This window comes from Thiohalocapsa marina, from assembly GCF_008632335.1.
GTDB lineage: Bacteria > Pseudomonadota > Gammaproteobacteria > Chromatiales > Chromatiaceae > Thiohalocapsa > Thiohalocapsa marina.
The window spans coordinates 114317-171575 of sequence record NZ_VWXX01000007.1; the positions used below are offsets into that span (position 1 = coordinate 114317).

A 57259-nucleotide genomic window follows, 5' to 3' on the forward strand; every position below is an offset into this window, starting at 1 on the left:
CAGCACCGCGACCACGCCGGTCAGGATCGGGATCAGCGCATTGCGCAGCACATGCCGGAACAGCACCACCCGCTCACGCAGCCCCTTGGCGTGGGCCGTGCGCACATAGTCGCGGTTGATCTCCTCCAGGAAAAAGGTCCGGTACAGCCGCGTGCCACTGCCGATGCCGCCGATGACGCCGACGATGACGGGCAGGATCAGGAACTTGGTCGCCTGCGGTCCGGTGTCGTAACCAGAGATGGGCACCAGATGGAACAGCTTGCCGATGAGGAACTGCCCGCCGATGATGTAGAACAGCCCGGAAATGGACATCATGGCCACCAGCAGCACCACGCTGCCCCAGTCGATGTAGGTGGCGCGGAAGAAGATGATCATCAGGGCATAGCTGATGTTGATCGCCAGCCCCACCAGCAGCACGGGTAGCGCAATGGCCAGGCTCGGCCACATGCGCTGGGAGATGTCGTAGCCGATGTCGCGGCCGCTGTCGGACGAGCCGAAGTCGAAGGCGAACAGCTTCACCGACTTCTGGAAGAAGATGGTCTCGGTGAACGCCCCCAGCCCGGGCGCATCGGCATTGAACAGCAGCGGTTGGTCGTAGCCGTGCTCTGCCTTCCAGCTGTCCACGGCCGCCTGGGTCACGCGCTTGTCGCCGAGCTGCATGCGCGCCATGTCGTCCGGCGAGTTGAGCACGAAGAACAATACAAAGGTGATCAGGTTCACGCCGATCAGGATGGGCAGCGCATAGAACAGCCGACGGATCAGGTAGGCACTCATCGCGCGCTGCTCCGCTCGCGCCGGCGGGCGATGAGCATCGCCGGCACCGCGCCCAGCACCAGCAGCAGCACGGCCGCGCCAATGGGCCAGAGCACCGGCGGATTCCAGGCCTCGCGCAGCCGCGCCCGGACCTCGGGCTGCAGCGCGCGGTACTTCAGGGTGTTGTTGGCCATCAGGTTCGGCTTGACGTTGTCCAGCCAGCGATGATGCAGGCTGAAGGACTTGGGATAGTAGCCGAAGGCCCAGGGCGCATCCTGGCGCAGGATGGTGGTCATGCGGTCGATGATCTGCTGCCGCGCGGGACCGTCCGGCAGGTTCTTCATCTGCTCGAACAGGCTGTCGAATTCCGTATTGCGGTAGTTGGCCGCATTCTCGCCGCCGTCGACCTTGGCGTTCGGGCCGTAGAGCAGAAAGAAGAAGTTCTCCGGGTCCGGGTAGTCCGCGTTCCAGCCCCACATGAACACCTGCCCCGTGCCCTTGCGCATCTTCTCCTGGAAGCGGTTGTAGTCGGTGGCCCGCACCACCAGCTCGATGCCGAGCTTGGCAAACTGCTTGCGCATCCAGTTCAGCCGAGCCTTGCCGTCAGGACCAGCATCCATGGCCTCGTAGTAGATGGTCAGCGGTCGACCGGTCTCGGGGTCACGACCATCGTGATAACCCGCCTCGGCCAGCAGGGCCCGGGCCTCGTCGACGCTTCGGCGCACCGGCCGACCGTGCTGCCAGCGGAAGACAGCCGGGTTGATGCCGGCCTCGCCCTCGCGATGACCAAAGATCCCCGGTGGCACCGGTCCCTGGGCCTCGACGCCCCGGCCGTTGGCGAAGATGGAGATGTACTCGCCGAAGTCCACGGCAATGCTGATGGCCTGGCGCAGCAGGCGCGCCCGCTCGGAGTCGCCCCCCAGCAGCGGGTCGCGCATGTTGAAGCCCATGTACATGATGGACGTATCCACCGCCGTCACCAGTTCGATGCCCTTCTCGCGCATGGCCTCGGTGAGCCCGGCCTGGCCGGCGGCATCGAACTGCACCGCCTGATCGAAGGCGTCGGAGCTGATGCCGGAGCTGTCGTAGTACCCTTGCAGGAACTTGTTCCAGTAGGGAATGCCCTCCTTCTCCAGGCTGTAGACCGCGCGATCGATCATCGGCAGTTCCTTGCCCGCATCGTCGAGCAGGCCCGCCTCGGCATCGCCGGGCATGCCCTCGCTGGGGTAGCGCTCGCCATGGAAGTCGGGATTGCGGCTCAGCACCATGCGCCGGTTGGGGTTGTTCTCGGTGAGCATGAAGGGCCCTGTGCCCACCGGATACCAGTCCAGCGTCAGGTTGCTCTGCTTCATGCCGGGCTGCTGATACAGCGCCTCCGCCTCCCAGGGCATGGGCGCGAAGAAGGGCATCGCCAGCCAGTAGATGAACTGCGGATAGCGACCCTGTATGCGCACCCGGAAGCTGTAGCGGTCCACCACCTCGGCGCCGTCGAAGGGCACCTTGCGCAGATCGAAGAAGGGCCGCTCGCCGTCCTGTGCCGGCGGCGCCAGCTCGCCGAGGCGACGCGACAGGTCGGCAAAGCCCAGGATGTGCTCCGCCATCAGGCCGGCGATGGGCGAATGCAGCCAGGGCGCCGCCAGGCGCTTGATCTGATAGACATAGTCTTCGGCGGTCAGCTCGCGACTGCCGGTCTCGGGCAGGTCCGCCAGGGTATTCAGCCGCCCTGCCTGCTCCGGGGTCAACGCGTGATAGCGGTAGCCGCCCGCGTCATCGCGGGCAAAGGCGGGGTGGGGCTGATAACGGATACCCGGACGGATGCGCACCAGGTACTCGCTGATCGCCACGTCGGCGGCGGCGTCCGCCGGCAGCGGGTTGCCCGCCGCATCCAGCAAGCGCGGCTCGGGCACCGATTCCGCCGTGAGCGGCACCAGCGCATAGGGCCGCTTGAGGTAGTGATACTGCAGCGGCGGCTCGTAGATCTGGGCGATGAAGGCGTATTCGTTCGAACTGTAGGAACGCACCGGGTCCAGGTGCTTTGGCCGTTCGCCGAAGGAACCATACAGCACCGTCTCCCCTGCCCGTTCCGGCGGATAGGGGTTGTTCCAGGGCGGCTCGCCACAGCCGGTCAGCAACAGCGCGACACACCAAACCGCCACCCAAGCGACAAAATCCCGTTGAACCGCAGAGGCGCTGAGGGCACTGAGAAAACACCGGGCATGCTGTGCCTTCCCGGCGTTTCTCGCATGTCCGCCGCGCCTCTGCGGTAAACAGGCCGCGGAGACCGACGCAAAGGGAGAACAAGCGGCCCCCTGACGGCAGACTTTCGCCGATGGCGCGGTTTCGGTAAGGTTATGCGCTGCAAGCATGGCGGCATCATCGCATCCCGCATTGCCCTTGTCAGCCTTACCCCACCACAGAGTGAGAAACCATCGCATGGGATTCCTGACCAACAAACGCTTCCTGATCACCGGTGTCGCCAGCAACCGCTCCATCGCCTGGGGCGTCGCGCAGGCCATGCAGCGCGAGGGCGCCGAACTGGCGTTCACCTACCAGGGCGAAAAGCTGCAGGAGCGCGTCAAGGATCTGGCCGCCAAATGCGGCTCCGGCATCGTGCTGCCGCTGGATGTCACCAGTGACCAGGAGATCGACGCCTGCTTTGGCGCCCTGGGCGAGCAGTGGGACGGACTGGACGGCATCATCCACTCCATCGCCTTCGCGCCCAAGGAGGAACTGGAAGGGAACTATGTGGACGTGCTGACACGACAGGGCTTCAACACCGCCCACGAGATCAGCTCCTACAGCTTTGGCGCCCTGGCCAAGGCCGGGCGCTCGCTGATGGCCGGGCGCAATGGTTCCCTGGTGGCCATGAGCTACCTCGGTGCCGTGCGCGCGGTGCCCAATTACAACGTCATGGGCGTGGCCAAGGCCAGCCTGGAGGCCAACGTGCGTTACCTGGCCGCGTCCCTCGGCCCGGAAGGCACCCGCGTCAACGCCATCTCCGCCGGCCCCATCCGCACCCTGGCCGCCGCCGGCATCTCGGACTTCCGCTCCATGCTCAAGCAGGTGGAAGAGAAGACACCGCTGCGCCGCAACGTCACCATCGACGAGGTGGGCAACGCCACCGCCTTCCTCTGCTCCGACCTGGCATCGGGCATCACCGGCGACGTGCTCTACGTCGACACCGGCTACCATATCCTCGGCCTGGGCTGAGCCGTCATGTCCGGCATGAAAGGGTCCGCGCTCGAGCGCACGCCCCGCCGGAGCGCTCGGGTCACGCGCACCATCGGCGCCCTGGGTGCCGGCGCTCTGCTGAGCGGCGCGTTACTCAGCGGCTGCGGCGGGGGGCTGGTGGCGCCGGAAGGCCCGGCCAGCAATGCCTTCCTGGACCAAGTGCAGGCCCGATGCGGCAACCACAGCATCGGCAGCCAGACGATCGGCTTTCTGCTGGGCACGGCGAGCGACGACACCTATTTTGTCGACGTGACCAGCAAGCTCGGGGCCGGCCGGATCGACGCCACCACCTTCTCCAGCGACATCGACAGCTTCTATCCGGCGGGCAACAACCAGGCGGCCATCGACTGCATCGTCGGGCTGCTGTAGCAACCGGCGACGAAACCTCGGTTAGCGTGGGCTGAGGAAACGCTGATTCATTCAGCGTTTCCCGCGCGGGGCAGGAGGCCAAAAAATCAGCGTCTCGCTAGACCTCGAGCCAGCCGGTGGCGCGATCCTGCTCCGCCACCAAAAACGCGGCGTCGATGCCTGAATCGACGCCGCGCACCGCCTCCAGCGCCAGTTCCGCCCGGTTGTTGCGGGCGCTGATATGCGACAGCAGCACACGCCGCAGTCCGCGGTGGTTGACTGCGTCCAGCACTTCCGCCGCCTGCTGATTGCTGAGATGCCCGAACGGGCCGGCGATGCGCCGCTGCACGCTGGGCGGATAGGGTCCGTCACGCAGCAGGTGCGGATCGTGATTGGTCTCCAGGATCAGGCTGTCGCACTCGCGCAGGTGCTCGCGGATGCGCGCCGTCAGGCAGCCGGTGTCGGTGAGGATGCCGAGCCGGCGGCCATCGCCCTCCACCGTGAACTGACAGGGCTCGCGGGCATCGTGCGGGACCGGTATCGGCCGGAAGCGCAGATCTCCGATGCCGAAGCCGCGACCATGGCCGTTGAACAGGCGCAGCCCGGGCACCTCCGGGGCGCCGGCCCCCTTCCAGGTCCCCGGTGAGGTCCAGACCTCGATGCCATGCCTGGTAGCCAGCCGCGCGACCCCGGTGACGTGGTCGCTGTGCTCGTGGGTGACGACGATGGCGCCGATGCTGGCTGCTGCCACCTCGATGTCCGCCAGCCGACGCTCGATCTCGCGCAGCGCGAAGCCGCAATCCACCAGGACGCGGCTGCCGCGCGACTCGATCAGCGTGGCATTGCCGCGGCTGCCGCTGCCGAGGACAGCGAAGCGCATTCAGCGCAGTTGTTCATGCAGCAGGCTCAAGATCTGCTCCGCCGTGGGCGAGGTATCGCGCTGGCCAGCGGCATCGAGCACCGTCACCCGCGTCTCGTCGGCACCGCCCACCAGCTTCACCCGGTATTGCTCGGGTCCCTTCTTCGACGAGCCGTCGGACCAGAAGGCCATGCGGGAGAGCATGCCCGTTTTTTTCTTGCCGTCGCGGGTCGGATCATCATAGCGGACATAGAACACACCCTCGCTGCGATTGCGGTCTTCCACCGCAAAGCCGGTGCGATCCAGTGCCAGCCCGGTCCGGCGCCAGGCCTGGCGGAATTCCGTCGGGATCACCAGCTCACTACCGCCGCCGGACTGCACCAGCCGTGCGCCGACGGTGCGGCTGGTGGTCGCGGCGCTGCCGCCGCTGGCGGCCAGCATCCGTGAGGCCTCGCCGTCGGAGACCCCCAGATAGAGCATCAGGCGCCGCAGCATGGCGGCCTCCACCTCCGGATCCGACGGGGCCGGCTCCCATACCGTGGTCGACCCCTCGCCGACGGTGTTGCGCACCAGGCGCTCTTCCATGGCGCGATGCGACAGGTAGATCTCGGTGGTGTTGCGCGCCGAGCCAGCGTCGATGCGCACGCGGAACTGGTCCCGCGTGCTGGTGGCGTAGAGCCCGTCGACAATCTTGCGCAGCTGCCGGGTAACGAAGTCCTTGCGGATCTCGGCGCGATTCTCCAGCCAGTCGGTCTTCATGACGCCGACCGCCGGATCCTGCTCCAGCAGCAGGATGCCCTGCTCGCGCCAGAAGCCCACGACCTTGGGCCAGACCGTCTGCGGCGAGGCCTCCACCTTCAGCCAGCGGCGGTCGCCGGAACGCTCCAGCGAGACGCCGGACACCTCCGGCAACACCTCGCCGCTGCTGGCCACCTGCCGCCGCGCGGCGCGTCCGCCGGCGTAGTCGGAGTAGGTGGTGGTGCCACTGGCGGACGGGATGTCCAGCACGTCGTCGAAGGTGGCGCCCGCCAGATCCGGCGGCAGTTCCAGGTTCTCGGAGGCCTCACGCTGTTTCTTGTACTCCAGCGTCTGGTCCGGCAGGATCTTTTCCACGGTCTTGGAGGCGCCGCAGCCCACCAGCAGCGGCAACACGAGCAGCGGTATGAATCGGTGCATGGCTTGCATCATCCAGGGATGGCCCCTTGGGCGAGTTCTGCCGCTGCCTTGGCAGCGGGGATATAAGGCATCGCGCGTGGGCTCCAGCCCTGCCGGCGGGTGTCGACGCGCTCAGGTTTGTGTTGCTGTCAGATGGCCCCGGCACGCACCATGGCCGCACGGACCTCGTCCTGAAGGGATTCCGACAGCCAGGTCAGCGGCAGGCGGATGCCCCGTTGCGCCAGGCCCATCTCCGTCATGGCCCATTTCACCGGGATTGGGTTGGACTCGACGAACAGCTTGTGGTGCAGGCCGTCCAGGCGCTCGTTCAGCGCCAGGGCCGCATCACGCTGGCCCGCCAGGGCGGCGCGACACATCTCCGCCATCAACCGGGGGGCGACGTTGGCCGTGACAGAGATGACGCCATCGCCACCCCGCAACATGAACTCGCAGCCGGTGGCGTCGTCGCCGCTGTAAAGCCCGAAGTCGGGTCCGCAGAGGGCGCGCAGTGTGTCCAGGCGCGCCAGGTCGCCGGTCGCATCCTTGACGCCGACGATGTTGTCGACCTGCGCCAGCTCCGCCGTGGTCTCGGGCAACAGGTCGCAGGCGGTGCGCCCAGGCACGTTATACAGGATCTGCGGGATATCCACCCCAGCGGCGACGGCCCGGTAGTGGGCAATCAGCCCCTGCTGAGTGGGCTTGTTGTAATACGGCGTCACCAGCAACGCCGCATCGGCGCCGGCATCCCGCGCACAGCGGGTCAGACGGATGGCCTCCGCGGTGGAGTTGGCGCCGGTGCCGGCGATGATCGCCACGCGTCCGGCGGCGAGTTCCACCGAGCGGGCAATGACGGCGCAGTGCTCGGCCTCGCCCAGGGTGGCGGACTCGCCGGTGGTGCCAACCGCGACGATGGCGTCGGTGCCCGCCTCCACGTGGAAATCGATCAGTCGCGCCAGCGCCTGGTCATCGACCTCGCCCTGCGCATCCATCGGCGTGATCAGCGCCACCATGCTGCCCTTGAACATGTCCATGCCCGCTCCCGCTGCGCCCAAATCTGACGATGGTAGCCCGCAGACTCCGGCCCTGACAAGGGCGGCATCCACCCCGCCGCTTCGCGGTCGAACCGACAGTTCCGATAGCAACTTCAGCGGCAGCCCCGCCGGCGACTCGGGGACAAGGCCGCATTGGCCCGACACAGCACATGCTATACACTCATGCCACGGCGGTTGACGAGCCCAAGCCGAACCGGGTGGCTGGCGCAGGGGCTCGACAGACGCAGAACCGAAAACCAGCGCGCAACGGGTATCACCAAGCATGATGAGCACGCAAAAGACCTTCCTTGTTATCTCCGCCCTGGGCGAGGATCATCCGGGCCTGGTCAACAAGTTGTCCAGGGCAATCCTCGAACAGGGCTGCAACATCGAAGACAGCCGCATGACCGTCCTCGGCGGCGAGTTCGCGGCGATCCTGCTGGTGGAGGGCAAATGGAACACCCTCGCCAAGGTGGAAAATGTGCTGCCGGAACTGGAACGCACCCTGGGCATGACCATCAACTGCAAGCGCACCGGCGAGCGCTCGCGCAGCAGCGACAAGGTGCCCTACGGCGTGGACGTGGTGGCCATGGATCACCCGGGCATCGTCAATAAGCTAGCGGAGTTCTTTGCCGACCGCGGCATCAACATCGAGGACATGTCCACCAGCACCTATTCCGCCGCCCATACCGGTACGCCCATGTTCGCGGTGCACATGACCGTCGGCATCCCCGGCTCGACGCATATCGCCAGCCTGCGTGAGGAGTTCATGGACTACTGCGACGGCCTGAATCTCGACGCAGTGCTCGAGCCGCTGAAAATGTGATCCACACCAACCGGAGACAGGCATGCCAGCCATGATCGGCGAAACCGTTCCAGATATCGAACTCCCGGCCACCGGCGATAAGACCGTCAAGCTGTCGGACTTCCGCGGGCAACGGCTGGTGCTGTACTTCTATCCTAAGGCGAGCACCCCCGGCTGCACCCAGGAGGGCCTGGACTTCACCGCCGCCGCGGCGGACTTTGCCGCCCTCAACACCGCCATCCTCGGCGCCTCCCGCGACGGCATCAAGGCGCAGGAGAACTTCAAGGCGAAACAGGGTTTCGGCTTCGACCTGCTGTCCGACAAGGAAGAGACCCTGTGCAGGGCCTTCGACGTCATCAAGCTGAAGAAGATGTACGGCAAGGAGTCCCTCGGCGTGGAACGCAGCACCTTCCTGATCGACGAGGCGGGCGTGTTGCGCCGTGAGTGGCGCGGGGTCAAGGTCAAGGGCCATGTAGACGAGGTGCTGCAGGCCGTGCGCGACCTGGGCTAGGCCCCGATTCGCCTCCCCGATTCGATCCGTCCGGATCCCCAACGGCAGGCGCACAGCCTGCCCGGCCCCTTTTGCGCGGCGCCCCATCATGATCAAACGCGAAGAAGACAAGCTCTGCCTGTTCGTGCTCGACACCAATGTGCTGATGCACGACCCGACCGCCATCTTCCGCTTCAAGGAGCACGACATCTTCCTGCCCATGGTGGTGCTGGAAGAACTGGACGCCGGCAAGAAAGGCCTGTCCGAGGTGGCGCGCAACGTGCGCCAGGCCACGCGCTTTCTCGACCAACTGATGACCGACGCGGACAAGGCCGACATCGACGCCGGTCTGCCCATCCATGCGCTGAATGACTACGGGCGCGGCTTCACCGAGCCGCCCACCGGTCGGCTGTTCTTCCAGACCGAGCCGCTGTCGCGGCGCCAGGAGCCGAGCCTGCCCGGCACCTCAGCCGACAACGACATCCTGGCCACCGCCCGGAGCCTGCAGGACCGCAGCAACACCCACACCGTCGTCATCGTCTCCAAGGACATCAACCTGCGCATCAAGGCGGCGGTGCTCGGCATTCCGGCGGAGGACTATTCCAACGACCAGGTGCTGGAGGATGTCGACCTGCTCTACACCGGGGTGCAGGCCCTCGAGGCCGGCTTCTGGGAGCATCACGCCAAGGAACTCGATGCCTGGAAGGAGGAAGGCCGCAGCTTCTACAGCATCAAGGGGCCGGATGTGGCCGACTGGTACCCCAGCCAGTGTCTGTACATGGAGGGGGATGACGCCTTCGAGGCCATCGTGCGCGAGAAGCGCAGCGAGACCGAGGCGGTGATCGAGCTGGTGGACGACTATCGCCCGAGTAAGCACGCGGTCTGGGGCATCAACGCCCTGAACCGCGAGCAGAACTTCGCGCTCAACATGCTGATGGACCCAGAACTGGACTTCGTCACGCTGCTGGGCACCGCCGGCACCGGCAAGACCCTGCTGGCGCTGGCCGCGGGGCTGACCCAGGTGCTGGACAGCAACATCTACCGCGAGATCATCATGACCCGGGTCACGGTGCCGGTGGGCGAGGACATCGGCTTCCTGCCCGGTACCGAAGAGGAGAAGATGACCCCCTGGATGGGCGCCCTGATGGACAATCTTGAGGTGCTGACCCAGCCCGAGGGCGGCGAATGGGGCCGTGCCGCCACCAACGACCTGCTGCGCAACCGCATCCGCATCTCGTCGCTGAATTTCATGCGCGGGCGCACCTTCCTGCACAAGTACATCATCCTGGACGAGGCGCAGAACCTGACCGCCAAGCAGATGAAGACCCTGATCACCCGCGCCGGCCCGGGCACCAAGATCGTCTGCCTGGGCAACATCGCGCAAATCGACACGCCCTACCTGACCGAGACCACCTCAGGCCTGACCTATGTGGTGGATCGCTTCAAGCACTGGCAGCACAGCGGCCACATCACGCTCATCCGCGGCGAGCGCTCGCGGCTGGCGGACTTCGCGTCGGAACAGCTATGAACACTTCCGCCCACAAGCTCGGGCCGATCCATCTGGCGCCCGACGTCCTACCGCGGCACACGATCAGCTTCCTGATCGCTGCCTTCCTATCCATCGGCCTGATGACCTTCGTCACCATCGGCCAGACCTACGTGCTCAATGAGCATCTGAACATCCCTGAATCCGAGCAGGGCTCCATCAGTGGCGATCTGGTCTTTCTGACGGAGATCTTCACGCTGCTGTTCTTCCTGCCCGCCGGTATCCTGATCGACCGCATCAGCCGGCGCTCGATCTACGCCATCGGCTTCCTGATGCTGGGCGCCACCTATGTGCTCTATCCGCTGGCCGATTCGGTGGGCGACCTGTACTGGTACCGCTTCGTCTATGCCCTGGGCGTGGTGGCAGTGGCCGGTGCGCTGTCCACGGTGCTGGTGGACTATCCGGCGGAGCAGTCACGGGGCAAGCTGGTGGCCGCCATCGGCGTCTGCAGCGGCCTGGGCGTGGTGTTCATCAACCAGGGATTCGGCGCCCTGCCCGACGCCCTGGTCGGCGGCGGCATGGACGGCGACCAGGCTGGCCTGATCACCCACCTGGTGGTCGCCGCGCTCTGCCTGGTGGCGGCCGTGCTGGTCATGACCGGCCTGAAGGCCGGCATCCCCATCAAGCGCGAAGAGCGCCCAACGGTCCGCCAGCTGTTCTTCAGCGGCTTCGCCCAGGCGCGCAACCCGCGCATCGCGCTGGCCTATTCGGCGGCCTTCATCGCCCGCGGCGATCAATCCGTCAACGCCACCTTCCTGATCCTCTGGGGCACCCTGGCCGGCAAGGCCGCCGGCATGGACACTGCCGAGGCGGTGCTCAACGGCACCCTGATCTTCGTCATCGCCCAGGTGGCGGCCCTGGTCTGGTCGCCGGTCATGGGCCCGATCCTGGATCGCCTGGACCGCGCCACCGGGCTTGCGCTCTGCATGGTGTTGGCCGCCATCGGCAACCTGTCATTGCTGTTGCTGGACGACCCGCTGGCCGACAACGGGCTGATCTTCTACATCCTGCTCGGCATCGGTCAGATCAGTGTCTTTCTTGCTGCCCAGTCGCTGATCGGCCAGGAGGCCCCGGCCAACAAGCGCGGCTCGGTGATCGCCGCGTTCAACATCTCGGGTGCCCTCGGCATCCTGCTGATCACCTCCAGCGGCGGCCGGCTATTCGACGCCATCGACCCGCGCGCCCCCTTCGTGGTGGTAGGCAGCATCAACATCCTGCTGTTCCTGGCCAGCGTCTATGTACGCCTGAAATGGACATCGCCGCCGACACCGAAGGAGGCCTGAGCGCTACCGCAGCCCTGAGCGCCACCAAAGCCCGGCGCCTGTCTGCCCCGCCCGGCACCACATGCCCGTCCCGACCTATGAGCCCGAGCACTACAACGAGCACCTGGTACTCAAGGTGCCCCTGGTCCTGTGGCTGGTCCTGCTGTTCCAGGTCCGCCACCTGCTGCTTCTGGGCATCACCTTCCTGCCCACCACCGGGCAGGAGATCACCGTGCTGCGCCAGCTCGTGCAGCCGGCCTACCTGATCGCAGATCTGATCGCGCTGCCGCTGCTCGTCACCGCCGCCCGTCGCCGTCCACAAGCGCCGGACTGGATGCGCCGACTCTGGCCCCGGGGCCGCTGGCTGCTGACCCTGTCCGGGCTCGCCTATCTGGGCGTGCTGGGCTGGTCCCTGACATACGGCGGGGTGCATGCCGGATTGCAGCGGGGGCTACTCGCCGGCGGACGCACCGCAGGCGCCGTCGACGAAGCGGTTCTGACTTCCACCTTGCTGACCCTGGCTGCCATAGCCTACCTGTGGCGCTCGCCCCGGGTGCGCGACCTGTTCCGGGAGTTCCCGCCCCGGCACTGAAAACCCGACGCCAAAAAAATCGGCGTTGCCGCGGAACCTAAGACCCGATATCCTGTCCTATCTTATACTTTGGGGGCGACATGGCTTCGACGTGGGTCGCAAAACCCGAGGTGCATGCCGAGGTGCGGAGTGCCTCGTAAAACCTGCCGCAAATCTATAGTTGCCAACGACGACAACTACGCTCTCGCTGCTTAATCCCAGCGGGCCTCACACCGTTTCTTGCCTGTGGGCGACGGATTCGTGGGGTAACATCACACAGGATCGCGGTGACGGGGGTCCGGACCTGATCCGCTAAAACCCAAATTCGGAATCGCCGACTGATCGCCCTGCCCTTCGGGCGGCAGAAGGTTAAAAACAATAGAACGGGCTAAGCATGTAGTACCAACGGCAGAGGGCTTGCGGACGCGGGTTCAATTCCCGCCGCCTCCACCACTTAAAAAAGACAGACCCGTCCACTAACCGCGTCCGGTTATTGGACGGGTTTTGTTTTTCTGCGTATTGTCAGCGACTTACGTCGCTTTTAAGGTGTCTGCGATACTGGCCCGATCACTCCATTTTCGGGAAATCCGTCATACCTGGCTTCTCTTTCGCCTCAAAATTCTCCGCATTCTTACCCCCATTCTCCGGACCTCGTCCGGATTCCTGCATTTTTTCCTGCAACCGCTGCTCGGCGATATCGTCGGCAAACTGGTTGATACTCTTCATGATTCCGTCAAACAGGTCGTTGATGTCCATGGTCGGTTACTCCTCGTTGCGGGTTCAGCCCTTACTTACCGGAGAGACGGAGAAAGTGTCGGGCGTCTGATGAAATTTTTTCGTGATGGCCTTCTGGTGGCTTACTTACCGAGTGGCGGCGGGATGTGTCGGTGAAAATCAGAAAAAAAACCCACAACTGACCCAGGTTTCCCGTTTTCTTCTTGTTTTCATGAATGGCTAGGGTTATCTTTTTTTATCAATTTTTCACTACGAATCTCTTCCGAACGGTGAGGTTATGGATAAAATCGACAAATGGCTGACCATTGATGAACTGGCGGGCTACATCAAGATGAGCCGGACCAAGCTCTACGGCATGGCCCAGCGTGGTGCGATTCCTGCCTCCAAGATCGGCACCCAATGGCGTTTTGACCGGGAGGAGATCGATCAGTGGATGAAGGCGCACGCGACCGGAAATGTCGGATCTGACGATAAGGACAAGAAGCAATGAACGGTGAAACCCACAGCCAACTGGCCAACTTTATCTGGTCCATCTGCAACCTGCTGCGCGGCCCCTACAAGCGCAACGAGTACCGCAAGGTCATCCTGCCGCTGACCGTTCTGCGCCGCTTCGAGTGCCTGCTGGAGCCGACCCGCCAGGCCGCTCTTGAAGAATTCCAGTCGCTGAAGACCAAACCCGAGCGTGTCCAGCAGGCGCGGTTGCAACAAATCACCGGCCACCGCTTCTACAACCTGTCGCGGATGCAGCTCACATTGCCGGGCGAAAAAATCCACTCGCTGCTGGACGACCCCAACAACCTCGCGCCGAACTTGAACAGCTACATCAACGGCTTCTCCCCCAACGTCCGCGCCATTATGGAGAAGTTCAAGTTCAGCGAGCAGATCGCCCACATGGCGGAAAAGAACATCCTGTTCGAGGTGATCAAGGCCTTTGCCAAAATCGACCTCTCGCCCCAGCGGGTGGATCAGATGCAGATGGGCTACGTGTTCGAGGAGCTGATCCGGATCGGCGCGGAACAATCGAACGAAGAGGCAGGAGAGCACTTCACCCCCGCGAGGTGATCAAGCTGATGGTCAACCTGCTGCTGGCTCCGGAGCAGGATCTCGCCAAGAGCGATGTGGTCAAGACCATCTACGACCCCGCCTGCGGCACCGGCGGCATGCTGTCGGTGGCCGAGGAGTACATCCGCCATCTCAACCGCGACGCACGCCCGCATCTCTACGGCCAGGACTGGAACGACGAGGCCTGGGCGGTGTGCAAGTCCGACATGCTGATCAAAGGCGAGGACGCCGACAACGTCATCCTCGGTGACACCTTCACCCGCGACGGCTTCGACCGCGACTCCGATGGCAACAAGTGGACCTTCGACTACATGCTGGCCAATCCCCCCTTTGGCGTGGAGTGGAAGCAGCAACAGAAATACATCAACCAGGAGGCCGACACACTCGGCTATGCCGGGCGCTTCGGGGCGGGCACCCCGCGCATCAACGACGGGGCGCTACTCTTTCTGCAGCACATGATCTCCAAGATGCGTCCCGTCGACAAAGACGGCAGCCGCATCGGTATCGTCTTCAACGGCTCGCCGCTCTTCACCGGCGACGCAGGCAGCGGCGAGAGCGAGATACGCCGCTGGATCATCGAAAACAACTGGCTGGAGGCCATCGTCGCCCTGCCGGAACAGCTCTTCTACAACACCGGCATCTCCACCTACATCTGGGTGATCACCAACCGCAAGGCCAAAGCGCGCAAGGGCAAGGTGCAGCTCATTGATGCCCGCAACTTCTGGGTGCCGATGGAAAAATCGCTGGGCAACAAGCGCCGCCGCATCGGCGACCCGCAGGACAAGGCCAAGGACCCGGACCACATTGCCGAGATCACCCGCATCTACGAAAACTTCCAAGACGGCGAGACCCGCACCTTCCTCCTCGATGGCAAGGAGAAGGAGCTGGTGGTCAGCAAACTGTTCGACAACGACGACTTCGGTTATCACAAGATCACCGTCGAGCGCCCCCTGCGCCTCAACTTCCAGGCCACGGCGGAGCGCATCGCCCGGCTGGAAGAACAGACCGCATACAAGAACCTTGCATCCAGCAGCAAGAAGAACGAAACCGTTCGCCAGCAGGAGATCGAGGCAGGCAAGGCACGACAGCAGGCCATCCGCGACCTGCTCGCCGCCTTTGCCGAGCAGCACGGTGACCCCCTGTTCATGGACCGTAAAAAGTTCCTGCTGACCCTGCGCGAGGTGGACCGGGCAAGAAATGTCAAACTCTCCGCCCCAGAGCTGAAAGCGGTACTCGCCGCCCTGGGTGAACGGGAAGAAACCGCCGAGATCTGCAAAGACAAGAAGGGCGAACCCGAGCCGGACACCGACCTGCGCGACACCGAGACTGTGCCGCTCAAAGAGAGTATCGAAGAGTACTTCCGCCGCGAGGTGCTGCCCCATGTGCCCGACGCCTGGATTGACCACGCTAAAACCAAGGTTGGCTACGAAATCCCTCTGAACCGGCACTTCTACCGCTACGAACCACCGCGCGAGCTGACCGAGATCGAGGCCGAGATCAAGGGGCTGGAAGGCGAGATTCTCGACCTGCTCAAGGAGGTGACCGCATGAGCCAAGTCATCGAATTTCTAACCCCGCGCATGGTCGGGCCGCGTTTTGCCGAACACGCCATCCCGTTGGAGTTGCTTAAAGATCTGGCTGTGCTGGAGGAGATGGTCATCGAGGTCGCCAAATGGTGTTACCTGCGGGATCACCCTGAGCGCAAGCGTTCGCCCAAGGGCTTTACTGATGGTGTCGCACTCAAGCTGTCCGGTGTCGGCGAAGGCAGCGCCGTGCCCCACCTGAGTCTGGTCGTCGAACAGACGCAACTCTTTCCGCCGCAGGCGCAGACCTATTTCGAACAGGCCCGCACCCATCTGATCGGCGCGATTAATGCCGCCGAACATGACGAGCCCATCACCCAGCATCTGCCCGATGCGCTGTTGGCCTATTTCGACCGCTTCGGTCGCGGCCTGCGCGATGGCGAAGCCATTGAATTCGCACCCGAGGCAGCCGACCGCAAGGCCCGGCTCACCAAGGCCACGCGCCGCAAACTGGTGCTGGCTTCCAGTCAGGTGCAGGAACTCACCGAAGAGGTCACCCTGCGCGGCAGCATCCCCGAAGCAGACCAGGGCAAGATGACCTTTGAGCTTCAGGTCATCAACGGACCACGGGTGGTCGCCCCCATTGCAGGCCCGCATCTGCCGACCGTGATGGATGCCTTTAACGGCTACAAACAGGGGGCGCGTGTGCTTCTGCAAGGCATCGGCCGCTACAACCGTTACGACCGGCTGCAAAGCCTGGAAACCGTTGAGCACCTCAGCCTGCTGGACGTGAATGACATCGCCGCCCGACTGGAAGAGCTCAAGACCTTGCGCCACGGCTGGTTGGACGGCAAAAAGGGCTTTGCGCCCGACAGGGCAGGTCTTGACTGGCTGGCAGAGGCGTTCCAGCACAACTACCCGGATGAACTGACCCCGCCCTATCTCTACCCGACCGCAGAAGGCGGCGTGCAGGCCGAATGGTCGGTAAATGGCTGGGAGATCAGCCTGGAAATCGACCTCGATCAGTATCAGGGCCAATGGCATGCCCTGGACATGGCCAATGAGCAGGAACAGGAAAAAACACTCAACCTGAATGAGCCCGCCGACTGGCAATGGCTGGCAACGGAGATCACCGAGCGGACAGGGGGTGAGGCGTGAACAACGACACCCTGCTGCTGCGCCAGATCCACCCCGGTTTCGTGCAGGATGGGCGGCCCTCATCCCAGGCTTTCCGCCCCACACCCAAGGATGAACAGAAGCTCTCCGTCTACGACGGCGACCAAATCACCCCCGCCGATGCCTTTGAGCATTACACCAAGGACCTCACGCTGGGGAGTAGCGGTGTGCTGGCGGTATCCATGGCGGAGTGCGGGACGCTCGAACTGCCCGTGACGCCCGACCCTGAACCCTTCCCGGAACATGCGCTAATCGACTTTTCCGCCTACGGCAAGAGCGCCACCGAAAAGAAAGCCAAACTGCTCAAGGCGAAGGCGGAAGCGCGCGGCTGGCTCTACCGGGAGGTTATGGCATGAGGCATCCGGTTTACCCCGAATACAAGGAGAGCGGCGTCCAGTGGCTGGGGCCTGTGCCGGGGCATTGGGAGGTGAAGCGCGGTCGGTTCGCTATGCGCGTAAATCCACCCGCACCATTACTCCGCAATCTGGAAGAAGACCAAGAAATTTCGTTTGTCCCAATGGATGCCGTAAACGAAAACGGCGGTATCCGACTTGACCAGACAAGGGTAAAGGCTGAGGTCGGTGGGGGATACACCGAGTTTCAGAATGGTGATGTTGTCATCGCCAAGATCACGCCTTGCTTCGAAAACGGCAAAGGTTCGATCGCGACTGGTCTGGTCAATTCGGCAGCCTATGGAACAACCGAATTGCATGTGCTGCGAGCATCTCAGGCGCTTGATTATCGTTTTTTGTTCTACCTCACCATCACAGACAGCTACCGTAAGCTCGGAGAATCGGAAATGTATGGAGCGGGTGGGCAAAAGCGTGTGCCACCGGAATTCTGCAAGGATTTTCTGACACCGTTACCCCCTCTCCCCGAACAAACCGCCATCGCCGATTTTCTCGACCGGGAGACGGGGCGGATCGATACGCTGGTGGCGAAGAAGCGGCGGCTGATCGCGTTGCTCAGGGAGAAGCGCACCGCCCTCATCTCCCGCACAGTCACCCGTGGCCTGCCTGAAGCCACCGCCCGCGAATTCGGCCTCGAACCCCACACCCGCTTCAAGGACTCCGGCATCGAATGGCTGGGCCAGGTGCCGGAGGGGTGGGAGGTGCTGCCGTTCACAAAAATACGTTGATGACAAGTCTGATTATCGAGGCAAGACGCCAGAAAAAAACAGATGACGGAATCTTTCTTGTAACGGCAAAGAATGTTCGGATGGGCTTCATCGATTACGAGGCGTCCAAAGAGTACGTTGCCGAAGAGGATTACGATGAAATCATGCGACGAGGACTGCCGAAGCTGGGAGATATTCTCTTCACAACAGAAGCACCTTTGGGGAATGTTGCGCTTGTAGACGATGAAAACGTAGCAATGGCCCAACGAATTATTCGCTTCCGGATGAAGAAGGTCAGATTCGAATCGAGTTTCACACTCTATGAAATGATGTCAGATCATTTCCAAAATCAACTCAAAAGCCTATCCACTGGGTCGACTGCTGAGGGGTTGAAGGCCAGCAAGCTCACAATACTGAAAATAATTTCTCCCCCTCTCCACGAACAAACCGCCATTGCCACCTATCTTGACCGCGAGACCGCCAAAATCGACCGGCTGGTGGCAAAGGTCGATGCGGCCATCGCCTGCTTGCAGTAGTATCGCACCTCCCTGATCACCGCCGCCGTGACCGGCAAGATCGATGTTCGGGAGGCGGTAGCATGAACGAGTTCACCATCAACAGCTTTGAAGAGTATCTCCGAATCGTTAGTGACGATATCGGCGTCACCGATCAAAAAGGCCAGCGCAAGCGCCGCTATTTTCGCGGCCAGACCAAGCGGGCCTTCGAAGGTTATGACCTAAAACCCTCCATCGGTCGCTATGCCCACCTGAACAGCCTGCCGCCCGCCGAGCGCGACCGGCTGGAAAACGAGGTGCTGGAGACCTTCAGCAACCACCTGCTCACCTATGTGAATCACCTGCCGCGCAATGACTGGGAGGCACTGGCCATCGCCCAGCACCACGGCCTGCCGACCCGTTTCATGGACTGGACCACCAACCCGCTGGTGGCGCTCTACTTTGCCTGCCGTGATTCCAAGAAAGACAAGGCCGGCAACCCGCACGACAGCGCCGTTTATGTGCTGATCAGCGAGCCGCCGCGCTTCAGCGAATTGCGCCGCCAGCAGAAGAACGGCGCGGCCAGCGCGGAGGAGCCGGAATCCGCTGCGCCCGTTTCAGGCGACGACGACGGCTACGACGACTTCGGGCTGGATGAAAGCGGCGAACCGCTGGTGCTCGCGGACGACGAGCTGGAAACGGCCACCGCCACCCGGCCCCGTACACAGCCGGAACCCACCAAAGAAGGCGAGCTGTCGCCCTTCGACATCAGCGGTAACGTCATCTACGACCCGCCGCACGTCTCGCCGCGCATCCGCGCTCAGGACGGGGTACTGCTGGCCTGCCATCAGCCGATGCAGCCTCTGGAGGAAAAGGACGTGCTCGAGCTGGTGATCAGTCAAGCCGCCCATGACGACATTCGCCGCCGACTGGACCAGTACGGCGTCTTTGACAAACAGCTGTTCCCCGATCTCGACGGCATCGCCAAGTGGCTCAAGTATCGGGTGTTCAAGATCAACGGAATGACCTGAGGGGAAGCGCTATGAGCCAGACCACCGAAAAAGCCTTCGAATCCTACGTGGAGCAAATGCTGCTAGCCAAGGGCTGGCAACCGGGCAACGTGAGCGGCTGGGACCGGGAGCGGGCGTTCTTCCCGCATGCGATCACCGATTTTATTGCCGCCACCCAGCCGCAGCTGTGGGAGGCGATGCGCACCCAGCACGGGACGCAACTGGAGGCGATGCTGCTCTCCACCCTGGTCAAGGAGCTGGCCATTAAGGGCTCCCTGCATGTGCTGCGCCACGGCTTCAAGTTCTACGGCAAGACCTTCCGGCTGGCCTACTTCAAACCCGCCCATGGCCTCAATGAGGAGGTGCTGGCGCAGTACCGGGCCAACCAGCTCACCGTCACCCGGCAGGTGCCCTGCCATCCGGGCGACCACTCCACCGTTGACCTAGTCTTTGCCGTAAACGGCCTGCCGGTGGGGACCTGCGAGCTGAAAAACCCCTGGACCGGCCAGAGCTGGCGCCATGCGGTGCGCCAGTACAAGGAGGACCGCAACCCGCGCGCGCCGTTGTTCGAGTTCAAGCAGCGGGCGCTGGTGCACTTTGCCGCCGACCCGGACGAGGTGCACATGGCCACCCGGCTGGCCGGGGGCAAGACCTTCTTCCTCCCCTTCAATCGCGGCAGCCACCCCGGCGAGGTGCAGTGCGGCGCGGGCAACCCGCAGCACCCTTCCGGCTACCGCAGCGGCTATTTTTGGGAAGAGGTGCTGGAGCGCGAGAGCTTCCTTGACATTCTCGGCCACTTTATCTTCATCGAGAAGAAGGAAGAGAAGGTGGACGACGGCAAAGGCGGCAGCCGCATGGTGAGCCGGGAAGCGATGATCTTCCCGCGTTACCACCAGCTCGACGCCACCCGCAAACTGATCGTTGCCGCCCGCGCCGAGGGGCCGGGGCAGAACTACCTGATCCAGCATTCGGCAGGCAGCGGCAAGACCAACTCCATCTCCTGGCTGTCGCACCGGCTGGCGAGCCTGCACGATGGCGACGATCACAAGGTGTTCGACTGTGTGATCGTCATCACCGACCGGCAGGTGCTCGACCGCCAGTTGCAGGATGCCATCTACCAGATTGAACACGCCCAGGGGGTGGTCAAGGCCATCGATCAGGATTCGAAGCAGCTGGCCGAGGCGTTGATCGACGGCACCCGGATCGTCGTCACCACCTTGCAGAAGTTCCCCTTTGTGCTGCGCGGCCTGCTCCATGCCGCTGGGGCCGAGAGCGCGGACGCGCCGGATGAAGCGGCCAAGGCACAGGCCAAGGCCTGGGAGGCGGAGATTGGCAAGCGCCGTTATGCGGTGATTGTGGATGAGGCGCACTCCTCCCAGACCGGCGAGACGGCGCGGGAGCTGAAGGCGATTCTGGGTGCGAACACGGGTGGCAACGGCGACGAGGAGGAGTCGGACTGGGAAGACCGCCTGAATGAGGTGATGGCCTCGCGCGGTCGGCAACAAAATTTGAGCTTTTTCGCCTACACCGCTACCCCCAAAGGCAAGACGCTGGAGCTGTTTGGCCGCACCGGGGTCAGCGGCAAGCCGGAACCCTTCCACCTCTACAGCATGCGCCAGGCCATTGAGGAACGGTTCATCCTCGACGTGTTGCAGAACTACACCACCTACAAGACCTACTTCAAACTGGTCAAGGCGGTGGAAGACGATCCCGATCTGCCGAAGAAGAAGGCGGCGCGGGCGCTGGCCAAGTTCCTGGTGATGCACCCGACCAATATTGCCCAGAAGATCGAGGTGATCGTCGAGCACTTCCGCAACCATGTCCGCACCCACCTGGGCGGGCGGGCCAAAGCGATGGTGGTCACCAGTTCGCGTCTTCAGGCGGTGAAGTACATGGAGGCCTTTCAGCGTTACATCGGCGAACACGGTTACGACGACATCCGGCCGCTGGTGGCCTTCAGCGGCAAGGTGCGCGACCCGGAAACCGGCCTGGAATACACCGAACCGGGGATGAATACCGATGTGGTGAGCGGCAAGCCGATCAGCGAAAAGCAGCTGCCGGAACGCTTCGCCTCGCCCGATTACCAGGTGCTGCTGGTGGCCAACAAGTACCAGACCGGCTTCGACCAGCCTCTGCTGATGGCGATGTACGTGGACAAGCGGCTCGACGGTGTGCAGGCGGTACAGACCCTGTCGCGCCTCAACCGCATGATACCAGGCAAGGAGACGCCCTTCGTACTCGATTTCGTCAACGAGGCCGAGGACATCTACCGCGCCTTCAAGCCCTACTACGATGCCACCAGCCTGCAGGAGAGCTCCGACCCCACCCAGCTCGAACAGCTCAAGCACGAGCTGGATGCCTTTCAGGTCTACCACTGGAACGAGGTGGAGGCCTTTGCCCGCATCTTCTACCGGGTGCCGGGCAAACAAAACCCCGCCGACCACGCCCACCTGCAGCGCCATCTGCAACCGGCAATGGATCGCTTCAAGGCGATGGAGGACGAGGAACAGCGCAACGAATTCCGTGACAAGCTGAGCGGCTACGTGAAGGTGTATAGCTTCCTGAGCCAGATCATCCCCTACGGCGACCCCGACCTGGAGATGCTCTACAGCTTCGGCCGGTTCCTGCTGCCCCACCTGCCTCTGGAGCGTGACACCAGCGCAGTCAAGCTGGGTGACGAAGTGGGCCTGCAGTACTACCGCCTGCAACGGGTCTTTTCCGGGGCCATCGAACTGCGCGAGGGCGAAGGCGAGTACGGCGTGAAGAGCCCCACGGACGTCGGCACCGGCAAGGCCAAGGAGGAGAAAGCACCACTTTCGGAGATCATCGAGGTGCTGAACGACCGCTTTGGCACCAATTTTACCGAGGAGGACCGGTTGTTCTTCGAGCAGATCAAAGAGAAGGCCACCAATACCCCGGAAGTGGTCCGCCTGCGCCAGGCCAACCCCTTCGATAAATTTCAGTTGGGCCTGCGTCAGATGCTGGAAGACCTGATGATTCAGCGCATGAATGAGAACGACAAGATCGTCTCGCGCTACATGGATGACAAAGCCTTTGAGGACGCGGCCTTTGCGGTGCTTTCGAAGGTGATTTACGACACCATCCCGGCAACGGATGCGGTGGATTCTGGTGGTGAGCGATGAAAACCTTTCTGCCTCAATTCCCCATCACAAACCGCATGACCCAGGCGATCACCCGCATCGAACGGGCATCTGTTGCGTGGAATCGTGTTGAGCTGGGGCACTGCGCGACATGGTTTGCGCCGCTTCAATTAGCGAGGGAGGCGACATGAAATATCAGCCCCCCTACACCATCACTCCGGCGATTGTGAATCTGGTCGCCGAGATCGGCGAGATCATCGGCCGCTACACCGTGCTGGCCGAACAGAACCTGACTCCGCGCCTGCGCCGTGAGAACCGCATCCGCACCATCCAGGCCTCGCTGGCCATTGAGAACAACACGCTCACCCTTGAACAGGTGACCGCCGTGATTGAGGGCAAACGGGTTTTGGGACACCCCCGCGAAATTCAGGAGGTGCGTAACGCCTTTGCGACCTACGAAGCCATGGAGGAATGGGACGTCAGTGTCGAGAAGGATCTGTTGGCGGCGCACGAGTTGTTAATGCGCGGGCTGGTGGATGAAACAGGTCGATATCGATCCGGCGGGGTCGGCATCTTCCGGGGAGAACAGCTGGTTCACATGGCTCCACCTGCTGATCGTGTGCCCAAGCTGATGGCGGATCTGCTGGATTGGCTGGCAACTACCCGCGAGCATCCCTTGGTGGCCAGTTGCATTTTTCACTACGAGTTCGAATTCATCCACCCCTTTGCTGACGGCAACGGCCGCATGGGTCGGTTGTGGCAAACCTTGATTCTCCGGAACTGGAAGCCGCTGCTGGCCTACCTGCCGGTGGAGACCGTAATCCGTGATCGCCAGGAAGATTATTACCGGGTAATCGCGGTGGCCGACAGCCAAGCGGATGCCACTCCTTTTGTCGAGTTCATGCTGGGTGCGCTGCGCGATGCCGTGCGCGAGGCTGTGTCGACCGACCATGTAGGCGACCAAGTAACCGACCAAGTAGCGGCATTGATCCGTGCGATTGGGATCGGCGAGTTGGGCAGCAACGATTTGATGCAGGCTTTGGGTTTGTCACACCGGCCCACGTTCCGGAACAACTACCTCAACCCGGCCATGGAAGACGAGTGGATCGAACGTACCCAACCCGATTCCCCGCGCAGCCCGACTCAGCGCTATCGGTTGACCGGTAAAGGCCATCGGTGGCTGCAACACCATGCCGACGAGTAGAGGGATACTTGCGACAAACTCGCGACATGGCTTGTGACAACCGGGCCATGGCATATCAGGTCGATGGAGATATTGACAAGAGATGGTATCGGGTGGCGAACAAGACGAACTACGGCGACTGCGCGAGGAGAACACCCGCCTCAAGGAACTGCTGACCCAGCACGGTATCGCCTGGCAAGAACCGACCATCCCTAAACCAGTCCCCGCCCCGACTGAATCCGCACCAGCCCAAACCCATTTCAGCACCGACGACAAGATCGCCCTGTTTCGCCGTCTGTTCCGGGGGCGGGAGGATGTCTACCCCCAACGCTGGGAGTCGGCCAAAGGCACGTCAGGCTATTCACCGGCCTGCGGTAACGAGTGGAAGCCCGGTATCTGTCACAAGCCCCGGGTGAAATGCGGCGACTGTAACCAGCGCCAATTGCTGCCCGTGACCGATCAGGTGATCTACGACCATTTGGCCGGAAAACAGACCATCGGCCTCTATCCGCTCCTGATCGATGACAGTTGCTACTTTCTGGCGGCAGATTTCGATGAGGCCGACTGGCGGGAAGATGCCAAGGCTTTCCAGCAATCCTGTCGGGAGCTCGGCATTCCGGCAGCGCTGGAGATTTCACGCTCCGGCAATGGCGCTCACGCCTGGATCTTTTTTGCCGAGCCGATTCCGGCCCGCGAGGCCCGGCAGCTCGGGGCCGCACTGATCAGCCACACCTGCGACCGCACCCGGCAATTGTCCCTGACCAGCTACGACCGCCTGTTTCCCAACCAGGACACCATGCCCAAGGGCGGCTTCGGCAATCTGATCTCGCTGCCCCTGCAGAAACAGCCGAGGGAATTAGGGCGCAGCGTGTTCGTTGATGAACAACTGCAACCACATTCAGACCAATGGGCTTTTCTGGCATCCATCCGTCCCATGTCTCGGCGGGACTTGGAAGACGCCATCTTGCGGGCCAGCGGTGGCCGCAATCCCCTTGATGTGGCCTTTGCCACCGAGGAAGATGACAGCAAGCCATGGCAACGGCCATCTCCTGTACCCGCACGGATTACCGATCCACTGCCGGAATCATTGACCCTGGTGCTGGCCAACCAGATTTTCATCGCCAAAGCCGATCTGCCGCAGCCACTGGCCAATCGCCTGATCCGGCTCGCCGCCTTCCAGAATCCGGAATTCTACAAGGCCCAGGCCATGCGTCTGCCGGTGTGGAACAAGCCGCGAATAGTCGGCTGCGCCGAAAATTTTCCCCAGCATATCGGCCTGCCGCGAGGCTGCCTCGATGCGGTGCTCGATCTGTTACAGGAGAACGATATTCGTCCGGAGCTACAGGACGAGCGCTTGGCGGGACGGAAGGTGACGGCCAAATTCACCGGCACCTTGCGAAAGGATCAGAAAGCGGCGGTGCGGGAGACGCACAAACACGAGGTTGGCGTGCTCTGCGCCCCGACGGCTTTCGGCAAGACCGTCACCGCCGCCGCCCTGATCGCTCGGCGCAAGGTCAGCACGCTGGTGATGGTCCATCGCACCGAATTGCTGCGCCAGTGGCAGGAGCGGTTGACTGGATTTCTGGAAATCCCCAAAGGGGGATTGGGCGTCATCGGCGGCGGCAAGAAGAAGCCATCCGGCAAGATCGATATAGCCGTCATGCAGTCTCTTTCCCGCCGGGAAGATCTGGGCGAGCTGCTCGACCAGTACGGGCAGATCATTATCGACGAATGCCATCACCTGTCGGCGTTCTCCTTCGAGACTATCCTCAAGCAGGCCAAGGCGAAATTTGTTGTGGGCCTGACCGCCACACCGATACGGCGCGATGGGCATCAACCGATCATCTTCATGCAGTGCGGGCCGATCCGCCATAGTGCCGCCAGGCCGGAAACCGCCCCGGCGAAATTGGAGGTCTGGCCGAAGGTGCTGCCCGCACCGGAAATCCCGCCGGATTCACCAATTCAGGATGTGTTCCGCATCCTCGCGGGCGATGTGACCCGCAACCGGCGTATCGCCGGGGATGTGCTGGCCGCCTACCGCTCAGGGCGAAAGGTGTTGGTGCTTACCGAACGAACGGATCATCTGCCGCTGTTGCAAGAGGCGCTGGGAGATGAGGTCGAACACTGCTTTGTCCTGCATGGCCGTTTGTCAAAGAAGCAGCGAACGGCTGTGTTCGCGGAACTGGATGCGTTGGATGAGTCGGCACCGAGGGTGCTGCTCGCCACCGGCCGCCTGATCGGCGAAGGATTCGACCATCCACCGCTCGACACCCTGGTGTTGGCTATGCCGATCTCCTGGAAGGGAACCTTGCAGCAGTACGCCGGACGCCTGCACCGGGAACACGCCGACAAGCAGGATGTGCGTATCTACGACTATGCCGAGACCGATCAGCCCCAGCTCAGCCGCATGTGGAACAAACGTCAGCGCGGCTACCGAGCCATGGGGTACGAGATCAAACCGATGGAGACCGTAGGTTTAGGAAACGGCACGATTTTAAAATAAGGCGAGCCGCTATTTTAGGTTAGCGGCTCCATCTCCAGCAGAAACCGCCAGACCGGCAGTGCCTGAATGGTGCCGAAGCCCACGGGGATGGCTTCATCGGTGCGCCAGGTGACGATGGTTCCCTCCGCCACCGCCAGATCGACCATGGCTTCGGAGAGGGAGCGGACTTCGCTCTGCTTGACGCGGGGATCGGCCAGCGCGGCGCAGACCTGGATCAGCATTACGGCTCGATCCTGTCCCGGCCCTGACGGTAGCAGCGCGACAAGGTCCACCTCCCGGCCTGTCTTGGTCTTGTGGTAGAAAATCTTCGGGGTCACACGGCGCAGAGCGACGAATACCAGATTTTCCAGCAGGCTGTCGCGGTTGGTGAGAATGCCGGAGTTGACCGAGGTCACCAGTGCGTGGTCGATACAGTAGACCTTGCGGGGATTGACGCTGATCCGGGTCGGCGAGTTTGAAAAGATGTTCACGTTGAACAGCAGTCCGGCATCCTCGAACGCGGTGAGCCAGTCCACCACCGAGTTTTTGCGCACCCGGTGGCCAAGAGATTTTAGGAAATCGGTCAGGTGGCTGACGGAATAATAGGAGCCGGTGTTGTCCACCAGCCAATGGGCCAGATCGATCACCGCCCGAGGGTGTGAAAGGTTGTGGTGGCCGATGATGCTGGCGAGGATGGCGTTCCAGTTGGCCTGATGGACTTCAACGCACTGCCGCTGGTCGAGGCCGTTCACGCCGGGGAAGCCGCCGATCTCCCAGTAGTCCTCGAACGCTTTCTGGATAGTCAGCGGCTGCTTCGTGGATAAAGGGCTGTCACACTCGATGTCCTTGCCGTCGAGGAACTCATGGAACGAAAATGGGAAAATCTCCCAGGAGACGATCCGGCCGCTCAAAGGGCTGGTGGCTTCGCCCTCCGGTGAAGGCAGCAAGGAACCGACGACGTTGATTTCGCATTTCTCGGTACGCAAAAGGCGGTCGATGAAGAGCTGCCAGTGCGTGAGCGCCTGAATCTCATCAAAGAAGCAGTGAACCGTCTCGTTGCCGCGCTTCTGTGGATGGAGCTCGAAATAGGCCTCCAGGATGATGTCCGGGTTTTCGTGCCGCATCCAGTAAAACCGGTCATCGGCAAAGTCGAGATAGAGGATGTTTTCGCTGGGAACCCCGCAGTCAATCAACTGCCGGATACGCTGGCGCAGTAGGGTGGCCTTGCCGCTCCCCCTGACGCCGGTGACCACCGAAACCTTGCCAGGCAGGCTGCCAATGGCAACACGTCTGGGAAGTAGCCCTTCCGGTGGCTCAAGGTTCTGGTATTCGCGGATGATTCGTTTCAGGCATTCGATCATGACATGGCCCGGCGCTCCCTGTTTGTTTGGCAACCGGTGTCATTCATGCTTGGCGTGCCGGAAAAAGCAAATGGTTTGTCGAAACGGCAGGCCTTTCCATTCGATTCCGCTTTTGGGAACCGAACCGCCGTCCGTAATCTTTTCCGGAAGCAATCACGCTTTGCGGAAAACGGGCGCGGATGTTACATAGAGGAAGTGCGGTTTACGCCGCTTCCCGCTCATACCAAGCGACAATGCCGCCGAGTCGCTCCTGCCGTTTGACCGGGCCTGAGGATGTGTGCCGGAAATCGGCGGAGATGACGTTGTTGCCGGCGCCCTGGTGGGGCCGCTGGGTGTGGTAGTAATCGAGCCAGACGCGGTTGATGTGGGCTAGCTGGCCAAGACCCAAACAGACAAAGTGGTTCAGGCACTGGTGCTTGAAGGTGCCGATGAAGGATTCACAGAAGGCGTTGGCCTGCGGCGCTTTCGGCGGGATGCGGATGCAGCGCACCCCGGCCCGCTTCCAGAAGGCATCGAACTGCTTGGTGAACTTGGTGTCGCGGTCATGAACCAGGTATCGAGCCTCAATGCCGTGGTCGTCGAGCCACATGGTCACATTCCGTGCCTGCTGCATCACCCAGGCCTCGTCGGGATGAAAGGTTGGTTGGCTCAAGTGACCCAGCGGCTGCCGAGATGCAGGAAGACCAGCACATAACCATCGAGCTTGCCGCGCAGGGTGTAGACCGGTTTGGTGAAGAAATCACAGGCCACCAGCGATTCCATGTGGGCACTGACGAACTTCGACCAGGGAAGGGCGGGCCTGCTCTTGGTCTTCTCAGGCGGCGGCGGGCAATCTGAGCGCTTGAGGATGTCGCGGATGGTGGTGAGTCCGACCGAAATGCCGAGTTTCTTCAGTTCGCCGAAGATGCGCTTGTATCCGGCCATTCCAGGCCGTCATTGCGTTTCTGAATCCGATTGTTTTAGTGCCAAGTCCGAACGCAACGGCGCCTTGGCAAAGCGTTCTTTCCACAGCCTTGGCGTGAGCGCGATGACATCGCGATTCGGATGCAGACTGACCCGCTGCAGGACATCGACCAGGTAGACGTAGGGATCCACCCCCTGCATGCGACAGGTAGTCAGCAGGCTTTGGATGACGCCAACCTGCTTGGCGCCGACCTCTGACCAACAGAACAACCAGTTGCGCCGACCCATGGGAATCACCCGCAGCGCACGCTCCAGGTGATTGGTATCCGGCGGCACCTCGGGATCACTCAGGAACACCCGCAACGGTGCCTCTCGCTTGGTGGCGTAGGCGAGCGCCTTGGTCAGCGGGTTGCTGGGCGTCAGATCCAGCCGCTGTCGCTGTTCGTGACACCAGGCGAAGAAGCGATCGACCACCGGCAGGCTGTGCAACGCACGATAGTCGCGCTTTTGCGCTCCGGTCAGGTCCTTGTCGCGCATCTGCTGCTCGATCACATAGAGCGCGGCGATGAGCTCGAGGGCTTCGGCCGTGGCTTCAGGTTCCAGCTGTTCGGCCTTGAGGAACTCACGGCGCGTGTGCACCCAGCACTGCGCCTGGGTGACCTGATCGCGCTGCTTGGCATAGCAGTCATAGGCGCTATAGCCATCCGACAGCAAGGTGCCGGCAGAGTCGCCCAGCACGGACTCAAGGTGCTGCGTTGCCCGTGTCGGCGAATAGGTGAAGACGATCTCCTCATCCTCGCCGAAGACCGGCCAGAACCAGCCCTGATGCAGTTTGCCCTTGCCTTGCATGCCGGCCTTGATCGGCGTCTCGTCGACCGCCAGCACCCGGCTTTGCAGGATATGCTGCAGCTGCGCATCGACGATGGGTTCGAGCAGGGCGATGCTGCGCTTGACCCAGTTGGTCAGGGTGCTGCGACTGAGCGTGATGCCGGCATCGGCCAGGCGCTGATGCTGGCGATACAGGGGCAAGTGATAGGCAAACTTGTCGACCAGGATACCGGCCAGGACGCTGACGTCGGCGATGCAGCCGGGGAAGACGGCGCTCGGCATCGGCGGGCTGATCAGCGCCTCGCTGGCCTTGTGCTTGATGATCGGGCGGATGTACTCCAGCACCACATAGCTGCCCGGGCGCTGGGCCAGCCGATAGCTGCGTTTCTCACCGATGGTGTCGTACTGATCGGCCTCGGGGCCGCGCAATTGCGCCGGGGTGAGCGCGATGGACTCGAGCGGGACATCTGCGCTGAAGCGCAGGCCCTCAGCAGTGACATCCGCCTCACTGCGCGGCTTCTTGCCCTGGCGTCGCTGATAGGTGATGGTGTCCGTCGGCTCGGCCTTGGCCGGCTGACCGACCAGGCCTTCGAACAGCGAACCCTGGTCGGGATTGGCCTCGATCAGGCGTTTCTCGCTTTTTTGGCCGAACAGTTGGCGCTTGAACCAGTCCAGTTGCTGCTCGAGCGACTGGATGGTGTCGCGCAGCTGGCGATTTTCCGCGATCAGCGCGGCGCTGTTGCCGGGTCTTCCCCGGGCGCTCTGATCGATGTCGATGGCGTTCGGCATGTGCCTGATTTTACATCAAAACCCGTCGATTTTCGATAGCGCTTATAGCGTCGAATCGAGCGCCAGTCGATGCCTTCGAGCAGGCAGGTCAAGGCCGTCGGATCCAGGGCCTGTTTGTCACCGCGCGCCGCATCCCAATGGAACTGGCCACGCTCGAGGCGCTTGCTCCAGAGGCAGTAGCCGGTGCGATCGAAGTACAGCACCTTCATCTGCGTGCGTTTGCGATTGATGAAGGCGAACAGCTGTCCGCTGAGCGGGTCTTCGGCCAGTTGCTGCTTGACCAGGGCTGCTAAGCCATCGAAGGATTTGCGCATGTCGGTCGGCGGCGTATAGAGCCAGATGCGCACGCCGCTGTCAGGAAACCACATCACCGCACCACTCAGCGCTGTTGCAGGCGCAGGATCAGGCCTGGGCCGAGTTCGAGTTCCAGGTCCCAGCGGCCGGTGGGGGTCGCTGATGAACGCTTCGATGTCAGCGGCGGTTGCGGCGGCTGCGCCGGCAGCGTCAGTTCGATCAGCTCGGGCGCGGCGGTGGCTGGCCTCCGCTGTGCTGCGGCGCCTTGCGCTTGCAGCGCACGTCGACGCTGGGTGAAGGTGGCGTACTTGATGCCCTTTGCCTTGCAGAAGGCGCGCTGGCTCAGGCCGCTCGCTGCCCAGTCGTCAAAGAGTGCCTGCCATTGCTGCGTGGTGCCCGGGGCGCGTACTGGGTGGTCGCTGTGCCCATGGGTGACTCCCGTTGTTGGATGACGGGGTCACAGTAGGCCAGTTAACCAGGGCCGGGAAGAACGGTCGGGTTTGACCGCTTACGATTCGGGGAGCTTGGATTTCAGGCTGCCCGATGCGTGAGATTCTTGAATTGACCGATGAGGCAGATGACGCGTGCAAGGAGGCCTATGGTTTTCAGTTCCCTTGGCTGATCCACGCCGCTGCACAGCAGCTCAAACAGATCGGAAACGAAGAGTTATCGGAGATTCTTGCGGCCATCGCACTCTTGGTTGAGCTTGGCGTTCCTTCAGAAAAGGCCGCATGGGCCTTTCTTGCCGGAGTGCGTTCGCGTGCGTCTGCTACGGAACTGGCTTCGTGTGATATAGATATTGGGAATTCACCATCCATGGTCCGTAAAAAGCTTCGTGAGCTAGACACATTCGCGGCATTGCGCTGCCAGGTCAGCGAGCAGACTCAGGCTTGGCTTGATCTCCATTGGTCCAATTTCGATAGTGAACCAGCCAATATCCCATCGTTCCCCAGGTTTACTCTGGAGAAGATACCCGACGCTGGTACGATCTTAGTTCGTCGTTACAATCAGAGCACGTATCTATGCAGTCCGGACGGACTCCAGAGGATGGCGGTTAAAGTTTCAGAAGAATGGCCATTTGATCGCATTGCCAATGATTACCGATTTGCTTTTACAAGGGCGACTGACGGGAGTTTTGATTTGATCAGTCGTGACCCTCGGATAGAACTGATTCAGCCTGAATAGCCAAGGTGTTCTCAGGAACAAGGAGGGGCAAGCTGACGTGATCCGTTCGATTCCCGTTTTGGGAACCGAACCGGCGTCCGAAAACTGGATTCGAAGTTGTTGCTGCTCGACGCCAGGTATCCGGTTTTACTGCAAACCCGTCACCCTCGTCCGGTGCAGGGAAATCAGGGGAGAAATTCGTTTCTCTGGTCTGGTTGGTGGGAAATGGTTGTGCGAGATGACTTCGGCGTTTATTATCAAGGAGTTACGAGGAGCGCGGGCTTTGAGGCTGTTTTGCGGTAGGTCGTCGCTCCCTCCGATTTTGCCGGTCTGAGAGCTAACGCAAATCGGACTCACCTCGAAAACGCAAAAATTATTCACCCCGATTTCCCGCGTTTCCGACCTTCCGCCGACACTGCCTCACACCGAAATCCCGATTTTACAATGGGTTGAGCGTCAAGCGCAGTTCAAGACGAGTTCGAGAGATTTTTCGGTGGAACGGAGAAAACGCACGTCCGAAAGCGACCCCGAAAAGGAAATGGGATTGAAACGGTACTTCCCTCCCCCGGAGAATGCCCATTCCGGCCAACGGCCCGAAACCCTTTGACAGCAGGGGCTTTCCGGCAACCGAAAAATCGGAGCCGTGGTTGTAATTTTTTTCCGCTTTAGCAAGTGCGTTGCGACGTCGAACGCTCGTCTGAGGAAATCGAAACGGCCAATCGGGAAATCCGCTTGATTTTTCCTTCTCGATTCTTTATTTTAGGATGTGCAGTGAAAATAAAATAAAGACGAACCTTATTTTAGGTTCGAGGCAGACAGGATGCAGCGAGAACTCCAAGGCAGATACGTGACCATATCGACGGTGGGTGAGAAGGCCCAGGCCTTCGTTCCCGCGCCGCTGCCGCCACGTCCACCCATCGACTGGTCGCCGGAGCTGCGCAGCAAGTTCGACCAGGCGCTGCTGGCGCTCGGGCATCTGGACAGTGTCTCGACCCTGCTGCCGGACACCTCGCTGTTCCTCTACATGTATGTTCGCAAGGAAGCGGTGCTCTCCTCCATGATCGAGGGGACGCAATCGTCGCTGTCCGACCTGCTGCTGTTCGAGCTGGATCAGGAACCCGGCGTCCCGCTGGATGACGTGCGGGAGGTCAGCAACTATGTTGCCGCCCTCGACCATGGCCTGCGCCTGCTGGAGGAAGGGCTGCCGCTGTCGCTGCGATTGTTCCGCGAGATCCACGGCGTGCTGCTGACCAAGGGACGGGGCAGCAATCAGACCCCGGGCGAGTTCCGGCGCAGCCAGAACTGGATCGGTGGCACCCGGCCGAGCAATGCGGCCTTTGTTCCGCCGCCTGCCGAAGAGGTACTGGAGTGCATGAGCAAGCTGGAACTCTTCCTCCATGACCAGCCGGAGCCGACCCCGGTGCTGCTCAAGGCGGCGCTGGCCCATGTGCAGTTCGAGACGATCCACCCGTTCCTCGACGGTAATGGCCGTCTGGGGCGTCTGCTGATCGCGCTGCTGCTATGCGAGCAGAAAGTGCTGCGGGAGCCGATGCTCTACCTCAGCCTCTATTTCAAGACGCACCGTCAGTATTACTACGAGTTGCTCAACAACGTACGGATGACCGGCGACTGGGAAGCTTGGCTCGATTTCTTCGCCGAGGCGGTCCTTGTCACTGCCACCCAGGCGGTGGAAACGGCGCAGCAGCTCCTGGACCTGTCGAACCAGGACCGCGTCAAGATCAGCGGCCTGGGACGGGCGGCTGCATCCACCCTGCAGGTCCACCGGGAGCTGATGGAGCATCCCATCGCCACCTCGGGTTCGCTGGTGGAGAAGACCGGCATCACCCCGGCCACGGTCAACAAGGCACTCGGCCACCTAGAGCAACTCGGCATCGTCAAGGAGCTGACCGCCCAGAAGCGCAACCGCCTGTTCAGCTACGCGGGCTATATCGAGATCATGAGTCGCGGCACGGAGCTGCCAGTCGGGTAGGCCAATTCGATTCGGTTTTCGGAATCGAATAAGATTCGTTGGGATGCTTTTCTTGGTATCCGTTCCCGTTGCAAACCCAGCATCCTCGTCCGGAGCTTGGAAATCGGGAGAGAAAAGTTGCTTCCCGGCTGGGAACTTGGGGCGTGACTCGACTTCCTATGTGAAACCCTTTTCTTTCAATGTGTTACGGGGTGGTTGGAGGCTGGAGACTAGGTTGCGGTCGAGAGCTGTTTGCTCCACCATTTACAAAAGACAAACCCGTCTCTCTGGGGTCAAACTCCGGGGTGACGGGTTTTCTTTTTCCCCTTGTTTCTAAAGGGTTTGCGCCCGTTTGACATCTTTCCAAATCCCCCCTCCGCACCATCGATTCTCCCCATCCTCCCGCCTTTCTTTCTCTGTTTGGCCCCTGATTCTCTGGCATCGAAGGACGAAGTCCGAAGCGCGTCCGGAAAGCTACATCCTTGATTGATATGGGTTTGCGGCTGATAGCCGTTTTTGGCGGTTGTCTTAGGTCATCGTTCGATGCCGCAACCGGACGTTTTTTTCGAAATCGCCCGCCACGTCCATGAAAAGAAGCGTGGTCAACTCCGCTTTCCTGCCCCCTAAAGAAGAAAAGCCGACGCTGATGGTCGGCTCTCTGGGGTGGTCTCCGGTCCGGTCGTCAGTCGGTTGCGAAGCCGAACTGGCGGCGCTGCTCGGCCCAGTCCTCGGGAAAGGTCTGGGTCAGTTTGGCCAGCGAGAGCCCGTTGGGTTCCTCGCCGTTGATCAGGGCTTCGATGATGTCGGGGGCCAGGGTCGTCAGCTTGAGAATGCGGGCCACATACGAGCCATCGACGTCAAGGGTACGGGCAAGCTCGCTGATGGACTTGATCTGGCCGGATTCGAGGATGTCGGCCCAGGAAAAGGCCCTTCCCAGCGCCTGGAGGATGGCGGACTGCACCGGTTCCTGCGCTCCGGTGATTTCTCCATCCAGGGCCTGGGGAGCGATGACCGTCTTGCGGCCACGCATGCGCCGGATCAGCATCGGAATGTGGATCTGCAGGTTGCCGTTGTCGGCAACGGTAATGGTCGGCTTCATTTTGTTCGCCCCGTCCCTGGGGCTCACCCCTTCGGGGCCGCCCTGACGGGCGTCTAAAATCGTTCCAGACGATTTTTTCATCGGCTTGCCCTCCGTTCAGTGACTTCGCATGCCAGACCGGCAAGCTCGGCGATGAGCGTTGTCAGCCCGTTGGTTCGCAGCTCCATGTCGATTCCGGTCTCGCGGATCTCGACCTTATCCACCAGGAGTCGGATGAGCCGGTTTCGCTCCACCGGGAAAAGGTCTTCCCAGAAGCCCTCGACATTCTGGAAGGCCTCCGACACATCCTGTTCCGTGATGCTGTTCCCTTGGTAGGCTCTGCATCGCTCGCTCACATGGTCAGTTGTTTCGAGAGCTCGACCGCCTGGCGATTGACCGTCGTCAGCATCTCGGTCTTGCCCGACTGATCGTTGCCGGACTTCATCAGTTCAAGTGCCTGCTCCCGCGCCTGCGACAGCTCCATCTCGAGTTGGGCTTTCTGCTTGAACAACCCCTCCCGCTCCGCCTGCTCGATGTCCCGGGCCGCGAAGTAAGTCTTGGCCACCAGCGTCGGTGTGCGGAACACCGCGCTCAACTGCTCGATTACCGCCTGCTCGATGTCCCCGGCGGGAATCCGTTTGAGCGGGCACCGGCTCACGGTCCGCTTGCTGTCTTTCTGGCAGATGTAATAGGTGTAGTGGCGTCCGTTCTTGCGAGCGTAAGTCGGTCCCATCGAGCAGCCGCAGTGGCCGCAGCGGATGACGCGTTTCAGCGGAGCTGACCATTTTCGTTCTGGCCATGGAAATTTTGACCGGTTTGTTGTCCTCCAGGATGGCCTGAACCTTGTCCCAGGTCGCCCGGTCGATGATCCCTTCGTGCTCACCGGGGTAGCTGCGGTCCTTGTGGGCGATCTCGCCGATATAGATCCGGTTGTTGAGCAGCCGGTAGATGTGGGCGGTGTTCCATTCGGAGCCCTCGCGCACTCTGCCTTTCTTGGTGGTCCAGGCCTTGGTGCGGTAACCCTGTTCATTCAGCTCCTGGCCCAGCTTCTTGGCCGAGCCTATTTGGATGAAGCGGCGGAAGATGTACTGCACCGTCCTGGCTTCATCCGGGTTGACCAGCAGCTTCTTGTTCTCCCGGTCGACGTCGTATCCGAGGATGGGCACGCCACCGCAGTATTTCCCCCGGCGCTTGGCGGCCGCCACCTTGTCACGGATACGCTCGGCGATGACCTCCCGCTCGTACTGAGCGAAGGTGATCAGGATACCGAGAAACATCCGGCCAGTGGGGTCGGTGGTGCTGCGATTTTCAGACCTGAAATAATCGTCGTTGCAACAGTGTTTGCATGTCGCGACGGCCGTCGGCAATCACCATGACATAAACATTTTCGGCCATGACTCGATAGATGATGCGGTAGGGTTTGAAGAATATCTCACGGTATTCGCGAAGCCCAATGGCCAGCAGTTCTTTTGGATAGGCTCCTCGCTCCGGGTTCTCGGAGAGGGTCGAAAAGGCCTTCTCTATCTGATCGAGAACGTAATCCGCTTTTCCCGGCGCGTCGTGGGATGCAATGTAGTCGTACAACTCCTCCAAATCCCGTGACGCATCGTCGGTCAGAAAGACCTGGAAGGTCATCAGCGACTCTTGCTCCGGTCGCGAAGCCGCTGAATGACATCACCGGCGGGCTGGACTTTGCCTTCCTCGATCTGACGCGAGCCGAGCGCGAGGATCTTCAGAAGGGCCATGGTCTCCTGGGTTTGTTCATAGCTTTCGATGTCCTGCATCACGACCTTGGCTTCGCCATTCTGGGTGATAACCAGGGGTTCACCTTGCCCGGACATGTTGCGCACGATTTCTGCGGCATGGGCTTTCAGGTAACTGATCGGTTTAATTTGGCTTGATAGCTTCATATGCACCCTCCTATTCATGACCAAATATAGTCCGAAGACTGGTCTACCAACAAGTAAAAATTCAGGAGCCGCACCCAGACCATCTTCGTGCCCCATGAACCGCTGGCCCAGACTTTCAACACTTGCAACAAGATCCGCTACAAGGCCGAAATGACCAGCACACTGCTGCTGTTGCGGATGCGGGCCGAGGTGGTCAGCCCGGTGCTCGGCTACGACGACATCCCGCAACTGCAGGAGGCGGTCCGGGCCATCCGCCGCGCCGGGGGCAAGATCAACAGCCAGTGCGGCATCCACATCCATATCGATGCCGCTCCCTTCGACGGCAGGCACCTGGGTAACCTGGCCAAGATCATCTACAAGCAGGAACCGCTGATTCTCCACGCCCTCGGCATCAGCCGCGACCGGCTCAACCGCTACACCCGGCCGGTCAGCGACGAGCTGATCCAGCGCATCGAACAGCATCGCCCCCGCACCAAGGACAAGCTCAACCGCATCTGGTACGGCTACCACAACCGCCAGCCCCAGCACTACGACAGCAGCCGCTACCACGGGGTCAACCTGCACAACGTCTGGTACCGGGGCACGGTGGAGTTCCGCTGGTTCGAGGCGACCCTCCACGCGGGGCGGATCAAGGCCTACCTGCAATTCTGCCTCGCCGTCGCCGCCAAGGCGCTCAATGGGCGGGCCGCCTCCAGCCGCAAGCGGGATTTCGATCCACAAAGCGCCAAGTATGACTTCCGGGTCTTCCTGCTCCACCTCGGCCTGATCGGCGACGAGTTCAAGACCGCCCGCAAGCATCTGATGGCCAACATGCCCGGCGACGCCGCCTTCAAGAACGGACGGCCCAAACCGGAGGACGTCCTTCCGGATGAAACCGAAACCACCAATCTCACCAACGAGGCCGGGCAAGTTCCCGGCCTCACTGTTTAAGGAGGTGCCCCATGAAGATTCTGATCCGCTCCACCACGCTGCACGGCGAACCGATCCCCGGCAGCGGGGAAACCATCCAGGCCGCCGACTGCCTCGAAGTTGTCGAGCTGATGCGCGGCCAGACGCCGTTCACCGCCAGCCGTGCGCTCCGGGACTACATGACCGAGGTGCTCTCCGGCATCGAAGGCGGGCCGACCCAGCCGTTGCCAGAGGAGGACGCCGCTGCGGCTGCCGAGTTTCTCACCCGTCTGGCCCGGCACGGCCTGATCGAATTCCTGCCCGACGACAAGGCCAGCGATCCCTGGCCGGAACGCTTCCTCGAAGCCCTGGAGACGGTGCGACTCTCCGGGCGCACCAACATGCTCGACCACCCGGAGGTGACCCGGCTGACCGCCGAGATGGGCTTCCCGGAGGTGGCCGAGTGGCTGGCGGACCACCGGCGCGAATACGCGGCCTTCGTCCTTGAGGGGACGAGACCGCTCGGCAAGAACTTCAGCGGCAAGGAGGTCCCGGCTCCATGTGCGGACAAGTAGGCATCATCTTCGGCCGAAAGCGCAGACGGCCCGACGAGCGGGATTACCTGCGCGAAGTCTTCATCCGCATGCTGCTGCACAGCGAGGAACGCGGCCCGCACGCCTCCGGTCTGGCCTGGCTCAAGACCGACGGCAGCCACCGGATCTTCAAACGGCCGATGCGGGCGCACGAGCTGGTCTACGAGAAGCCGTTTATTCGCCCCATCCCTGGGGCTCACCCCTTCGGGGCCAGCCTTCGGCTGTTCAAATCCGCTCCCGGCGGATTTGTCAGGAGCTGCTCGGGCAGGTCGACAACGAGACCACCATCCTCATGGGGCACACCCGCTGGCGCACCCGGGGCAACGAGTTCAACAACCGAAACAACCATCCAATCCGGGCCGGGATCGTCATCGGCACCCACAACGGCACCATCTACAACGCCGATTATCTGTTCCGCCGCCTCGGGCTGCCTCGCTACGCCGAGGTGGACAGTGAGCTGATCTTCCGCCTGGCCGACCGCTTCGCGCCCGAAGGCCCCATCGACCAGGAGGGGCTGAAAAAGGCGCTTGCCCTCTGTCGTGGCCAGATGAGTGCCGTGCTGGCCTCACGGCTCGACCCCGGCACCATCACCGTGCTCAAGGGCAACAAGCCGCTTTGCCTGCGCATCCACCGCCAGCACCGGGTGGTGCTCTACGCCTCGGACGACGCCTTTATCGACTTTGCCGTGGACAACGAGAAGAGCTGGCGCGAGCTGGAGGTGCCGCCCATGACCATGCTCACCATCCGCCACGAGGATGTGCGGGCCATCGAAAACAGCGAATTCCGCTTCATACCCCAGGAACGCAAGGGGACACTGCCCAAAGGAGTGAATGCATGAACATTGGAGACACCGTAAAGCTGAACACAAACCCGGAAGACAGTCCCGAGACCATCCTCCGGCTCTTCGTCTACGGCACCCTGAAACGGGGCTACTGGAACCATCAACGCTTCTGCGCCCAGGCCCGCAGCATCGAACCGGCCGTGGTCTGGGGCAGACTCTACCATCTCCACGCCGGATTCCCGGCCCTCGAGGTGCCCGAAGGTCTGATCCTGTCCCGGGGCAGCGCCGATCCACTGACCGACGCCCGCAGGCAGCAGAAGATCGGCACACCGCGCTTCGGCCGCCCGACCGGAGACTGGGATCTGATCCATGGGGAACTGGTGACCTTCTCCGATCCGCTGCGCGACCTGCCGCCCATCGACCGGCTGGAAGGCTTCCGGCCCGGCGGGCACAGCATGTACCAGCGGGTGATGGTGGCAGCAGCCAGGGGCTCAATCGCCTGTGCGGTATGGACTTACACCATGTATGCGCCTCAAAACGGCCACCGGATCACCAACGACAATCAGGCCGTTTTTTGGAAAAGTCGGCACTAATCGGCACAAAACGCTTGATTTTGGCAATCCGCCAATGTAATTTGTGGAGGTTAATTTGCGGCACTGTGTCCGGATTTCGGGTTTCCCGGAGACCTTCGGGCTTTTACCGAAAACATGATGAACGAAGGACGAAGGCTATGGATGAGAGATGGCTGACGGTCGATGACATTTGCAAATATCTGAATGTAAGCAACGAGACGGTCTACAAGTGGATCGAACAACGGGCTATGCCCGGTCATCGCGTCGGCCGTCGCTGGATGTTCAAACAAGACGAAGTGGATGAATGGGTCCGCTCCGGCGGTGCGGCTGATAAATCCGATAAGCCGGACACCGAGCAGTAAGGAGCGACCATGGCCGAACCGATTCACGACAAGATAAAACGATCCCTCCAGGCAGCCGAAGGGCTGTATCACCGCCTGGTATTGCTGGTGGGTGAGACCGGTTCCGGCAAGACCGGCGTCCTTCGGGACGTTGCCGAGGAGTTCGGCTCATCTGTCGTCAACGTCAATCTGGCGCTTTCAGGCGAGCTACTGGAACTGACGGCAAAGCAGCGGTCGCTTCGGCTACCGGGCATCCTCGACCAGATCGCGGACCAGGCTCAGTCACCGGTGGTGCTGGATAATCTCGAGATCCTCTTCGACAAGGATCTCCAGCAGGACCCCTTGCGCCTGCTGCAGTCCATTTCAAGAAACCGGGCCGTGGTGGCTTCGTGGAACGGAATCATGAATTCCGGGAGGCTTTTGTACGCCGAAACCGGCCATCCCGAGTACCGCAGCTATGACTCGGTCGATGCGCTGATTGTGGGCATGGATGGCACGGCCACGGTCGATTCGGCAAAAAACAATAGAGAGGCAGGACAAGCATGAAATACGGAGACCTTATCCAATTCGACCCGATTGAGTCGGTCGTTCAGTTGCGTGACGCGGACAAATCGAGCGCCGCGCACACCCTCGTGAACACCTATGTCATTTCCGAGGAAATGGCCGAACGGCTCACCCAGCTTGTCATTCCTCAGATGCAGTTCGACCAGCCGGTCGACAACAAGGGCCTGCTGGTCGTCGGTAACTACGGCACCGGTAAGTCACACTTGATGTCGGTGGTCTCCAGTCTTGCCGCAGACGCCTCCCTGCTGGAAGGGCTGAACCACGCCGGTGTCCGCGATGCAGCCTCTCAGATCGCCGGTCGGTTCAAGGTCATCCGTACCGAGATCGGAGCCACCACCATGTCCCTGCGCGACATCCTGGTGGCCGAACTGGAAGAGCATCTCGAAAAACTCGGCGTGGAGTATGTGTTCCCCGAAGCCGGGACCATTACCAGCCACAAACGGGCCTTCGAGGACATGATGGCCAAGTTCGGCGAGGTCTTCCCTGAACACGGACTACTGCTGGTGGTCGATGAGCTGCTCGACTACTTGCGTACTCGCAAGGACCAGGAGCTGATCCTCGACCTCAACTTCCTGCGCGAGGTCGGCGAGGTTTGCAAGGATCTGCGCTTCCGCTTCATGGCCGGTGTCCAGGAAGCCATTTTCGACAGCCCGCGCTTCGCCTTTGTCGCCGACAGCATCCGCCGGGTGAAGGACCGCTTCGAGCAGATCCTCATTGCCCGCAACGACGTCAAATTCGTTGTGGCCGAGCGTCTGCTCAAGAAGACCGCCGAGCAACAGGCCAAGATCCGCGACTACCTGGTGCCCTTTGCCAAATACTATGGCGGCCTCAACGAGCGGATGGACGAGTTCGTCCGGCTCTTTCCGGTGCATCCCGATTACATCGACACCTTCGAGCGGGTCACCGTGGTGGAAAAGCGCGAGGTGCTCAAGACCCTGTCCATGAGCATGAAGGGCATACTCGGCAAGGACGTGCCGCAGGACGAACCCGGCCTGATCGCCTTCGACAGCTACTGGAACACGCTCAAGCAGAACGCCTCGTTCCGCGCCATTCCCGAGATCCGGGCGGTCATCGATTGCAGCCAGGTTCTGGAATCCCGCATCGAGAACGCCATCACCCGGAAACAATACAAGCCGATGGCGCTACGCCTGATCCATGCGCTGTCCGTCCACCGCCTCACCACCGGCGACATCTATGCCCCCATGGGCGCGTCCGCCGAGGAGCTGCGCGACCGCCTCTGCCTGTTCGATCCACTGATCGCCGAGCTGGGCAGCGACGAGCCCGACAAGGACCTCCAGACCCATGTGGAAACGGTCCTGCGCGAGATCCACAAAACGGTCAGTGGCCAGTTCATCTCCTTCAATGCCGACAACCGCCAGTTCTACCTCGATCTGAAAAAGACGGACGACTTCGACGCCCTGATCGATAAACGGGCCGAAAGCTTAGGATCTGGCCAGCTCGACCGTTTCTATTACGAGGCGCTCAAGCGGGTCATGGAGTGCCAGGACGCCACCTACGTAACCGGTTACAAAATCTGGCAGCACGAACTGGTCTGGCAGGAGCACAAGGCCGCCCGTACCGGCTACCTCTTTTTCGGCGCTCCCAACGAGCGCTCCACCGCCGTGCCGCAGCGGGACTTTTACCTCTACTTCATCCAGCCCAACGATCCGCCGCGCTTCAAGGACGACAAGGTCAACGATGAGGTCTTCTTCCGCCTGAAAGGCACCGACGAGGAATTCCAGACCGCGCTGAAGAGCTACGCGGCGGCACTGGATCTTGCAGCCACCTCATCGGGCCACGCCAAGGCCACCTATGAATCGAAGGCCAACGGCTTTTTGAAGAAGCTGGTCCAGTGGCTGCAGAAGCACATGAGCGATGCCTTCGAAGTCACCTATCAGGGCCGCACCAAGTCCATGACCGAATGGGCCAAGGGCAAATCGATCCGCGACCTGTCCGGTCTGTCGCCTCACGAGACCATCAACTTCCGCGATCTGGTCAACACCATCGCCGGTGTCTGCCTGGCTCCGAACTTCGAGAACCAGGCCCCGGAGTACCCGTTCTTCTCGGTCCTGATCACTGGCAACAACCGCGCCCAGGCCGCACAGGATGCCCTGCGGGCCATCGCCGGGCAGAACCGCACCAAGCAGGCTACCGCCGTGCTGGACGCGCTGGAGCTGCTCGACGGCGAGAAGATCGACCCCTACAAATCGAAGTACACCAAGTTCATCCTCGATGCCATCAAGGCCAAGGGCCACGGCCAGGTGGTCAACCGCAGCGAGATCATCCAGGACGACCACGGGCTGGAATACATGAGCCCGGGCGGTTCGCGTCTGGAGCCCGAATGGGTGAGTGTCCTGGTGGCTGCCCTGGTCTACTCCGGCGACATCGTGCTCGCCATCCCGGGCAAGAAATTCGATGCCACCGGCCTGCAGCAACTGGCCGCGACCGGCATGGACGAACTGGTCCGCTTCAAGCATCTGGAGCAGCCCAAGGAATGGAACCTGCCCGCGCTCAAAGCGCTGTTCGAACTGCTCGGCATGACACCGGGTATGGCCCAGCTCGTCACCCAGGGCAAGGACGAGCCGGTGCAGAACCTGCAGCAGGCGGTGGGCAAGATCGTCAAGCGCATCGTCATGACCCAGCAGACCCTGCGCGAAGGGCTCTCCTTCTGGGGGCTGGATCTGCTCGCGGGAACCGACCTGGCCAGCCAGGCCAGCGGACTGGACGAGGCCAAGGGCTTCTTTGAATCGCTCCAGGCCTACTCCTCGCCGGGTAAGCTGAAAAACTTCCGCTACAGCGCTCCCGAAGTGCTGGCCCACGAAAAGGCCGTGAAGGCGCTCGATGAGCTGGACGCCCTGCGCGAGTTCATCATGGACCATAGCCCGACGGCAGCGTGGCTTGCTTCGGCCGAAGCCTCCGCAAGCAGCAGTTACGAGTCGCGAGTGGTGAGTGGCGAGTTGAAACCGCAGGGACTGGATCTCTGGGTTGAGCAGGTGAAGGTCATCCGGGGCGATGTTTTGGATTCCATCAACTCGGAACTCAAAACTCAGAACCCGCAACTCGCGCGCCTTTCGTCCGAAGTCGGCGAAAAACTCAAGAAACTCAAGCGCGACTACATCAACCAATACATCTCACTCCACGCGCGCGCCCGGCTGGGCGTGAACGACGACAAGCGCAAGGCGGGCCTGCTCAACGACCAGCGGCTGCAAACCCTGCTCAAGCTGGCCGGTATCGACCTGATGCCCCGGCAGCAGCTCACCGATTACCAGAACCGCCTGGCCGGACTGAAGAGCTGCTTCGCCCTGACCGAGCAAAACCTCGACGCCTCGCCCATCTGCCCGCATTGCGGGTTCCGGCCTTCCGTGGAAACCGGCACGACAGCAGGCTCGCAGATGATCGACCAGATGGACGCCCAGCTCGACGCCATGGTGACGGCCTGGACCTCCACCATCCTCAGCAACCTGGAGGACCCGATCACCCAGGCCAACATGGATCTGCTGAAGATCGATGACCGCGAACCACTGGAAGCCTTCATCAAGTCGAAGGAGTTGCCGGTGCCGCTGGACAGCAACTTTGTCCACGCCCTGAAGGAAGTGCTCTCCGGTCTGGTCAAGGTCACCGTCAAGGCGCAGGAGCTGCAGCAGGCCCTGCAGGTTACCGACGGCCCGGCCACCCCGGCGGAGATGAAGAAGCGCTTTGAGGAGTACATCGATCAACTCACCAAGGGCAAGGACCCGGCCAAGGTCAGGATAGTTGTCGAGTGAGCGAGTCACGAGTTGCGAGTTGAACTATGGGAACGATTCAGAAATTTGAGGACATCGACGCATGGCAGAAAGCTCGCGTATTGACACGCGAGATTTACGCCGTGACGGGTGATGGCGCGTTCGCCAAGGACTTTGGCCTGCGCGACCAGATCCGGCGTGCCGCCGTATCGGTCATGTCGAATATTGCCGAAGGGTTTGATCGCGGCGGTGTTCGTGAATTTATCCAATTCCTGTTCATTGCCAAAGGTTCAGCCGCAGAAGTTCAGGCCCAACTCTATGTAGCTCTCGATGCCGGTTATATCAAACCGGAACAATTCAAAGGCCTTTACGACCTGGCAGGCGATACAGGACGCCTCATCGGCGGTTTTATCCGCTATCTGAAAAGTCGTGAACAAGCAGGAGGAAAACGCTGATGCAGGAAGAGCTTTTTAACTCGCAACTCGAAACTCGGAACTCGAAACCGCAACCGGTCACCTGTCTCGGCATCGAATTCCCCAGTGACGAAGCAAGGCGGGAACACTTTACTAACCTGCTCCGCGACCGGTTGCGCGACCCGGAATTCCGCAAGATCGAGGGCTTTCCCATCGGCAGCGACGAGGACATCCTGAACCTGAGCGATCCGCCGTATTACACCGCCTGTCCGAACCCGTGGATCGCTGACTTCATCGCCGAGTGGGAGGCGCAAAAGCCGGAACAGCCTGAAGACTCCCAGTACCATCGTAAGCCGCTTGACGTTGAGGTCAACGCAAGCCGCAACAATAAATTCGTTAATGCGCATTCATACGCAACAAAAACACCGCATGAGGCGATCATGCGATGGCTCCTACATTACACCAACCCCGGGGACATTGTGCTGGACATGTTTGCCGGAACAGGAATGACAGCAGTCGCGGCACAGCTGTGTGGAACCCCGGAGCCTGACTTTAAAGCTCAAATCGATAGCATTGGCGAACCAGTTAAATGGGGGGCGCGAAACGTGATCGTCGGTGATCTTGGGGTTGCTCCAACATTCATCGCGCGGAATTTCAATTTTGAAGACAGCCACGAAAGTTTCGTGCGTGAAGTCCATTCAATGACTGACAAAATCGAGAATGAGCTCGGTTGGATGTTCAAAACGAAATTACATAATGGTCAGCTGGGCGATATCGTTGCAGTACTATGGTCTGACATCTTTATATGCACAAACTGCAGCGAAGAATTTTCATACTGGGACGCGGCTGTAGACATTAAATCAGGAACCGTCGCTGCAAAAGTAACGTGCCCGCACTGCGGCAGCGTGAACGATAAGAACAAGCTGGCTAGGGCATGGTCAAACGAATTCGATGAAATCTTGGGAGCCACTATTCGCTTGGTAAAATCTAAACCGATGGTCATTATTTATGACCATGGCGGAAAGAGATTTGAAAAAGAACCAGACGAATATGATCTTGATATATTAAATCAGATAAGAAACTTCAGAATTCCTTATTGGGTACCCAAAAAGGAAATGCCTCCAGGCTTCAATACCGAACAACCAAGACGCTCGCACGGACTAACCCACGTGCACCATTTCTTCACGAAACGTAACTTAGCAATGCTTTCGTGCGCGTGGAGCGCCGCCACCAGTGAAAGGACAAAATTTCTCCTAACATCATTGATGTATAAATCTAGCGTGCTATGCGCACCGTTGATGTCGAACTATTTCGCCGAAAAAAAAGGAAAGCCAAGAGGCGGATGGATTGGAAAGGAGCGCTCAGGAACCCTTTATTGCCCCGCAATACATAGCGAGGTAATGCTTATGCCACAAGTTTCTTCTCGCGCGAGATCAGTATTTATCTCTGCAGGCGATGGCTCAAATTCAGTAATTACCACACAATCGGCAACCACGCTTGGACTCCCAAATGATTCTGTAGACTACATCTTCACAGACCCTCCATTTGGAGCCAACAGAATGTACTCGGAGCTGAATTATATTTGGGAATCCTGGCTGAGGGTAACCACAGACGATAATCGGGAAGCCATTGAGAATCCAGCGAGAGAAAAAACGTTAGGAGATTATCGTGAGCTGTTGCTTGAATGTTTCAAAGAATACTACCGCGTTCTCAAGCCTGGCCGCTGGATCACAGTCGAATTCTCCAATACTAAGGCAGTGGTTTGGAATACACTTCAGACAGTAATTGGCGAGGCGGGATTCGTTGTTGCGGCAGTTAATGGTCTTGACAAGAAACAGGGGAGCATCGAGGCGTACACATCGTCAATTGCGGTAACCAAAGATCTTGTTATCTCAGCCTACAAACCCAATGGCGGCTTTGAAGAGCGCTTTCAGACGGAAGCGCAAACCGAAGAAGGCGTTTGGGATTTTGTCCGCACCCATTTGAAGTATCTGCCGGTCACTAAGCAGCATGGAGCCTTGCTGCAGTTCGTCCCGGAACGTGATCCGCGCATACTGTTCGACCAAATAGTGGCTTACTATGTCCGCAAGGGCTACCCCGTGCCGATCTCCAGTCAGGAATTCCAAATCGGGCTGTCGCAGCGTTTCATCGAGCGCGACGGCATGTTTTTCCTGCCGGATCAGGTGGCCGAATACGACCGCAAGAAAATGACCACGGGCGAACTCAAGCAGATGTCCCTATTCGTCTCTGACGAGGCATCCGCCATCCAGTGGCTCCGCCAGCTCATCAAGGAAAAACCACAGACCTTTTCCGACATCAACCCGCAGTTCATGCAGCAGCTCGGCGGCTGGAGCAAGAACGAGGCTCAGCTCGACCTGCGCGAACTGTTGAACCAGAACTTCCTTTGCTTCGACGGAAAAGGCCCGGTGCCCGAGCAAATCCACGCCTACCTCTCCACCTACTGGAAAGAACTGCGCAACCTACCCAAGGATGATCCGACTCTGGTCGCCAAGGCCCGCGACCGCTGGTACGTGCCCGACCCCAACAAGGCAGGCGATTTGGAGAAGCTGCGCGAGAAAGCGCTGCTCAAGGAGTTCGAGGAATATAAAAAGGTCAAAAAGAAACTCAAGGTCTTCCGCCTGGAAGCTGTCCGCGCCGGATTCAAGAAAGCCTGGCAGGAGCGTGACTACGCCGTCATCGTCGCCGTGGCCGACAAGATCCCCAACAACGTCCTGGAAGAAGATCCGAAGCTGCTCATGTGGTATGACCAAGCCGTCACACGGCTTGGGTCAGTGACGAGTGATTAGTGGCGAGTGGCGAGAGGGAAACCGGTATGCAAGTGAAGAGTTATAAGGATTTGATCGTTTGGCAGAAATCGATGGACTTGGTGGCAATGGTGTATCAAGTGACCAAGATGTTTCCCAGGGAAGAACTGTATGGGTTGACCAATCAACTTCGCCGGGCTGCGGTTTCCATTCCTTCAAATATTGCTGAGGGACAAGCCCGAAATTCAACTGCTGAATTCAGGAATTTTTATCTCAATTGCCCGAGGCTCCCTGGCTGAAGTTGAAACGCAACTGCTTATTGCCGAGCGGTTGAATTATATCGATCCGGGAAAATTGGGTGAGCTAATGAGTGTCCAGGCGGAAATCAACAAAATGACGAACGCGCTGATGAGCAAACTCGCCCCTCGTCACTTGCCCCTGACCACTACAAAAGGAGGTGAGTCATGATCGTTGGTATTTCCATAAAAAATTATAAAGGCATTCATGAAGTAACAAATCTCCCTTTGTCACGATTTCATGTTCTGGTCGGGCCGAATGGTATTGGGAAGACGACATTTCTTGATGCCATCGACTTTGTACGTGATTGCCTGGCGCATAGTCCGGCTATTGCCGTCGAATCCCGTCATATTGCCGATTTCAATGACCTCACTTGGATGCGGCAGGGCGGGACGATTGAAGTTGAACTATGGCTAGATCTTTCTGATCAACTGCCAACCTTGGCTGAAAGCTTGATTAACTACCGACTTGCCATCAAGCAGGATCAGAAGCTTGGCGTTTGTGTCGATGATGAAATCCTTCGCCAGTATTCGAAAAGCTGGCTTCCAAGTGGTAAGACCATCGAATTTAGCCCTAAGGTAAAACCCAAACGACTACTGGGTAAAACCACCAAAGGGACCGATTTCTATACCCGAGAGAAAGGAACCTACCAGGATTCGTTTAATTTCGGCTTGGATAAGTTGACGCTTGCACTTACACCACCAGACGAAGAACGCTATCCGACAGCGAATGCTGTCAGGCGATTCTTGATGCAAGGGGTTCGCTACATTCAACTCAATAGTCCAGCCATGCGTTTGCCTTGTCCTGCCACTCGCCCAACCGATTTAGAGCTGGATGGAACCAATCTGGCCCGTGTTGTTGGCCGACTGCTTGGTGCAAATGGCGGCTTGGGGCCTTACTGGGCGGAGGCTGGGACGCAAGTATCTAACTGGGCTGAGCATTTGCGTTACGCATTGCCTGACTTGGTGAACATTGGATGGGCAAGAAGGCAGGCGGATAACGCTGAATATCTGATGCTCCGATATGAAAACGGGCTTGAGGCACCTAGCTGGGTACTGTCGGATGGCACACTGAGAATGCTTGCATTGACTTTGCCCGCATTCCTGCCACCAGAACCGGCCTTGTACATGGTAGAAGAGCCGGAAAACGGAGTTCATCCGAAGGCGTTGGAGATCATTCTGCGCTCACTTTCAACGGTGCCGGGTTCTCAGATGCTACTGGCAACCCACTCACCATTTGTCGTACAGCAGTGTGGCATTGAACCTCTGCTTTGTTTCAGTCGTGATGGTGAAGGCGCGCATATCACTGCCGGCGCTCATCACCCTATGTTGAAGGACTGGGATGGCGCGCCTGATCTGGGAATCGTGTTTGCGGCGGGGGTGCTTGAATGAAGGATTTGCTCCTCTATGTTGCCGACGCCGATGCCCAAGCCTTCATGAATTCCCTCCTGAATAAACCTTTGGCATTGGGCATCAGAGAAATCACTTTCGATATTGAACGTCACCCTCAGCGAGACTCCGGGATGGTACAGAGTGGTTCCGAACTGACGAGGATGAAGAAGGGGAAATACCAAAAAGCGCTTCTTACATGGGATCATCACGGTTCCGGTCGTGACCATAAACAATCGCCCGAGCAAGTTCGCGATGAAATTCAAAATAAGCTCGACTCCTACACCTGGAGCGAAAACAGTTCAATCACTATTTTTGTACCCGAGTTAGAGCAATGGCTTTGGTATTGCGAAAACGCATTGGTTTCCTATTGCGGCACATCAGCAGAGCAACTGAATGTTTGGCTTGCGGATCGTGCAGGTAAGCTCGGCAAGCCTGTGGATGTGCTCAAGGCTGAACAGCCCAAGGAACTGTTTGAGTATGTGATGAGGGAACGCTTCAAAAGAACCATTTCGCCAAGAGATTTTGCTGAAATAGGAAAACTTGCCGGGGTGAATGGATTGATGGACTGTGAAACGTTCCGATCCGTTGTTGATGTGTTGCGGGCCTGGTTTCCTCGATGAATATGGAGTGGCAATACAGCACCGTTCATAACAGCGCCTGCAAGGTCATTGAAGAACAGACCTTGTGGGGGCAGATGGTGTGCCGCGTCTGGTTGCCGAACCAGGACGCGGTGGTGCGCGTGCCCCGCTCCGCTTTGCGGCCGCTGAGTGCCGACCTGCGGCCGGAGATTGAGGCCGGGCGCATTGCCTACGTCGCTGCCGCAGCCAAGGTGGCCGAGGTGCTCGAAGGGTCCACCAGCGCCACCGACGGCCATGTATTGCTGGCTCCCATGGAGTCCAACGTCATTCCGCTGCCGCACCAGATCCACGCCTTGTCCCGGGCCATCTCCGGCGACCGCGTGCGCTACCTGCTGGCCGACGAGGTGGGCCTTGGCAAGACCATCGAGGCTGGGCTGGTCATGCGTGAGCTCAAGCTGCGCGGGCTGGTTCGGCGAATCCTGGTCGTCTCTCCCAAAGGCATCGCCACCCAGTGGGTGGCGGAAATGCAGACCCACTTCAACGAACAGTTCCAACTCGTGCTGGGCGACGACATCGGCACCTTGCAACGCCTGGCTCCAGGCGCGGATCACCGGAACTCAGCCTGGTCGATGTTCGATCAGGTCATCGTTTCCCTGGATTCAGTCAAGCCCATGGACAAGCGGCGCGGTTGGACCGCTGAGCGCGTCGCCGAATACAACCGCAGCCGGTTCGAAGATCTGATTACCGCCGGTTGGGATCTGGTGGTGGTGGACGAAGCGCACCGCCTGGGCGGCAGCACCGATCAGGTCGCCCGCTACAAACTCGGCAAGGGCCTGGCGGAGGCCGCGCCCTATGTGCTGCTCCTTTCGGCGACTCCCCACCAGGGGAAGACCGATGCCTTTCATCGCCTGATGAACCTGCTGGATGACGACGTCTTTCCAGACGTGGATAGCGTCTCCCGCGAGCGGGTAGCCCCGTATGTTATCCGTACCGAGAAGCGCAAGGCCATCGATGCCGACGGCAAGCCGCTCTTCAAACCCCGGCGCACGCAGATGGCCCCGGTGGCCTGGGAGAGCCGTCATCACCTGCAACAGCTTCTTTACGAAGCGGTGACCGACTACGTGCGCGAGGGCTACAACCATGCCCTGCGCGAGAAAAAACGCCACATCGGTTTTCTGATGATCCTGATGCAGCGTCTGGTGGTCTCCAGCACCCGGGCGATTCGCACCACACTGGAACGACGGCTCGCGGCGCTCAAGGAAGGCGAACAGCAAGCCAGCCTGCGACTGGCGGAGCTGGAAAACGGTACGGAGGGATCGGAAAGCCCAGACGATGAAATGGCCGAGCTCTACGACATGGACGGCCAGGAGCTACTCGATGAGCTGCTGAAATCTCATGTGTCGGCTCTGCAGAGCGAAGGCAGCCATGTAGAGACCCTGCTCGATGCGGCGGTTCGCTGCGAACAGGCTGGACCGGACGCCAAGGCCGAGGCGTTGATCGAGTGGATCTACGAGCTGCAGGCCGAGGAAAACGAGCCGGACTTGAAAGTGTTGATCTTCACCGAATTCGTGCCGACCCAGCAGATGCTGAAGGAGTTTCTGGAGGCCCGGGGGATCTCGGTCGTCACCCTGAACGGTTCCATGGATATGGAGGAACGCAAGCAGGCCCAGGACGCCTTCCGCAAATCGCACCGCGTGCTGGTTTCCACCGACGCGGGTGGTGAGGGCCTGAACCTGCAGTTCGCCCACGTCATCATCAATTACGACATCCCCTGGAACCCGATGCGGCTGGAACAGCGAATCGGCCGCGTGGATCGTATCGGCCAGCCCAAGAAGGTGCGGGCAATCAATTTCGTGTTTGAGGACTCGGTCGAGTTCCGCGTCCGCGAAGTGCTGGAGCAGAAGCTCTCGGTAATCTTCGACGAGTTCGGCATCGACAAGACCGGCGACGTACTCGACTCCGCCCAGGCCGGTGAGCTGTTCGAGGATGTGTTCGCCTCGGCCATTCTTAATCCTGACGGCATCGAAACCTCCGTCGATCACACGGTGGCCCGGCTTCGCGATGAGATTCAGCAGGTGCGCGAGGCCTCCGCCATCTATGGCATCTCCGAAGAACCGGATGTGCAGGCGGCTGAGCGTCTGCGCTCCCATCCGCTGCCTCACTGGGTGGAACGGATGACGGTCGGCTATCTCAACTCTCACGGCGGCGCGGCCAGCCGCAAGCGCTCCTGGTGGGATCTGAATTGGCCGGACGGCAAGGAACATCGCAAAACTGTGTTCAATGCCCGGGAAGCGGATCGCCTGACCGATGCGACCCTGCTCAATCTTGAAAACAGCCGTGTCCGTGGGCTGGCCTTGAACCTGCCGCAGATCGCGGCTGGCCAGCCATTGCCTTGCGTAAGCGTGAGCGGATTGCCAGGCAGCATCTCCGGGCTCTGGGGGCTCTTTGAAATCCGCCTTCAGGCCGGGATGCACCAGAAGACACAACTCCTGCGCATTCCCATGGTGCGGCGTGGCTATGTCAGTGTGTTCCTGAGCGAGGAAGGCAAACTGTTTCTGCCCACGGCCCGGCATATCTGGGATGCGCTGCAGACAGCGGAAGCCCAGGTGCAGGCCACCCTCGGCCAGGATGAATCCATCATCGCCCATGAGCGGTTGCAGGAAGCGGCCGAGCAAGCCGGACAGGAGCTGTTCGACGCATTACAGCAGGCGCATCTCGCCTCTGTGGCTCGCGAGGAGGAACGCGGCATCGTCTCCTTTGCTTCGCGCCGCAAGGCCATCGAGCGGGTTGGATTGCCGGAGGTACGGCAATTCAGGCTCTCCCGTTGCGATGCGGACGAATCCGAGTGGCGGCACGAACTGCAATCAGCAAGGCAGATCGTGCCGGAAATCCGGCCGCTGCTGATGCTGCGGATCATCAAGGGAGGCGCTCAATGAGTAGTTGGCGAGACGCCATCCTGAACGATTTTGTACCGAACGTCAGCAAGCTGACCCTGGTCGCCGATCCGGATTGCTTGTTGACCGAAGAGAAGCTGGCGCTCGAATTACGAGGGCGCGGCTTCGACCTGATCGAGTTCAGTGACCCGGTCGAATTCAGATACGCCTATGAGTCCAAGTACCGTTCGATCTGGGACCGGGGTGAGCACACCGATCTGGTGGTGGTCCTTCGCTTACAGAATGCGGAGCTGGAGTCCCTGCCATACGATTTGCTCCAGGCGGGCCGGAAGCTATCGTTCAACTTGGGGGATCTCTTTCCCCATCTGAGCTACCCGGTCATCGAAAAACTCGACCGGAGCCTGCTGGACGCGCTATTCGATGCCCAGCGCAAGTCGCAGCCGGATCGCATGGGCGACAACGCCACCAAGGATTTCATTCTCCGCCATGTGTTCGGCATTGCGGCGGAGCTGATCGCCAACGAGGTGGAGCTGCTTCGCGCCTTGCTCCGTCTGCACTACGGCAAGCTCCAAATCCCGCTGATGCTGGCCGAGCGGCTCATCCAGGTTCTGAAAGGCCATGATGGGTTCAAAGCCTGGCCGCTTTCCGAGATCGTTCCGGACGATGAGGCCTTCTTCGCCTTTTTGCAGGAACGTTGGCCGCTCTTTCTTTCCCGGCTTGGTAGCGTCAATCAGGTGCGGGAAGATTCACCGGAATACGGCCTCAAGTATCCCGGCCCTGACCGCCTGCCGTTCGACCATCAGGACATCAAGGTATACATCGACAACCTGTTCCTGGAGGGGAAACTCACCCCCGTCGAGGCCGCAGATATTGATGTGGATGACGGGTCCTGGGTCCGTAGCGGTATCGCCACTTCCGGCACGGACAATGACGCGCTTCGGATTTCCCGCCTGTTTGACCTTGTCGAAAAGGAGCTGCCCACTGCGGAAGCGCGTTACTCGGACTGGACCGCCTTTGCATTGAAATGGGCCGAACTTTCTTCGCTGGTTCACTGCGGCAACAGCACCGAGCATCAGACCCGGCTCAAGGAAATCGGCGATGCACTGAACTCGACCTTCGCCGGTTGGCTGGCGGACCACTACTCCAGTCTGATCAACTTGCCGCCGACCAATCCAGCCATGCTGCACCATGTACCGCGCCGCCTGGCAAGGGACATCGAGGACTCCGGTAGCAGCCGTGCCGCGCTGATCGTGGTCGATGGCCTGGCCCTGGACCAGTGGGTGACCATTCGCCAGCTTCTGCAAAAGCAAGATGCCAATCTTGTCATGCGCGAATCCGCGACCTTCGCCTGGATTCCGACTCTGACCTCGGTATCGCGGCAGTCGATCTTCTCGGGCAAGCCGCCGCTCTATTTCCCGTCATCCATCAACTCGACCAACAGCGAAGAGAAACTCTGGAAGCAGTTCTGGGAAGGCCATGGTCTGTCTCGGCTCGATGTCGCCTACCAGCGTGGCCTTGGCGACGGTGATGCTGCGGGCGTCCTCGACTCCGCAATCCACCCCGGGAAAACCAAGGTGGTGGGGCTGGTCGTGGATAAAGTGGACAAGATCATGCACGGTATGCAACTCGGTTCGGCCGGGATGCACAACCAGATCAAGCAGTGGTGCCATGCCGGATTTCTTTCAGTGATGGTCGGCCAACTGCTGGATTACGGCTATGAGGTCTGGCTGACGGCCGATCACGGCAACATCCAATGCGACGGTAAAGGCCGCCCATCTGAAGGGGTGATTGCCGAAACTCGCGGCGAGCGTGTTCGTGTCTATCCCACGCCGGAACTCCGCGCTCAGGTGGCTGGGGCCTTTCCGTTTGCCCACGAGTGGCAGCCGGTCGGGTTGCCCGCAGATTATTTCCCCCTGGTGGCCGGTGGCCGCGACGCATTCGTAAACCCGGGAGATGCCATCGTAGGTCACGGCGGTGTAGCCATCGAAGAAGTCATCGTGCCCCTTGTGAAGTTTGAAAGGAGAACACGGTGATGGGCAAAAGACATGAAGCCATCGGCATCAAGCAGGCGATCCGTTTCGAGTGGATGCAGAAGGCAGCCAATCTGCTGCTGGCAGGACTCGACGCCAAAACCATCCGTCAGGAGCTGCATGAGTTCCTCGCGGACAGAAAAGGCAATGGCTCAGAGGGCGAACGAAGCGATCAGACCCGGACCTTTGTCGTCAACAACCTGATGAAGATCTGGGTCTCTCCTGACCCCGAGCTGATTCCATTCCGGGATGCCTCGCTGGCGTTTCTGCGGGAAAACCCGTCCATGGCCCTGGCGGTTCACTGGGGGATGATCTCGGCGGTCTATCCGTTCTGGTTCAACGTGGCCCGCCAGACCGGCCGTTTGCTGGCCTTGCAGGATCAGGTGACTCAGACCCAGATCATCAACCGCCTGAAGGAGCAGTACGGCGACCGGCAAACCGTCAGCCGCTATGCCCGGTTCGTCATCCGCTCCTTTGTCGCCTGGGGAGCCCTGAAGGATTCCGAGGCCAAAGGCTGCTATGAGAAAGCCACCCCGGTGAACATTGCCGAGCCAAACCTGGCCATCTTGATGTTCGAATCCGCACTCCTGGCCACTCCGGAGGCCAAGGGCGCATTGGGGCTGCTCCTAAACAACCCGGCATTCTTCCCATTCCAGCTCCCCGTGATGACCGGTGACTTTGTATCCCAGCGTAGCGACCGGATCGACGTGGTTCGCTATGGACTGGACGATGAGCTGTTGAAATTGAAGGGCAACTAAATCAGGGATGGGACGTGAATGCCTTGGACTTCGGAACACACTAAATGGCTGGTTGACACCGGCGAACGACTGAAGACCGCCGACGGCAAGGAGGTCGAGGTCTGGGAGTTCCGTCATGAGAAAGACGAGGCAGTGCTCTCCGCCTGGGCGAAACACTTCCGGAATCATTACTGTCTGGATACCGAGATTGATTTCCTCCGGGGAAGGCAAACTCGTAAAGACTATCTCAATACACTTAAATTCCCTTGCAGTTCTACGAAGCTTGGCCCGGGAATACGCGCCGGTGATTTTGGTGAAATCCTCGTTGCTGACTACCTCCAGTGGCTCCTCGGCTTCTGGGTTCCGAGAGTACGCTGGGGCTCCAAAGTCATTCGAGACGAGTCACCCAAAGGAAGCGATGTCATTGGATTTCGCTTCCACAAAAAGGACTGTTCGACATCTCCAAAGGATGTGTTGATTGTATTCGAGGCAAAAACTAAGTTCTCCGGTTCTGGAAAAAACCGGCTACAAGATGCCATTAATGATTCAGCAAAAGATCACCTCCGCATCGGTGAATCACTCCACTTCATTAAGCAAAAGCTGTTCGATAAAGGAAACAGAAAGCAAGCTGAGCTAATTGATCGATTTCAGAATCCAGTAGACGTTCCGTACAGGGAGTCCTTTGGTGCCGCAGCAATCATCTCAGATGAACATTTCGATACGAATGTCATAGTGTCTTCCAACTGCGGGAAGATTCCGAAGTCTCCAAAATCAAAGGAGCATATTCCTCACCCAAATGGAGACAATCTGGTTCTTTTAGTTATCAAGGGACCCGGCATGATGGATCTTGTCCACGAGCTCTACAGGAGGGCTGCGGATGAGGCCTGAAAAGAAATCCCAACTCCTGCTCGGTGTTACCAGATCAAAAGCCAAGATGCTCGAGTACGGCGTTCCAGAAGAGCATCACATCAAAATCACCCAAGATCCGGCCAAGCTGTTCACCATCTCGATTGGCCTGCTGGGCGACCTTGCCGCTGCTATCAACCGGAACGAGCCAGATCCCGATTCCCTCTCGGAGCTGAGAACCAATCTGCTGTTTTCCGCCCGCTTTTTTGACTCCTACCTCCAGTCAAAGCTGAACGAGACACTTGATCCATACCTCGTGCTTCTGGGCTCCGCCTCCTATTACCTGTGTGATCTTCCCGGAAGCGCGTCGGTATTAGCGAAGCGCATCGATGGTGACTGTCCTGATCTGGATGGCGATAGTTTGGAGGACCTGTTGCTCTGGTTGCTGCAGGCCGATCTGGAAACCTATTTTGATGGAGCTGAGGGACCGTTCGGCGGATTCATCGACGGGATTTCAAAGTGGATTCTCCAGTTTTTTGAGGATGGGAACGGCGAAGAAAATCTTCTCGATTTGGCCACGAAACTGCGGGACGCCGTCTATGAATTCGGCACGCCCAGACAGCTTCTGTTTGGTGATGTGATCGCGGCCGTTCTGAGGAAAAAGCTGGAAAATTCCGCCTGGAAGGCTTTGCCGTCATATTCGGGACTGCCCCGAGACAAATGGCTCCATGCGCTGCAAAAAGATTCGTTCATCAAGGAACTCTGGCCTGCACAACACCTTCTGGGTAAAGCTGATGTTCTCAAAGGTGAGTCTGCCATCGTTCAAATGCCCACCAGCGCTGGCAAAACGAAGGCAACGGAGTTGATCCTTCGAAGCGCGTTCCTGGCTGAGCGCGTATCACTGGCCATCATCATCGCCCCGTTCCGGGCGCTGTGCCATGAGATCAAGAACAGCCTCGTCGAAGCGTTCCACAACGAAACCACCAAGGTGGATGAATTATCCGATGCCCTACAGACCGATTTCGAGATTGCCGAACTCCTTGGGCACCAACAGATCCTGGTCGTAACCCCCGAAAAGCTGCTCTACGTTCTTCGACACGCTCCGGAGCTGGCTGCCCACGTTGGCCTGCTGGTTTTTGATGAGGGCCACCAGTTCGACAGCGGTACCCGAGGCATCACATACGAGCTGCTCCTGACGTCGCTGCGCTCCATGATTCCTGAAGGAACCCAGAAGGTGCTGATCTCAGCGGTCATCAGCAACGCCGAGGCTGTTGGAGAGTGGCTGAATGGGGAACCCAATGTCGTCGAAGGCACAAGCCTGATTCCGACTTTCAGGTCGGTCGGGTTCGCGAGCTGGCTCGATCAGTTGGGAAGGATCGAGTACGTCGACAGCCGTGACGCCGAACAAGGCGAATTTTTCGTTCCGAGGGTGATCGAAAGATTCAATCTCGGGAGGAAGCCAAGAGAGAAGTCTGATCGTTTTTTTCCGGAACAAGCTCTTAAAGCCAATGGCAAACCAAATCCTGACTTTGGAAAAACAGTCGCACTTTATCTTGGCCTAAAACTGTTTAAACAAGGCAGCATAGCGATTTTCTGCGGAAAGCCAGAAACAGCATCG

General features: G+C 60.2%; 54 protein-coding genes, 1 other RNA gene and 3 pseudogenes (2 of these 58 cut by a window edge). 39 read left to right on the forward strand and 19 right to left on the reverse strand.

Features of this window, described 5'->3' with window-relative positions; all coding sequences use genetic code 11:
* Together F2Q65_RS07525 and F2Q65_RS07530 are read right to left on the reverse strand one after the other, a co-directional pair.
* Nucleotides 1–774: the 5' portion of an ABC transporter permease gene (locus tag F2Q65_RS07525; RefSeq protein WP_150092007.1), read on the reverse strand. The gene continues 204 nt to the left of window position 1, outside the view; only the first 774 of its 978 coding nucleotides appear in the window; its start codon is at nt 772–774; its stop codon lies beyond the left edge, outside the window.
* Nucleotides 771–2909, reverse strand: coding sequence for an ABC transporter substrate-binding protein (locus F2Q65_RS07530; protein ID WP_246156043.1), 2139 nt, complete (start codon nt 2907–2909; stop codon nt 771–773). The genes F2Q65_RS07525 and F2Q65_RS07530 overlap by 4 nt, the downstream gene beginning before the upstream one ends.
* A 277-nt stretch (nt 2910–3186) precedes the next feature.
* Here F2Q65_RS07530 and F2Q65_RS07535 point away from each other — a divergent pair, with 277 nt between their 5' ends.
* Both F2Q65_RS07535 and F2Q65_RS07540 read left to right on the forward strand, forming a co-directional pair.
* Nucleotides 3187–3963: an enoyl-ACP reductase FabI gene (locus tag F2Q65_RS07535; protein ID WP_150092011.1), complete on the forward strand. Its 777-nt coding sequence runs from the start codon at nt 3187–3189 to the stop codon at nt 3961–3963.
* A 6-nt stretch (nt 3964–3969) separates the two neighbouring features.
* The gene (locus F2Q65_RS07540; RefSeq protein ID WP_246156045.1) at nt 3970–4353 is read left to right on the forward strand and encodes a hypothetical protein; all 384 of its coding nucleotides are present in this window, start codon (nt 3970–3972) and stop codon (nt 4351–4353) included.
* Nucleotides 4354–4450: 97 nt separating this feature from the next.
* On the opposite strand, the gene F2Q65_RS07545 is transcribed toward F2Q65_RS07540, so the two are convergent.
* The 3 genes from F2Q65_RS07545 to dapA all read right to left on the reverse strand — a co-directional run bounded on the left by F2Q65_RS07545 (nt 4451) and on the right by dapA (nt 7371).
* Nucleotides 4451–5212, reverse strand: coding sequence for an MBL fold metallo-hydrolase (locus F2Q65_RS07545; protein ID WP_150092013.1), 762 nt, complete (start codon nt 5210–5212; stop codon nt 4451–4453).
* Nucleotides 5213–6367, reverse strand: a complete 1155-nt coding sequence (gene bamC / locus F2Q65_RS07550) for an outer membrane protein assembly factor BamC (protein WP_246156047.1) — start codon at nt 6365–6367, stop codon at nt 5213–5215.
* A 128-nt stretch (nt 6368–6495) separates the two neighbouring features.
* Nucleotides 6496–7371 (reverse strand): 4-hydroxy-tetrahydrodipicolinate synthase, encoded by an 876-nt coding sequence (gene dapA / locus F2Q65_RS07555; protein ID WP_150092099.1) that lies wholly within the window; start codon nt 7369–7371, stop codon nt 6496–6498.
* 292 nt (nt 7372–7663) lie between these two features.
* On the opposite strand from dapA, the gene F2Q65_RS07560 reads away from it, so the two are divergent.
* From F2Q65_RS07560 to ssrA, 6 genes are all read left to right on the forward strand, one after another.
* A complete protein-coding gene (locus tag F2Q65_RS07560) occupies nt 7664–8203 on the forward strand; it encodes a glycine cleavage system transcriptional repressor (protein ID WP_150092101.1) in 540 nt (179 codons plus the stop codon).
* Nucleotides 8204–8225: 22 nt separating this feature from the next.
* Nucleotides 8226–8693: a peroxiredoxin gene (locus tag F2Q65_RS07565; RefSeq protein ID WP_150092015.1), complete on the forward strand. Its 468-nt coding sequence runs from the start codon at nt 8226–8228 to the stop codon at nt 8691–8693.
* Between the two features lie 88 nt (nt 8694–8781).
* Nucleotides 8782–10200 (forward strand): PhoH family protein, encoded by a 1419-nt coding sequence (locus tag F2Q65_RS07570; protein ID WP_150092017.1) that lies wholly within the window; start codon nt 8782–8784, stop codon nt 10198–10200.
* Nucleotides 10197–11501: an MFS transporter gene (locus tag F2Q65_RS07575; RefSeq protein WP_150092019.1), complete on the forward strand. Its 1305-nt coding sequence runs from the start codon at nt 10197–10199 to the stop codon at nt 11499–11501. Before F2Q65_RS07570 ends, F2Q65_RS07575 begins: the two co-directional genes overlap by 4 nt.
* A gap of 61 nt (nt 11502–11562) precedes the next feature.
* Entirely contained in the window at nt 11563–12072 is a 510-nt protein-coding gene (locus tag F2Q65_RS07580; protein ID WP_150092021.1) for a DUF2919 family protein, read from the forward strand.
* Between the two features lie 71 nt (nt 12073–12143).
* Nucleotides 12144–12504: a transfer-messenger RNA gene (ssrA, locus tag F2Q65_RS07585) on the forward strand.
* A 114-nt stretch (nt 12505–12618) separates the two neighbouring features.
* Here the strand turns inward: ssrA and F2Q65_RS07590 are convergent.
* Nucleotides 12619–12807 carry a hypothetical protein gene (locus F2Q65_RS07590; protein WP_150092023.1) on the reverse strand — a complete coding sequence of 63 codons (189 nt, stop codon included), beginning with the start codon at nt 12805–12807 and terminating at the stop codon, nt 12619–12621.
* 256 nt (nt 12808–13063) lie between these two features.
* Here F2Q65_RS07590 and F2Q65_RS07595 point away from each other — a divergent pair, with 256 nt between their 5' ends.
* From F2Q65_RS07595 to F2Q65_RS07640, 11 genes are all read left to right on the forward strand, one after another.
* Nucleotides 13064–13276 carry a helix-turn-helix domain-containing protein gene (locus F2Q65_RS07595; protein ID WP_150092025.1) on the forward strand — a complete coding sequence of 71 codons (213 nt, stop codon included), beginning with the start codon at nt 13064–13066 and terminating at the stop codon, nt 13274–13276.
* Nucleotides 13273–13848 carry a type I restriction-modification system subunit M N-terminal domain-containing protein gene (locus F2Q65_RS20385; RefSeq protein WP_386113598.1) on the forward strand — a complete coding sequence of 192 codons (576 nt, stop codon included), beginning with the start codon at nt 13273–13275 and terminating at the stop codon, nt 13846–13848. The genes F2Q65_RS07595 and F2Q65_RS20385 overlap by 4 nt, the downstream gene beginning before the upstream one ends.
* A gap of 8 nt (nt 13849–13856) precedes the next feature.
* Nucleotides 13857–15398, forward strand: a complete 1542-nt coding sequence (locus F2Q65_RS07600; protein WP_386113601.1) for an HsdM family class I SAM-dependent methyltransferase — start codon at nt 13857–13859, stop codon at nt 15396–15398.
* Entirely contained in the window at nt 15395–16528 is a 1134-nt protein-coding gene (locus F2Q65_RS07605) for a hypothetical protein (protein ID WP_150092027.1), read from the forward strand. Before F2Q65_RS07600 ends, F2Q65_RS07605 begins: the two co-directional genes overlap by 4 nt.
* On the forward strand, nt 16525–16902 hold the full coding sequence (locus tag F2Q65_RS07610) for a hypothetical protein (RefSeq protein WP_150092028.1): 378 nt from the start codon (nt 16525–16527) through the stop codon (nt 16900–16902). Before F2Q65_RS07605 ends, F2Q65_RS07610 begins: the two co-directional genes overlap by 4 nt.
* Nucleotides 16899–17684, forward strand: a complete 786-nt coding sequence (locus F2Q65_RS07615; protein ID WP_211353987.1) for a restriction endonuclease subunit S — start codon at nt 16899–16901, stop codon at nt 17682–17684. The genes F2Q65_RS07610 and F2Q65_RS07615 overlap by 4 nt, the downstream gene beginning before the upstream one ends.
* The gene (locus tag F2Q65_RS07620) at nt 17684–18199 is read left to right on the forward strand and encodes a restriction endonuclease subunit S (RefSeq protein ID WP_170265596.1); all 516 of its coding nucleotides are present in this window, start codon (nt 17684–17686) and stop codon (nt 18197–18199) included. Before F2Q65_RS07615 ends, F2Q65_RS07620 begins: the two co-directional genes overlap by 1 nt.
* A gap of 62 nt (nt 18200–18261) precedes the next feature.
* Nucleotides 18262–19188, forward strand: coding sequence for an FRG domain-containing protein (locus tag F2Q65_RS07625; RefSeq protein WP_150092032.1), 927 nt, complete (start codon nt 18262–18264; stop codon nt 19186–19188).
* A gap of 11 nt (nt 19189–19199) precedes the next feature.
* A complete protein-coding gene (locus F2Q65_RS07630) occupies nt 19200–22310 on the forward strand; it encodes a type I restriction endonuclease subunit R (protein ID WP_150092035.1) in 3111 nt (1036 codons plus the stop codon).
* Between the two features lie 145 nt (nt 22311–22455).
* Nucleotides 22456–23472 (forward strand): Fic family protein, encoded by a 1017-nt coding sequence (locus F2Q65_RS07635; RefSeq protein WP_150092037.1) that lies wholly within the window; start codon nt 22456–22458, stop codon nt 23470–23472.
* 82 nt (nt 23473–23554) lie between these two features.
* Complete coding sequence (locus F2Q65_RS07640; RefSeq protein WP_150092039.1) at nt 23555–25954, forward strand: TOTE conflict system archaeo-eukaryotic primase domain-containing protein; 2400 nt, start codon at nt 23555–23557, stop codon at nt 25952–25954.
* 14 nt (nt 25955–25968) lie between these two features.
* Here the strand turns inward: F2Q65_RS07640 and F2Q65_RS07645 are convergent, their stop codons facing one another.
* The 6 genes and pseudogenes from F2Q65_RS07645 to tnpA form a co-directional block, all read right to left on the reverse strand.
* Nucleotides 25969–27294, reverse strand: a complete 1326-nt coding sequence (locus tag F2Q65_RS07645) for an ATP-binding protein (RefSeq protein WP_150092041.1) — start codon at nt 27292–27294, stop codon at nt 25969–25971.
* A gap of 202 nt (nt 27295–27496) precedes the next feature.
* Entirely contained in the window at nt 27497–27946 is a 450-nt protein-coding gene (locus F2Q65_RS07650; RefSeq protein ID WP_211353988.1) for an integrase core domain-containing protein, read from the reverse strand.
* Nucleotides 27943–28218 (reverse strand): hypothetical protein, encoded by a 276-nt coding sequence (locus F2Q65_RS19635; protein WP_211353989.1) that lies wholly within the window; start codon nt 28216–28218, stop codon nt 27943–27945. Before F2Q65_RS19635 ends, F2Q65_RS07650 begins: the two co-directional genes overlap by 4 nt.
* A 9-nt stretch (nt 28219–28227) precedes the next feature.
* On the reverse strand, nt 28228–29814 hold the full coding sequence (gene tnpC / locus F2Q65_RS07655; RefSeq protein WP_246156048.1) for an IS66 family transposase: 1587 nt from the start codon (nt 29812–29814) through the stop codon (nt 28228–28230).
* Entirely contained in the window at nt 29751–30182 is a 432-nt protein-coding gene (gene tnpB, locus F2Q65_RS07660; protein WP_211353990.1) for an IS66 family insertion sequence element accessory protein TnpB, read from the reverse strand. Before tnpB ends, tnpC begins: the two co-directional genes overlap by 64 nt.
* An 11-nt stretch (nt 30183–30193) precedes the next feature.
* A pseudogene (gene tnpA / locus F2Q65_RS20390) lies at nt 30194–30487 on the reverse strand (IS66 family insertion sequence element accessory protein TnpA); the annotation flags it as partial.
* A gap of 164 nt (nt 30488–30651) precedes the next feature.
* Here tnpA and F2Q65_RS07665 point away from each other — a divergent pair.
* Both F2Q65_RS07665 and F2Q65_RS07670 read left to right on the forward strand, forming a co-directional pair.
* A complete protein-coding gene (locus F2Q65_RS07665; protein ID WP_150092045.1) occupies nt 30652–31293 on the forward strand; it encodes a hypothetical protein in 642 nt (213 codons plus the stop codon).
* 799 nt (nt 31294–32092) lie between these two features.
* Nucleotides 32093–33262, forward strand: a complete 1170-nt coding sequence (locus tag F2Q65_RS07670) for a Fic family protein (RefSeq protein ID WP_150092047.1) — start codon at nt 32093–32095, stop codon at nt 33260–33262.
* A 661-nt stretch (nt 33263–33923) separates the two neighbouring features.
* Here F2Q65_RS07670 and F2Q65_RS07675 read toward each other — a convergent pair.
* The 7 genes and pseudogenes from F2Q65_RS07675 to F2Q65_RS07690 all read right to left on the reverse strand — a co-directional run bounded on the left by F2Q65_RS07675 (nt 33924) and on the right by F2Q65_RS07690 (nt 36229).
* The gene (locus tag F2Q65_RS07675) at nt 33924–34340 is read right to left on the reverse strand and encodes a hypothetical protein (RefSeq protein ID WP_150092049.1); all 417 of its coding nucleotides are present in this window, start codon (nt 34338–34340) and stop codon (nt 33924–33926) included.
* Between the two features lie 77 nt (nt 34341–34417).
* Nucleotides 34418–34624, reverse strand: a complete 207-nt coding sequence (locus F2Q65_RS19640; protein WP_211353991.1) for a hypothetical protein — start codon at nt 34622–34624, stop codon at nt 34418–34420.
* 47 nt (nt 34625–34671) lie between these two features.
* Nucleotides 34672–34803, reverse strand: a complete 132-nt coding sequence (locus F2Q65_RS20165; protein WP_281291008.1) for a hypothetical protein — start codon at nt 34801–34803, stop codon at nt 34672–34674.
* Between the two features lie 168 nt (nt 34804–34971).
* Nucleotides 34972–35052: pseudogene (locus F2Q65_RS20395) on the reverse strand (hypothetical protein); the annotation flags it as partial.
* A 97-nt stretch (nt 35053–35149) separates the two neighbouring features.
* Nucleotides 35150–35686: pseudogene (locus F2Q65_RS20400) on the reverse strand (recombinase family protein); the annotation flags it as partial.
* A complete protein-coding gene (locus F2Q65_RS07685; RefSeq protein ID WP_150092051.1) occupies nt 35628–35954 on the reverse strand; it encodes a type II toxin-antitoxin system RelE/ParE family toxin in 327 nt (108 codons plus the stop codon). The gene F2Q65_RS07685 and the pseudogene F2Q65_RS20400, both read right to left, overlap by 59 nt.
* Nucleotides 35954–36229 carry a type II toxin-antitoxin system Phd/YefM family antitoxin gene (locus F2Q65_RS07690; RefSeq protein ID WP_020886703.1) on the reverse strand — a complete coding sequence of 92 codons (276 nt, stop codon included), beginning with the start codon at nt 36227–36229 and terminating at the stop codon, nt 35954–35956. The genes F2Q65_RS07685 and F2Q65_RS07690 overlap by 1 nt, the downstream gene beginning before the upstream one ends.
* Nucleotides 36230–36316: 87 nt before the next feature.
* On the opposite strand from F2Q65_RS07690, the gene F2Q65_RS07695 reads away from it, so the two are divergent.
* From F2Q65_RS07695 to F2Q65_RS07775, 18 genes are all read left to right on the forward strand, one after another.
* Nucleotides 36317–37159 carry an amidoligase family protein gene (locus tag F2Q65_RS07695; RefSeq protein WP_211353993.1) on the forward strand — a complete coding sequence of 281 codons (843 nt, stop codon included), beginning with the start codon at nt 36317–36319 and terminating at the stop codon, nt 37157–37159.
* An 11-nt stretch (nt 37160–37170) separates the two neighbouring features.
* A complete protein-coding gene (locus F2Q65_RS07700; RefSeq protein ID WP_150092053.1) occupies nt 37171–37692 on the forward strand; it encodes a DUF5049 domain-containing protein in 522 nt (173 codons plus the stop codon).
* Nucleotides 37679–38548, forward strand: a complete 870-nt coding sequence (locus F2Q65_RS20405) for a class II glutamine amidotransferase domain-containing protein (protein WP_281291010.1) — start codon at nt 37679–37681, stop codon at nt 38546–38548. The genes F2Q65_RS07700 and F2Q65_RS20405 overlap by 14 nt, the downstream gene beginning before the upstream one ends.
* Nucleotides 38545–39084 (forward strand): gamma-glutamylcyclotransferase family protein, encoded by a 540-nt coding sequence (locus F2Q65_RS07710; protein WP_150092055.1) that lies wholly within the window; start codon nt 38545–38547, stop codon nt 39082–39084. Before F2Q65_RS20405 ends, F2Q65_RS07710 begins: the two co-directional genes overlap by 4 nt.
* Before the next feature lie 137 nt (nt 39085–39221).
* A complete protein-coding gene (locus F2Q65_RS07715; protein ID WP_011927933.1) occupies nt 39222–39425 on the forward strand; it encodes a helix-turn-helix domain-containing protein in 204 nt (67 codons plus the stop codon).
* A gap of 9 nt (nt 39426–39434) precedes the next feature.
* The gene (gene brxF / locus F2Q65_RS07720) at nt 39435–39950 is read left to right on the forward strand and encodes a BREX-3 system P-loop-containing protein BrxF (RefSeq protein WP_150092057.1); all 516 of its coding nucleotides are present in this window, start codon (nt 39435–39437) and stop codon (nt 39948–39950) included.
* An 86-nt stretch (nt 39951–40036) separates the two neighbouring features.
* Nucleotides 40037–43732: a DUF6079 family protein gene (locus F2Q65_RS07725; RefSeq protein ID WP_484421972.1), complete on the forward strand. Its 3696-nt coding sequence runs from the start codon at nt 40037–40039 to the stop codon at nt 43730–43732.
* Nucleotides 43733–43758: 26 nt separating this feature from the next.
* Nucleotides 43759–44145: a four helix bundle protein gene (locus F2Q65_RS07730; protein WP_150092061.1), complete on the forward strand. Its 387-nt coding sequence runs from the start codon at nt 43759–43761 to the stop codon at nt 44143–44145.
* Nucleotides 44145–46910 carry a DNA methyltransferase gene (locus F2Q65_RS07735; RefSeq protein ID WP_150092063.1) on the forward strand — a complete coding sequence of 922 codons (2766 nt, stop codon included), beginning with the start codon at nt 44145–44147 and terminating at the stop codon, nt 46908–46910. Before F2Q65_RS07730 ends, F2Q65_RS07735 begins: the two co-directional genes overlap by 1 nt.
* Before the next feature lie 86 nt (nt 46911–46996).
* Complete coding sequence (locus tag F2Q65_RS20175; protein WP_281291013.1) at nt 46997–47167, forward strand: four helix bundle protein; 171 nt, start codon at nt 46997–46999, stop codon at nt 47165–47167.
* On the forward strand, nt 47091–47336 hold the full coding sequence (locus F2Q65_RS07740) for a four helix bundle protein (protein ID WP_281291011.1): 246 nt from the start codon (nt 47091–47093) through the stop codon (nt 47334–47336). Before F2Q65_RS20175 ends, F2Q65_RS07740 begins: the two co-directional genes overlap by 77 nt.
* Nucleotides 47333–48556 carry an AAA family ATPase gene (locus F2Q65_RS07745; RefSeq protein ID WP_150092065.1) on the forward strand — a complete coding sequence of 408 codons (1224 nt, stop codon included), beginning with the start codon at nt 47333–47335 and terminating at the stop codon, nt 48554–48556. Before F2Q65_RS07740 ends, F2Q65_RS07745 begins: the two co-directional genes overlap by 4 nt.
* Nucleotides 48553–49176, forward strand: a complete 624-nt coding sequence (gene mads4, locus F2Q65_RS07750) for a methylation-associated defense system protein MAD4 (protein ID WP_150092067.1) — start codon at nt 48553–48555, stop codon at nt 49174–49176. Before F2Q65_RS07745 ends, mads4 begins: the two co-directional genes overlap by 4 nt.
* On the forward strand, nt 49173–52070 hold the full coding sequence (locus F2Q65_RS07755) for a DEAD/DEAH box helicase (protein ID WP_150092069.1): 2898 nt from the start codon (nt 49173–49175) through the stop codon (nt 52068–52070). Before mads4 ends, F2Q65_RS07755 begins: the two co-directional genes overlap by 4 nt.
* Entirely contained in the window at nt 52067–54061 is a 1995-nt protein-coding gene (gene pglZ, locus F2Q65_RS07760; RefSeq protein ID WP_150092071.1) for a BREX-3 system phosphatase PglZ, read from the forward strand. The genes F2Q65_RS07755 and pglZ overlap by 4 nt, the downstream gene beginning before the upstream one ends.
* Nucleotides 54061–54816 carry a hypothetical protein gene (locus F2Q65_RS07765; RefSeq protein ID WP_150092073.1) on the forward strand — a complete coding sequence of 252 codons (756 nt, stop codon included), beginning with the start codon at nt 54061–54063 and terminating at the stop codon, nt 54814–54816. Before pglZ ends, F2Q65_RS07765 begins: the two co-directional genes overlap by 1 nt.
* Before the next feature lie 18 nt (nt 54817–54834).
* The gene (locus F2Q65_RS07770) at nt 54835–55683 is read left to right on the forward strand and encodes a Hachiman antiphage defense system protein HamA (protein ID WP_150092075.1); all 849 of its coding nucleotides are present in this window, start codon (nt 54835–54837) and stop codon (nt 55681–55683) included.
* Nucleotides 55673–57259: the 5' portion of a DEAD/DEAH box helicase gene (locus F2Q65_RS07775; protein WP_150092077.1), read on the forward strand. 1566 nt of this gene lie beyond the right edge of the window; only the first 1587 of its 3153 coding nucleotides appear in the window; the start codon lies at nt 55673–55675; its stop codon lies off the right edge, out of view. Before F2Q65_RS07770 ends, F2Q65_RS07775 begins: the two co-directional genes overlap by 11 nt.

Coding starts and splice junctions, on each gene's coding strand:
- F2Q65_RS07730 (WP_150092061.1), top strand. CDS start 43,759: ATGGGAACGATTCAGAAATTTGAGGACATCGACGCATGGCAGAAAGCT.
- F2Q65_RS07700 (WP_150092053.1), top strand. CDS start 37,171: ATGAAGATTCTGATCCGCTCCACCACGCTGCACGGCGAACCGATCCCC.
- F2Q65_RS07675 (WP_150092049.1), bottom strand. CDS start 34,340: ATGAAGCCGACCATTACCGTTGCCGACAACGGCAACCTGCAGATCCAC.
- tnpB (WP_211353990.1), bottom strand. CDS start 30,182: ATGTGGTTTCCTGACAGCGGCGTGCGCATCTGGCTCTATACGCCGCCG.
- F2Q65_RS07590 (WP_150092023.1), bottom strand. CDS start 12,807: ATGGACATCAACGACCTGTTTGACGGAATCATGAAGAGTATCAACCAG.
- F2Q65_RS07625 (WP_150092032.1), top strand. CDS start 18,262: ATGAACGAGTTCACCATCAACAGCTTTGAAGAGTATCTCCGAATCGTT.
- F2Q65_RS07580 (WP_150092021.1), top strand. CDS start 11,563: ATGCCCGTCCCGACCTATGAGCCCGAGCACTACAACGAGCACCTGGTA.
- F2Q65_RS19635 (WP_211353989.1), bottom strand. CDS start 28,218: ATGGCCGGATACAAGCGCATCTTCGGCGAACTGAAGAAACTCGGCATT.
- F2Q65_RS20175 (WP_281291013.1), top strand. CDS start 46,997: ATGGTGTATCAAGTGACCAAGATGTTTCCCAGGGAAGAACTGTATGGG.
- F2Q65_RS07575 (WP_150092019.1), top strand. CDS start 10,197: ATGAACACTTCCGCCCACAAGCTCGGGCCGATCCATCTGGCGCCCGAC.
- F2Q65_RS07770 (WP_150092075.1), top strand. CDS start 54,835: ATGCCTTGGACTTCGGAACACACTAAATGGCTGGTTGACACCGGCGAA.
- F2Q65_RS07535 (WP_150092011.1), top strand. CDS start 3,187: ATGGGATTCCTGACCAACAAACGCTTCCTGATCACCGGTGTCGCCAGC.
- F2Q65_RS07665 (WP_150092045.1), top strand. CDS start 30,652: ATGCGTGAGATTCTTGAATTGACCGATGAGGCAGATGACGCGTGCAAG.
- F2Q65_RS07710 (WP_150092055.1), top strand. CDS start 38,545: ATGAACATTGGAGACACCGTAAAGCTGAACACAAACCCGGAAGACAGT.
- F2Q65_RS07670 (WP_150092047.1), top strand. CDS start 32,093: ATGCAGCGAGAACTCCAAGGCAGATACGTGACCATATCGACGGTGGGT.
- F2Q65_RS07635 (WP_150092037.1), top strand. CDS start 22,456: ATGAAATATCAGCCCCCCTACACCATCACTCCGGCGATTGTGAATCTG.
- F2Q65_RS07735 (WP_150092063.1), top strand. CDS start 44,145: ATGCAGGAAGAGCTTTTTAACTCGCAACTCGAAACTCGGAACTCGAAA.
- F2Q65_RS07755 (WP_150092069.1), top strand. CDS start 49,173: ATGAATATGGAGTGGCAATACAGCACCGTTCATAACAGCGCCTGCAAG.
- F2Q65_RS07690 (WP_020886703.1), bottom strand. CDS start 36,229: ATGAAGCTATCAAGCCAAATTAAACCGATCAGTTACCTGAAAGCCCAT.
- F2Q65_RS07560 (WP_150092101.1), top strand. CDS start 7,664: ATGAGCACGCAAAAGACCTTCCTTGTTATCTCCGCCCTGGGCGAGGAT.
- F2Q65_RS07745 (WP_150092065.1), top strand. CDS start 47,333: ATGATCGTTGGTATTTCCATAAAAAATTATAAAGGCATTCATGAAGTA.
- bamC (WP_246156047.1), bottom strand. CDS start 6,367: ATGCACCGATTCATACCGCTGCTCGTGTTGCCGCTGCTGGTGGGCTGC.
- dapA (WP_150092099.1), bottom strand. CDS start 7,371: ATGTTCAAGGGCAGCATGGTGGCGCTGATCACGCCGATGGATGCGCAG.
- brxF (WP_150092057.1), top strand. CDS start 39,435: ATGGCCGAACCGATTCACGACAAGATAAAACGATCCCTCCAGGCAGCC.
- F2Q65_RS07645 (WP_150092041.1), bottom strand. CDS start 27,294: ATGATCGAATGCCTGAAACGAATCATCCGCGAATACCAGAACCTTGAG.
- F2Q65_RS07685 (WP_150092051.1), bottom strand. CDS start 35,954: ATGACCTTCCAGGTCTTTCTGACCGACGATGCGTCACGGGATTTGGAG.
- F2Q65_RS07540 (WP_246156045.1), top strand. CDS start 3,970: ATGTCCGGCATGAAAGGGTCCGCGCTCGAGCGCACGCCCCGCCGGAGC.
- F2Q65_RS07630 (WP_150092035.1), top strand. CDS start 19,200: ATGAGCCAGACCACCGAAAAAGCCTTCGAATCCTACGTGGAGCAAATG.
- mads4 (WP_150092067.1), top strand. CDS start 48,553: ATGAAGGATTTGCTCCTCTATGTTGCCGACGCCGATGCCCAAGCCTTC.
- F2Q65_RS07620 (WP_170265596.1), top strand. CDS start 17,684: ATGACAAGTCTGATTATCGAGGCAAGACGCCAGAAAAAAACAGATGAC.
- F2Q65_RS07565 (WP_150092015.1), top strand. CDS start 8,226: ATGCCAGCCATGATCGGCGAAACCGTTCCAGATATCGAACTCCCGGCC.
- F2Q65_RS07715 (WP_011927933.1), top strand. CDS start 39,222: ATGGATGAGAGATGGCTGACGGTCGATGACATTTGCAAATATCTGAAT.
- pglZ (WP_150092071.1), top strand. CDS start 52,067: ATGAGTAGTTGGCGAGACGCCATCCTGAACGATTTTGTACCGAACGTC.
- F2Q65_RS07640 (WP_150092039.1), top strand. CDS start 23,555: ATGGTATCGGGTGGCGAACAAGACGAACTACGGCGACTGCGCGAGGAG.
- F2Q65_RS07570 (WP_150092017.1), top strand. CDS start 8,782: ATGATCAAACGCGAAGAAGACAAGCTCTGCCTGTTCGTGCTCGACACC.
- tnpC (WP_246156048.1), bottom strand. CDS start 29,814: ATGCCGAACGCCATCGACATCGATCAGAGCGCCCGGGGAAGACCCGGC.
- F2Q65_RS20165 (WP_281291008.1), bottom strand. CDS start 34,803: ATGGAGCTGTCGCAGGCGCGGGAGCAGGCACTTGAACTGATGAAGTCC.
- F2Q65_RS20385 (WP_386113598.1), top strand. CDS start 13,273: ATGAACGGTGAAACCCACAGCCAACTGGCCAACTTTATCTGGTCCATC.
- F2Q65_RS07600 (WP_386113601.1), top strand. CDS start 13,857: ATGGTCAACCTGCTGCTGGCTCCGGAGCAGGATCTCGCCAAGAGCGAT.
- F2Q65_RS07595 (WP_150092025.1), top strand. CDS start 13,064: ATGGATAAAATCGACAAATGGCTGACCATTGATGAACTGGCGGGCTAC.
- F2Q65_RS07545 (WP_150092013.1), bottom strand. CDS start 5,212: ATGCGCTTCGCTGTCCTCGGCAGCGGCAGCCGCGGCAATGCCACGCTG.
- F2Q65_RS07605 (WP_150092027.1), top strand. CDS start 15,395: ATGAGCCAAGTCATCGAATTTCTAACCCCGCGCATGGTCGGGCCGCGT.
- F2Q65_RS07765 (WP_150092073.1), top strand. CDS start 54,061: ATGGGCAAAAGACATGAAGCCATCGGCATCAAGCAGGCGATCCGTTTC.
- F2Q65_RS07615 (WP_211353987.1), top strand. CDS start 16,899: ATGAGGCATCCGGTTTACCCCGAATACAAGGAGAGCGGCGTCCAGTGG.